Source organism: Pseudomonas sp. P9_2, assembly GCF_034008255.1.
Taxonomy (GTDB): Bacteria; Pseudomonadota; Gammaproteobacteria; order Pseudomonadales; family Pseudomonadaceae; genus Aquipseudomonas; species Aquipseudomonas synxantha_A.
On the sequence record NZ_CP125376.1, the window covers coordinates 5,234,604 to 5,292,274 of the forward strand.

The window sequence follows — 57,671 nt, forward strand, 5'->3', positions numbered from 1 at the left end:
GCCATAACGTGATTGCACGCAAGGACGACACGCAATACAGCCTGCAGGAACTCGAAAGCCTGAAAACCACCTTCACACAACGCCAGCAGGACATGCTCGCCGCGTCCCGAGCACTGGATATGGAACTCCCTACTCGCGAAAAAATGGCCATGGCCGTGCTGGTAGAACGATATGGCGATCTGGGCGATCTGTTCAGACAAAAGCTGATAAAGACCACCAACACGCCGCGCACAGGGCAGAACAAGGCTCATACATGGCTCTATGGCCGTCACTCGATGCTGGACATCGCAATGATGGATCTGAGATTGCCCTACCTGTTTGAATCGGCGGACAAACGTGTACCGATAAAAGACCTGAACGCCCGCTACCGGTTTGATGTGAGCGGCAACTTCGAAAAGCGCTTTGAGGAAACGATCAAGCAGAAAAAAGTCGCCCTTGGCACGACCGTCAAACACCTGATCGCTCAATTGCCCCTGGAAGACCGCAAGAACTTCGAGTACGGCAAAATTACGTATTATCGAAACTCCTCCACTGAGTTGGGCTTCTGGAGCAAGTCCAACCCCGTCTATGAAAAAAACCTGCTGGTAAAAATTGAACGTAACGGCCAAACCACTGGCTACTGTATTGACCTTACCCAAGGCGCAATCGTGCCCGTTGAAAGGTGGGCGGTTAAAGAGCGCGAGTCCAGGGATGCTGGAAATGTGGAGCTCAAGACCAACGTGTTCGTACCCACGAGCGTCAGTGCCAGCCACGCAAGCGAACGCACGACTGGCGCAGCTATGGATAGTTTTGCCACCACGCGCACTCAACACATCGCCGATGCCTTCGTCGAGCATTTCAATCTCGACGACCCGGACATAGAGAAATACGCCAGAGGCCAAACAACCCAGGACCTGGCCAATGAGAAAGCCAATCAGGTGAACGATTTCTTCATGAATTTGATTCCTTTCCGCTCGGCAATTGAAAACTTTAAAAAAGGCAACACTCTTGAGGGCGGGTTTGACTTGGCCCTGGATGTATTCGGCTTTCTGACAGCCGGCGCGGCTACCATCGGCAAACTGACCAACGTTGCTGCAAGCGCCGCATCCCTTGTGACCAAAGTCGCACGGACCGGCAAAGTCATCGGCATGGTCACATTGAGCAACTTCAACCCTTTGGACGGGTTGGCTGACCTGGCCGTTGGCGGTACAAACCTGATCAGCAAAGGGCTGAACAGGACCACGGCGTGGCTTGCCAACATACGTGCCACGGATAAAAGCCATGATTGGTTGAAAACTATCAGCCAGGAACATGGCAGCGCTTTGCTGGGTTCGGTCAAAGCCAGCGGGCGCACCCTTGAAAGTGTGGCGGTATACAAAAACAATCAGTGGCATCACTACGACCCCATCACCCGCCAACCCTACGGCGCACCGATCAAGGACTTCACCCCTAAGCTGCTGGCAACCCAGGGTGAGATCAAAGGCACCTTCGACGAGTGGATCACGAGCTGGTTCAACCCGACAAAACCCATACCGGAAGCCTTCAACGATGCCGTTGCCGACGCCAGGTCAACCGCCGCAGGTGGGGCTGCGTTCCATCAGGGGTACAGTACGGTCGACCCGACCAGCCTTGCTGGTTATTCCCCGGATCTGGGGGTCACACAATTGAAAAAACTGGCCACGGATTCCACGGCTTCACCCAGCGTACTGGGCAGCTTGTCCAGGCGCATTGACGAACTGGAGGCACTGCCAGGCAGAGTCAAAGCACTCTACGAAACGCTCATTCCGCCCAGGAATTTATCGCCCGGCAACCTCCCAACCGCCCAACAAATGCAGTTTGAAGAGGCGCTTGCCAGGGGCAACCCTGCGGGGATCGAGGGTTTCTCACCGACGATGAAAAAGCATCAATTGCGCGAGTTGATATTGACCCCTGGGCTAACCCCTGCAGAAGTCGGGGCGCTGTTCAAGCACCTGCAAAATCAGACGATTGAGACTAGCCTTGCGTTCAGCAAAAAATTCAGTGACGACATGACCGCTGCCGGCGCAACAGTCGTCTCCATGCCGCAAGGCTATTACCTGAGTCAGGTCAACCTGCCATCCGATGGCGATTGTGCCGCGCTGTCCAATGCCATGGCATTGGCTATTCTCGATGACAAGCAAGACACGCTGATCAAAAACTTCTTCATCAGTATGGCGCACCCCAAGCACCCCAACACGGAAGCATTCCGCAACAGCCTGGAGAGGTATCAAAACACGCTCAGAGACGACTTTCATTCCGGGCAACTGACCCACAACGCCACGCACGAGATGATCATCGCGGACTTGGCAAAGGCCACCACGTCCAAAGCCTTGCTCATCAGCAATCCAAAGCACGGCGTCACGGCCGGAGTGAAAGTCGTGGATGGCCAAAAAACCTGGTTCTTTTACGATCCCAACCTCGGGCTCGCCAAATTCCCCAATGAGGCGTCTATGCGCAGCGGCATGGAACGCGCGCTCAATAGTGGGCAGACCAGCCACTTGTTCCAGCCGCTCAGAAGGGCTGATGGTTACACCGTGTCCGACTTCAACGAGTTGTACCTGATGAGCAAGACGGGTAGCCCTCTAAGTGTCAGCGGCCTGTATAGAGCGGAGATAAAGCTGGAACAGGACGCTGCCAATGGCGTTTAAAGCTTGGGCGTGACCTTCAAATGCCGCGCGTACCAAGGCCGCCGCGGTACGCGTTTGAACAAGCCCTTGAGCAGGTCCTCATCGGCGCCGAAGGTAATACGCAGGGCCAGTTTCATGATTTCCGGGTCCATTTCCATCGAGCGACCCTGCTGCAAGCCCGGCGTGGTGCTGCAACCGTGGGTGTCCGGGCCCAGCCAGGGGTCGCCCACTTCAACCCAACGGCCCGGCGCAAACCAGGCCACACCGTTGACTTCAAGGCGACGCACTTCGCCCGGGTTGAAACGCTCGTGGGCGCGGAACCAGTCTTCGATACGGTCATCAATCCAGCCGTGGAAGTGCCAGAACACCGGATTGACGTGGGATGAAAACGGATCGCCAAGGAAGTCATTCTCCGGCGCATACCAGCGTGCCGAGAAGTCTGCTGGGTCACGGGCGAACGGCACCGGTGCGCCGTTGGACGGGTCACGGGGCACCGAGGCCCAGCGCATGTGCAGCCAGTCGTGCAGGCCCAGTTCCATCTCCGAGCCCAACTGGCCCAGGGTCATCCTGGCCAGGTAGCGCGGGTCGCGGTATTGGGATTCCCAGACCTGGAAGTTGCTGTGGTAGGTCTCGGCCGCCTTGATATCGCTGACCCACTGGGTGTAGTCGGCGTCGTCCGGCGCCGACCAACAGGGCGGCAGCGCGAAGCCGTCGTGGTTGTCGAAGTAGCGCACAAAGCCCAGGCGATCACGCTCCAGCGCCGGTTGCGGCGCGGGGAATTGCGGCCACGACGGCAGGTCTTGCATGGAGCGCGCAGTACCGAGCATATGCCGGTGCATGAAGAAGAAGTCGATGCCCGAGCCATTGCGATCCTTGCGTTTGCCGCGGGCATCGCGCTCCTGACCACGGGGCCCCGGTTGCCAGCCGATGCCACGCAGGGCCTCGCGTTTTTCTTCGGAGAGCTTGTGCCACTGGTCACGCGTGGCGTGCCACAGTTGGTGAAACAGGCGGTGTTCGGGAGAAATCAGCCAGGCCAGCAAGGTGGGATTCAGACCGATGCGTTGCCGTGCCTCGGGGAACAGCTGTTTGTGCGCAATGAAACGGTTGTCGCGCTCGGTCAACGCCAGGGGCCGCTCGAGGTCGAGGATTTGCCCGCTGAGCGTGGCGCTGCCGGCATTGCCGAAGTCGGCCCAGACTTCATCCAGGGTCATCTTGAACTCATAGGCCGGCACACCGCCGACTGAGTCGCGGTCGATCAACCGCCAATAGAGCACGGCGCCCTCGCCCGTCAGCAGGTCGCCCAAGACTCGATAGCGTGGCTCGCCGTCGGCGCGCAGGTTCTCGGCGGTATCCAGGTAACCCCGCAGCCCACGGCCACGAGGGGCGATGTCGAGCAGCAGCTCCAGGCCGTGCAACGGCAAACCCGCAAGGCCGGCATCGCGCCCTGCCAGGCGCAGGCTCCAGACGCCGCGCAGGGTGTTCGCCAGGTGCTGGCCCTGGGTGTCGGCCAGGTCCACCGTGGCTTCGCCGGGGGTGATGGGGAATTCTTCTTCCCGCGTCAGCTCGCGATGGGCATAAAAGGCCGCCGGCACGGCCGCGCCGGTCAGCGCCAGGCCTGCGATGAACCCACGTCGAGAGATTGTCATTGGCTACCTTAGGAAACGGCTTGATCAGAGCTAGAACGTTTGCAGCCCGCTGAAATTTACCGTCGCGCCAGCGCTGCCTAAATTTCCCCCGCCAGTGCTCGTTCTTCCCTGATAGCAAAGGCCGCAACTGACTGAGATGGCAATGACAAAATCACGTTCGAAAAAGGCGTTGTATATCGGCCTGCCGTTGGCCCTGGCTATCGGCGCCGGGGCCGGCTTTCTGGTCTGGGACCAATGGTTCAAGGGCAACGCCGGCTACCCGCTGGAGGTGATAAAGCAGGCCAATGAAATGCAGGATCGCCTGTTGTCGTTCGACAGCCACATCACCCTGCCCCTGGATTTCGGCACGGCGGGCAATGAAGCCGACAAGGATGGCAGCGGCCAGTTCGACCTGGCCAAGGCGGCGCGGGGCCGATTGTCGGGTGCCGCACTGACGATCTTCGGCTGGCCGGAGATCTGGAACGGCGACAACGCCCCGCACAAGCCCACCGACGGTTTTGTCGAAGAGGCCCGCCACGAGCAGGAGGTGCGCTACAAGATCATCTCCGGCATGGTGCGCGACTTTCCCAACCAGGTGGGCATCGCCTACACCCCGGACGATATGCGGCGCCTGCACGGCGAAGGCAAGTTCGCGATCTTTATCAGTATGCTCAACGCCTACCCGCTGGGCAACGACCTCAACCAGCTGGACCTGTGGGCCGCACGCGGCATGCGCATGTTCGGGTTCAGCTACATCGGCAATAACGCCTGGTCCGACTCGTCGCGCCCACTACCGTTTTTCAATGACTCCCCCGACGCCCTTGAAGGCCTGTCGCCGATCGGCCAGCAGGCGGTGCATCGCCTGAATGACCTGGGCGTGATCATCGATGTATCGCAAATGTCGACCAAGGCCCTGGAACAAGTCGCGCAGTTGAGCCGCACGCCGATGGTGGCATCCCACTCGGCGCCTCGGGCGTCGGTGGATATCCCGCGCAACCTCAGCGACAAAGAACTGCAACTGATCAAGAACAGCGGCGGCGTGGTGCAGGTGGTGGGCTTCCCCGCGTACCTGCGCCCCTTGAGCCAGCCGACCCAGGACAAGCTCAACACCCTGCGCGCACGCTTCGACCTGCCACCACTGCCCAACCTGGCCATGGCCTTGATGCCCGGCGATGCAATCATTGCCGCCTGGCCCGAGCAACGCTTCGGCGAGTATGCCAGCGCGCTGTACGCCATCCTTGAAGAAGAACCCAAGGCCACCCTCAAGGACCTGGGAGACGCCATCGACTACACCGTGCGCAAGATCGGCATCGATCACGTCGGCATCGCCTCGGACTTCAACGACGGCGGCGGTTTGCAGGGCTGGGAGAACGTTGGCGAAGTACGCAACGTCACCGCCGAATTGATCCAGCGCGGCTACTCCGAAGCCGATATTGCCAAACTGTGGGGCGGCAACTTCCTGCGGGTGTGGGACCAGGTACAAAAAGCCGCCAAACCATTGGCCAATCGCTAACCAGCACGAAGTAAGTCCATGACCGACCGCCGTACATTTCTCAAGCAAGCCGGCGTCTTTGCCGCGAGCCTGCCACTGGGCGCCGCACTGCTGCCCGAGGCACTGGCAGCCTCTACAAACGACCCATGGACGGGACTCAAACAGCTGTTCAACCAGGACCCGGACTACCTGCACTTTTCCAACTTCCTGGTGGCCTCGCACCCCAAGCCGGTGCGCGAAGCCATTGAACGCTACCGCCAGCAGATCGATCGCAACCCCGGGCTGGCCATGGACTGGGACCTGCAGGAGACCTGGAAGCGCGAAGGCCAGGTACGCGAGTGGGCCGCCCGCTATTTGAAAGCCAAACCCGCGCAGATCGCCCTCACCGGTAGCACGTCCGAAGGGCTGGCGATGATTTATGGCGGGATCAAGGTGCGCGCCGACCAGGAAATCCTCACCACCGTGCACGAGCACTATGCCACCGAGTTCAGCCTGGATTTCAGAGTGCGCAAAGAGCAGACCCAGGTTCGTAAAATACGCCTGTTCGAAAATGCCAATCGGGTATCGGCCGATGAAGTGCTGAGCAATATCCAGCGCAATATCCGCCCCAACACTCGCGTATTGGGCATGACGTGGGTGCAGTCGGGCAGCGGCGTGAAATTGCCCATCGGCGAGATCGGCAAGCTGGTGGACGAACACAACCGCAACCGCGACGAGCCGGACCGCATTCTCTATGTGGTCGACGGCGTGCACGGCTTCGGCGTCGAGAACCTCGACTTCCCGGACATGCACTGCGACTTCTTTATATCAGGCACCCACAAGTGGATGTTCGGCCCGCGCGGCACCGGCCTGGTGTGCGCCCGCGAGACCGAAAACAAATACGTCACACCGATGATACCGACCTTCTCGGAAGACAAGGACTTCGCCACGACCATGACACCCGGCGGCTACCACGCCTTCGAACATCGCTGGGCCGCCGACGAAGCCTTCAAGTTGCACCTGCAGTTGGGCAAGGCGCCGGTACAGGCACGCATCCATGCGCTCAATACCGAACTGAAAGACCAGTTGCTGGCTCACTCGCAGATCGAACTGGTCACACCACGCAGCCCCGAGCTGTCGGCGGGCTTCACCTTCTTTCGGGTCAAGGGCCAGGACAGCGATGCAGTTGCGGCCCACCTGATGAAAAACCGCGTGGTGGTGGACGCGGTAGACCGTGACGTCGGCCCGGTCATTCGTACCTCGCCCGGCCTGCTCAACAACTCAGCCGAGATCCAGCGCTTCATGACCTTGCTGAGCCAGCGGTTATGACCTTTTTCCCTTTGAACGAGATGCCCACATGACTCCATCCCGACTCAAACCCCTGACCGCCCTGGCACTCACCGCCCTGTGTGGGGCCCTGCTGCCCAACCTTGCCCAGGCTGCCGCCCCGCAGCCGGGCAAGGTCTTCAAGGACTGCAAGGACTGCCCCGAGATGGTGGTGCTACCCGCCGGCACCTTCACCATGGGCACCCCGGACGATGAAGTGGGGCGCGAGCCCGATGAAGGCCCGATGCATGAAGTGACCTTCGCCAAGCCGTTCGCCATGAGCCGTTTCCACATCACCGCCGGCGAATGGGACAGTTACGTGCGCCAGACCGGCGTGAAGATCGCCAACGGCGACGACCGCCCCGGCCGCGAATGTATCGCCAGCAAGCCACGCTACCCCCAGGGCCCACGCCAGCCGGCAGTGTGCATGGACATGGACGACATCAAGCAATACGTGAGTTGGTTGTCGAAGAAGACCGGGCACACGTACCACATGGTCAGCGAAGCCCAGCGTGAATACGCCGCGCGCGCCGGTACCACCGGACCGTTCCCCTTCCCGTTCGACGAGGGCAAGGGCTACAGCATCGCCAAGCACGCCAACACCTACGGCCCGGCGGACGGCTATAGCTATTCGTCGCCGGTCGGCAGCTACCCGCCGAATGCGTTCGGGATGTATGACATGCACGGCAATGTGTATGAGCGGGTAGCCGATTGCGAGCACCCGAACTACATCGGCGCACCGACTGATGGCAGTGCGTGGGTAGAGCCGAACTGTGAGGCTTACCAGATTCGCGGCAATGACTGGGGTGAGGCGCCGGTGTTTTCGCGTTCGGGCAATCGCAACAACATCTATCCGCAGACACGCGGCGACTGGATTGGCTTTCGGGTAGTGCGCGAGCTCTAAATTGTGGGAGGGGGCTTGCTCCCGATAGCGGTGTGTCAGTCACCCATGCATTGACTGACATGCCCTCATCGGGAGCGAGCCCCCTCCCACATTTAGATCCCATGCATCAGCAAGATTGTGCTCAGCCTTGCTTGGCCAACAGCTCCAAGCCTTCGTGCAGCGCCGGGAACAGGCTGTTATTGAAGTTGTTCCAGCGCAGTTCGAGGATGGTGTCCTCGGGCGAAATCTCTGTCTTGAGCACGTCGTGGAACACTTCACCGGAGTCGATACCGTTATCCACGTAATGGAACGATGCCCCGGTCAGGTACAGCGGCTCGCACGGCTGCGTCTGCCTGGTCGCCCAATCTACAACCGCTTGCCCACGCGCGCCGTACAGCGCATTCCAGGTGGCGTAGGCCCCACGGCGCTCGTAAGGCGATTCGATGCGGGTGATGCCCGGATGAATGTTCATGATGCGCCGCGCAAACGGCGCGCCCGGACGCACCAGTTCATCGAGGATCACCAGCAAACCGTCAAGCACCACGATGTCGGCCTTCAACTCCACCAGGGTGTCATGCAGGCGCCGCTCGAAATCCTGCTTGCCGGCGATATGTTCGGCGCTGCCCCGTGGCAGCCGGCGATAGGTGGATGGCACGCTCAGCAGCAGGTCATTGACCAACTTGCCCTGCACGCGCAAATCCGCCGGGTACAACCACTGGCGGCCCGGCTTGTAGGCGAAGCCATAGTCCGCGACCAACTGCTGGTCGCGCGGGTTTTGCTCATCGTCGTCATACACCACGCCCACCAGGTTGTAGACCTCGCCCAGCGGCGTGTCGTTGAGCGAGCCCACCAGAAACTCCAGCACCGACTTCATGTAGCGCTCGTGGTCCTTATAGGCCACCGGCTGCCCGGCCTTGTCGGCAGCGGCATTTCTCAGGGACCAGACATACACCAGGTTCTTTTTCGTCATTTGTTTCGCTCTCGCTGAAAGGGCCACGCACAGCGTCGATACGCGTGCGCCTACACAACAAGAACGAACCAGGCCCCAGGCAATTTATCGCTCACTGCCACCGCCTGGCGCACCGAGCTAAATAGTCACGCCGATGCTTCGTTTGTCATGGGTAAGGGTCTGTGTGCCCAGCCCCCTCTTTTTCATTTCCCGGGAAGTATTTATGACCGACCCCAAGCGCGGCGCCTTCAAAGGTTTGCTCGCATTGCTCCGGCCCTTTCGCACCATTGTGACGGTCTCCGTCGCCCTCGGTATGGTCGGCGGCCTGGCCATCACCCTGCTGCTGGCAACCATCAACAATGCTCTGCATTCCGAGGGTGGCATGACACAGGGTGTGGTCCTGACCTTTGCCGCCTTGTGCGTGGTGGCGCTTATCAGTTCGATCATTTCCGACATCGGCACCAACTATGTCGGGCAACGGATCATTGCCGCCCTGCGCAAGGATCTGGGTGAAAAGGTGCTGTCAGCTCCGATCGGACAGATCGAGCAGTATCGCTCCCACCGCCTGATCCCGGTGCTGACCCACGACGTGGACACCATCAGCGATTTTTCCTTTGCCTTCACACCCCTGGCCATCGCCGCCACCGTTACCCTGGGTTGCCTCGGTTACCTGGCTTACCTGTCGGTGCCGATGTTTCTGATGATGGTGGTCGCGATCATTGTCGGTAGCGCCGTGCAGTTCATTGCCGGCGGCAAAGGCATCCAGGGCTTCGACCTGGCCCGCAGCCACGAGGATGAATTGCAGCGCTATTACAATGCGATTGCCTCCGGCGCGAAGGAATTGCGCATGCACCGCCCGCGGCGGTTTCGCATGAACACCCATCGCATCCAGGAAACCGCTGACTGCATCAGCGACATCCAGGTGCGCTCGGTCAATATTTATATTCTGGCCAAGACCTTCGGCTCGATGCTGTTCTTCGTGGTCATCGGCCTGGCTTTGGCGATGCAGGCGTACAACCCCAACCCTGACCCTACGGTGATTACTGGCTTCGTGCTGGTGCTGTTGTACATGAAGGGGCCGCTGGAGCACCTGCTGGGTTACTTGCCGGTCGTGGGCAAGGCCAAGATTGCCTTTGGGCGCATCAGCGAACTGTCGGAGCGTTTTTCTTCGCCCGAGCCCCACTTGTTGATGGACGACAGTGAAGCGCCAAAGCCGCTGGTCAACAGCCTTGAACTGCGTGGCGTCAGCTACAGCCCACCAGCGGTAGAAGGCAGCCAGCCGTTCCATCTGGGGCCGATCAACCTCAGCATCAAGCAAGGCGATATCGTATTTATCGTCGGCGAAAACGGTAGCGGCAAGACCACCTTGATCAAGCTGCTGCTGGGCCTGTATCCCCCTCAGGCTGGCGAGATTGTGCTCAACGGCACAGCGGTGACCGACCCTGAACGCGACGATTATCGGCAGTTGTTCACTACGGTGTTTTCTGACTACTACCTGTTCGACGATTTGGTACAAGGCAGCGCCGCCCAGTCCCTGGACAGCGCGACCAAATACCTGGAACGCCTGGAAATCGCGCACAAGGTCAGCGTCAAGGATGGCGTGTTCAGCACCACCGACCTGTCCACCGGCCAGCGCAAACGCCTGGCCCTGGTCAATGCCTGGCTGGAGGAGCGCCCGGTACTGGTGTTCGACGAATGGGCTGCCGACCAGGACCCGGCCTTTCGCCGCATCTTCTACACCGAGCTACTGCCGGACCTCAAACGCCTGGGCAAGACCATCATCGTGATCAGCCATGACGACCGTTACTTCGACATTGCCGACCAATTGGTGCGCCTGCGCGCCGGCCAGGTGGTGCATGAAATGGAGCCTGCATGATGCGTCGGAATATTTTTTCCGGTTTTGCGAAGTAGGAACGTCTCACTAGTGGTAATGAGAACTAACCTCAATAAACACTTATAATTGCCCACTTAAAACACAGAAGAGAAAGCATCCATGCCAGCACGACTCGGTCTCAGCCCCCTGAGCAAAGCGCTATCCATGCGCCGGGCCCTGAACATCAACCTCTTGCCGAGTGCCCTGGCGCTGGCTGTGTCGATGCCAATTGCAGGTTATGTGCAAGCCCAGGAGATCGAGCTGAATATTCCTGCACAGTCGCTGGGGAGCGCACTGCAGGAATTTGGCCGCCAGACCAATGTGCAAGTGCTGTACAGCCCGGGCGATGTACAGGGCAAGAACAGCCGCGCCGTCAAGGGCAAGATGCAGCCGCAGCAGGCCATTGACGCGTTGCTGGCTGGCAGCCAGACCACCTATAGCCTCAATGGCAATACCTTGACCGTTGCCGCCGCCAGCAGCGGTGGCGGGCTGGAGCTGAGCCCGACTGAGGTGACCGCCAACTACTTGGGCAACATCACCGAAGGTTCCGGTTCCTACACGCCGGGCACCATTGCCACGGCTACGCGCCTGACCCTGACGCCGCGGCAAACGCCGCAGTCGATCACCGTGGTCACCCGCCAGCACATCGAGGACTTCGGCCTCAACAACATGGATGACGTGATGCGCCACACCCCGGGCATCACCGTGTCAGCCTATGACTCCGACCGCACCAACTACTACTCTCGTGGTTTTTCGGTCAACAGTTTCCAGTACGACGGTATCCCGTCCACCGTGCGCAACGTTGGTTATTCGGCGGGCAACACCCTCAGCGACATGGCGATCTATGATCGTGTCGAAATCCTCAAGGGGGCCACCGGCCTGCTCAATGGCGCGGGCTCATTGGGCGCTACCATCAACCTGATCCGCAAGAAACCTACCTCGGATTTCAAGGGCCACGTCCAACTGGGCGCGGGTTCCTGGGACAACTACCGCAGCGAAGTGGATGTCAGCGGCCCGTTGACCGACAGCGGCAATGTCCGTGGGCGTGCAGTGGCGGCGTACCAGGACAAAAAGTCCTTCATGGACCACTACTCACGCAAGACCGAAACCTATTACGGCATCACCGAATTCGACCTCTCCCCGGACACCATGCTGACGGTGGGCTTCGATTACCAGGACAACATTCCGCAGGGGTCGAGCTGGTCCGGGTCCTTCCCGCTGGTCAACTCCAACGGCAGCATCAACAAGATGCCCCGCTCGTATAACAACGGCACCACCTGGAGTTCCTGGGAGCAGAACACCCGTACCGCCTTCGCCATGCTCGAACATGACATGGGTGACGGCTGGGTCACCAAATTCCAGCTAGACCACAAGATCAACAGCTACCATGCCGACCTGGGTTCGATTCAATTCGTCCAGCCAGCAGCCGACGGCACCGCCGAGATTAATGGCCAGAAATACACCGGCGAGACCAAGAGCACCTCGGCGGACCTCTACGCCACCGGGCCGTTCAGCCTGTTTGGTCGCGAACATGAACTGGTGGTGGGTGGCTCCATCGGCACCTCGCGCTGGCAAGGCAAGGGCTACTGGTCGCCGGAATGGCCAGGCGGTAACAAGGTCGACTTCTATAACTGGAACGGCCATATCGCCAAGCCGATCTACGGCCCGGCCCAACAGCACATCGATGACACCATCCGCCAGACCGGCTACTACCTGACCGCACGCTTTAACGTGATAGACGACCTGAACGTGATCCTGGGTGGGCGCGTGGCCAACTATCACGTCACCGGCAACAATCCTTCCTACAAGGAAACGGGTCGCTTTATTCCCTACGCCGGCGTGATCTACGACCTCAACGACAACTTCTCGGTATACGCCAGCTACACCGATATTTTCCAACCCCAGGAAAGCACCTATAAGGACCGCAACGAAAAACTGCTGGAACCGGACGAAGGACAGAACTACGAGTTGGGCCTGAAAGGTGAGTTTTTCGACGGCCGTCTCAACACCAGCATCGCTTACTTCGAAGTGCATGAGACCAACCGCCCGATCTCGGACGATGCCTATAACAACCAAGTACCAGCCCCGCAAAACTGGGCGTTCAAGGGCTCCAAAGCCGTCACCAAGGGATATGAAGCAGAGATCTCCGGTGAGTTGAGCCCAGGCTGGCAACTGCAGGGTGGCTACACCCACAAGATCGTACGAGACGAAGACGACAAGAAGCTCTCTACCTTCGAGCCCGAGCATCAGGTCAACCTGAATACCACCTACAAGCTCAAGGGCGACCTGGACAAGTTCACCATCGGTGGTGGGGTGCGCTGGCAGACCAAGGGCTGGAACTCAATCTGGAACGAGCCGCTCAAGCAAGATCAGGACATCACCCAGGAATCCTACTGGTTGGTGGACTTGATGACTCGCTACCAGGTCACCAAGAACCTTTCGGCCACCGTCAACTTCAACAATATCTTCGACAAGTCCTACTACAGCAACGTGGGCTTCTATAATTCGGCCGCCTACGGCGAACCACGTAACGTGATGGTCAGCACCCGCTGGGACTTCTGATCGCACCCCTTGATCGACCGCACGCCCGGTGAGAGTTGAACGCTCACCGGGCGTTTTTTTTTCGTACGAAAATAGTCTGTGGCTGCTTCATTGATCGGCATCAGCCAAAAAGACTATGCCGCTCACCCACAAAAAACCCGGATACAGGATCCGGGCTTCTCGTAAAGCGGCGGTTTACCTCATCGCATCCACCAAACTGCTGATGAACACCGCGCTGTCGATAATGCCGTCATGATCAGTCTCAATCATCACCGAACGCTCGATACGCCCCTGGCTGATCACCGTCGCCATCTGCTGCTCAATCACTTCCTTGAATCGCCCTGCCCGGCTCTTGGCTGCCCACCAGCAACTGATGGGAGCCTTGATCGGCTTGAAGTCCGCCTGCAGCAAGCGCTCACTCAGTGCCCGGTCAACGTCCCAGGATATCTGCGCCTCATTGCCACGCAGCAGTTCCTCTTTGACGGCAATAAATGCTTCGCCCAAGGTCTGTTCAGCCCAGCTCACGAATCCCAGCCATTGCTGCGCTTCATCCTCGGTATCCTGCCGGCATTGCTGCCAGGCACCCTGGATGGACTCGGCAAATTCGGGGAACATCACCCCCAACAAGGCGGCACGGCGCTCATTGGCTGAGACTTCGAGGTCGTCCTCGACCTCCACAGCATCCCAGTAGGGTTTGACCCACTGCGGCGGCGCAGCGTCGATCCAGCCTACAAACTCAACCTCGCGGCCGGCTTGCTCCAGGCCGTAGGCCACTTCCATGGCCAGGTTACCGCCCAACGACCAGCCGGCCAGGCGGAACGCGCCATGGGGTTGGGCCGCCAACAATTGCGCGGTGTAATCCTCGACCATCACCTGCCAATGCGGCACCGCAGCGCCCTCTTCAGCCAATGCGCGACACATCACCCCGTACACCGGGCGCTGCTCACGCAGGGCCAGAGCAATCGCGGTGTAGCAATGCACCGAGCCGAAGCTTGGGTGGAACATGAACAACGGCGTGCCTTGCGTCTGCTGGTTAAGCTTGACGATCAACGACGCTCGGCTATCGCCCTGCACGCACTTGACCTGCCCCGCCACGGTGGGGTTAAGCATCAATTGGCTGACGGACAGGTTCACGCCGCTGACCTTGCGAATCCGCTCCTTGAGCATCAGCACCCGCAACGAATGGCCGCCGAGTTCGAAGAAATTGTCGCGAAGCCCCACACGCTCCACCTTCAGTACCTCGCACCAGATCGCCGCGATCTGCTGCTCGATCTCGGTGACAGGCGCCTGGTGTTGCCCAGCGCTCTGAGCCTCAGGCTTGGGCAGTGCCTTACGGTCCAACTTGCCGTTCGGGCTCAGCGGCATCTGCGTCAGCACCACCCACTGCGCTGGGACCATGTAGTCCGGCAACTGCGCGGCCAGGTACGTAACCACCGCCGCTTTCCAATCCTCAAGCGGCTGTTGCAGCACCAGGTAACCCACCAGGTGCGTGCCGTCCACCGCCAGCACTGCGGCTTCGCGGACACTGTCGAGCTCCAGCAGGCGCGCTTCGATTTCTCCCAACTCGATACGCAGGCCACGCAGCTTGACCTGATGGTCCATGCGCCCGGCATATTCGATCACGCCATCGTCGCGATAACGCGCCAGGTCGCCGGTGCGATACAGACGTGTGCCGCTACCGAACGGGTCAGTCACAAAACGCTCAGCGGTGAGTGCCGCGCGGCGATGGTAACCCCGCGCCAAGCCAATACCGCCCAAGTACAATTCACCCAACACGCCCACCGGTGCAGGCTCCAGGTTGTCATCCAACACGTAGCAACCCAGGTTGGCAATCGGTCGGCCAATCGGCACGGCATCGCGGCCTTCCTCGACACAAGTCCAGTGGGTCACATCGATAGCCGCTTCGGTGGGACCGTACAGGTTGTACAACCCGGCGAGGGGTAACTTGGCGAACACCTGTTGCTGGGCGTCCGCGGGCAATGCCTCACCGCTGCAGACGATGCGTTGCAGGCTCTGGCACGAAGCAACTGCCGCGTCTTGCAAAAACGCTTGCAGCATGGACGGCACGAAATGCAGGGTGGTGATCTGCTGCGAGTTGATCAGGCTCACCAGCCTGGCAGGGTCACGATGATCCCCCGGCGCCGCCACCACCAGGCGGGCGCCGGTCATCAACGGCCAGAAGAATTCCCACACCGACACGTCAAAGCTGAACGGGGTTTTCTGCAATACGCTGTCGCGAGCGTCCAGACCATAGGCCTGCTGCATCCAGCACAGGCGGTTGGTCAGTGCGTTATGGCGGTTGCCGGCGCCCTTGGGTTGGCCGGTGGATCCGGAGGTGTAGATCACGTAGGCGAGGTTTTCGCCATGCACGGTAATATCCGGGTTGTGGCTGCCGAACGCCTCCAACCAGGCATCGCCCTGCTCCAGCACCATAGTGTTCACACCCGCTGGAACCGGCAACTGCGCCAGCAGGTGGGCCTGGGTCAACAGCAGTTGCACGCCACTGTCTTGCAGCATGTAGGCCAGGCGGTCACCGGGGTATTCCGGGTCCAGCGGCACATAGGCGCCACCGGCCTTGAGCACCGCCAACAGGCCGACCACCATTTCCAGCGAGCGCTCCAGCGCCAGGCCAACCAGCACATCCGGGCCGACCCCGGCCGCCATCAAGCGATGCGCCAGCTTGTTGGCCCGGGCGTTCAACGCGCTGTAACTCAGAGTTTGCCCGTCAAACACCAACGCTTGCGCATCCGGCGTGCGCAATACCTGAGCCTCGATCAAGCGGTGTACTGCTTGATCGAGCGGGTAGTCCACCGCCGTGGCATTCCAATCCTGCACCACCAACTGACGCTCGGCCTGCGCCAGTGACGGCAACGCGCCAAGACGTTGACTGCCATCGGTGGCCAGGGCCAGCAGCAACTGCTGGAAGTGCTCGGCCAAGCGCTGGATATGCGTTGTGCTGAAGGCCTGGCGGGCGTAATTGAATTCCAGGCCCAGTGTCTCGCCGAGGGCCAACAACACGGTCAATGGATAGTGGGTCTGCTCCAGGCTGTGCACTGCACCAAACCGCAACCCCGACGGTGCACCCTGCTCCAGCGCCTCGGACACCGGATAATTTTCAAACACCAGGATACTGTCGAACAGGGCTTCACCGCCCAGCCCGGCCCAACGCTGGATCTCGAACAGCGGCGTGTGCTCTTGCTCTCGCAAGCCAACGTTCTGTTGCTGGAGCTGCTGCAACCAGTGGCTGACCGACATCTGGGCATCCGGCGTCGCGACTACGGGCAGCGTGTTGATGAACAATCCGACCTGCTGTTCAATCCCGCGAAGTTGCGCCGGACGCCCTGCCACCGTGGCGCCGAAGGCTACGGTGGCTTGCCCGGTGTGGTGATGCAACAGCAGCAACCAGGCGCCTTGCACCAGGGTATTGAGGGTCACCTTGTGGCGTTGGGCAAAGGTTCTAAGCTGTTCGGTTTGCGCGGCATCCAGGCTCAAGCGATGCTCGCCATTGACCGCCAGGGCCGCATCCGCCTCAGTCTGTGCGGAACGGGACAGACGCGTAGGCTCTTGCAGGTTGACCAGTTGGTCTTTCCAGAACGCTTGACTGGCAGCTTTATCCTGCGCCTGCAGCCAGGCGATATAGTCACGATAACGCCCGGTCGGCGCGGGCAGCGCCTCACCCGCATACTGTTGCAGCACCTCGCCGAACAGCTGCGAACCACTCCAGCCATCCATCAGGATATGGTGATTGGTGTAGATCAGGTGGTAGCTCGATACCCCCGTGCGCACCACCGTCAAGCTCAACAACGGCGCCTGCTCCAGCACAAAGCCCTGGGCCCGTGCCGACTCGGCCAAGTCATCAAGGGCCTGGTTGCAGTCTGCACGCGTTTGCCAATCCAATTGCACAAACGGCAGGTGCACCTGCTTGTAGACCACCTGCAAAGGCTGCTCAAGCTCCGCCTGCCAGACAACAGCGCTGCGCAGGATCTCATGACGCTCCACCGCCACCTGCCATGCCTGGTGGAAGCGCGTTACGTCCAGGCCCTGCACATCAATGCGCATCTGGTTGATGTAGTCACCCGAGCCTTCGCCGTACAGCGATTGGAACAACATGCCTTGCTGCATCGGTGACAACGGGTACAGGTCTTCGACCTCGGCCACGTTCAGCGCCAGGCCATCCAACTGTGCCTGGGACAAACGCGCCAGGGGGAAGTCCGACGGCGTCACGCCCTGGTGCGTCGACTCACAGCAGTGGTCGATCAGCGCCTTGAGTTCAGTTGCATATTCATCAGCCAGGCATTGCACCGTCGCCTCATCGAACATCGCCTGGCTGAAGCTCCAGTTCAATTTCAGCTCGCCGCCAAAGACTTGGCCATTGATCTCCAGCCAGTTGCCCAAAGGCGCCTGCTGGCTTTGCTCGGCACCGCTGGCATCACCGGTCGGTGTGAACAGCCCTGGCTGTTCGCCATTGTCAAAACTGGCGTCAAACTGCCCCAGGTAGTTGAAGGTAATACGTGGGCGTGGCAAGGCCGCCAGCGCCAGTTGCGCCTCGGTATCGCCCAGGTATCGCAATGCGCCAAACCCCAGGCCCTTGTCGGGCACAGCGCGCAATTGCTCCTTGATGTGTTTCAGGGAAGTACCCAGGGAGTCAGCCGGAACCAGTTGCAATGGGTAAAGGCTGGTAAACCAACCGACCGTGCGGGTCAGGTCGATCTCATCGAACAGGTCTTCACGACCGTGGCCTTCCAGCCGTATCAACATCGAGGCCTCGCCGCTCCAGCGTGTGATCACCCGCGCCAGGGCGGTGAGCAGCAGGTCGTTGATCTGGGTGCGGTAGGCACTCGGCGCGTCTTGCAGCAAACGTCGCGTATACGTGGCGTCCAACTGCGTGCTCACGCTCAGCGCCAGCTGATTGCTCAAGCTTGCCTGTGGATCAGCGCCGGGCAAGCCGACCGGGCTGCCTTGCAATTGCGTCTGCCACCAGGCCAGTTCGTGTTGCAGCGCAGCGCTACGGGCATAGGTCTGCAAGCGTGCGGCCCAGGCGCGGGTGGCGCTGGTCTTGGCCGGCAGCGCCACAGGAGTGCCCTGCGCCAGTTGCTGGTAAGCGCTCTGCAGGTCTTCAAGCAGGATGCGCCACGACACACCGTCCACCACCAAGTGATGGATCACCAGCAACAAACGCTGGGAGCCATCGGCCAACTGCGCCAACACAGCACGCACTAACGGCCCCACAGCCAGGTCGAGGCTGCGTTGGGCTTCTTCACCCAGGGCGTCCAGCTCCTCGACGCTGTTCAAGGTGGTTTGCCACAACACCTGTTCAGCCTGGTGCTGATCGGGACCGCGGTAAGCTGCGCTCCAGCCTTGCGGCCCCTCGACGAAAGTGCTGCGCAAGGCATCGTGATGCACGATCAACGCCTGCAGTGCCGCCACCAGCAACGGCGCCTGCAACGGCTGGTGCGGTTGCAGCACCACGGACTGGTTCCAGTGGTGACGCTGGGGAATGTCATCGGCAAAGAAGCCTTGTTGCACTGGCAGCAGCAGCAACTCGCCGGTCAGCGCCGACTGGTCCAGTTGCACCGTGCCCTCGCCTTCCCGGGCGACGGTCGCCAGGCTTTGCACGGTCTGATGCTGGAACAGATCCTTGGGCGTGAAGCGCACCCCGGCCTGGCGAGCCCGACTGACCACCTGGATCGAAATGATCGAGTCGCCACCCAGTTCGAAGAAGTTGTCATGCAAGCCGACTTGCGGCAGGCGCAGCACGTCGGCCCAGATGGTGGCGATCTTGTGCTCCAACTCGCTCTGAGGTGCCACATACACCTGCTGCATCTGGCTCACATCCGGCAGCGGCAAGCCCTTGCGATCGAGCTTGCCGTTAGGGGTCAGCGGCATACGTTCGAGGAACATCAAGTGCGTCGGCACCATGTAGTCCGGCAAGCGCGATTTCAACGCGCGACGTAAGGTTTCGCGGCCGTTTGATTGAGCGACTGCGTCGTCCAGAAGTGTTGAGTCCAGCGGCACGACATAGGCCACCAGCTGCTTGCCGGTCGGGCCCTCCTGAGCCACCACCACGGTTTCACCGACGCTGGCCTGCTCGCGCAAACGCGCTTCGATTTCACCCAGTTCGATACGGAAACCGCGGATCTTCACCTGATGGTCGACACGCCCCAGGTAGTCCACCACCCCATCCGGACGCCCACGGGTCAGGTCGCCGCTGCGATACACACGGCTGCCCGGTTTGCCGAACGGGTCCGGCACGAAACGCTCAGCAGTCAGTGCCGGGCGCTCCAGGTAACCCCGGGCCACGCCCTCGCCGCCCAGGTACAACTCGCCTGCCACGCCGATGGGTTGCAGATTGAGTTGCGAATCCAGCACGTAACCGCTGCGGTTGCCGAGCAAGGTGCCGATGGGCGCGTAGACTGCACCGCATGGGTCACCCTTGCGCGCTTTCCACAGCAACGGCGTAACCACGGTTTCGGTCGGGCCGTAGCCGTTGAACAGGTACTTGGGTTTCAGTGCACGCCATGCCAGGTCATAGCTGGCTTGAGCGACGGCATCACCGCCGAAGCAATACACCCGCACCGCCGGTGGGTTGCCGTCGCGCTCGGCATGTTCGGCCAACTGTTGCAGGTACACCGGCGGGAATACCGCCATGGTCACGTTATGACGGTGCATCTGCTCATAGGTGTATTCGGGCAACCACAGGCTGTCATCACGGATCAACACGCTGGCGCCGTTGATCAACGGGTGCATCCAGCCTTCGTGGGAGCCGTCGAAGGCGAACGACATAAAGTGCAGTTCGCAATCGGCCGGCGAGGTTTCATAACGCTCACCGGTAGCGATAATGTGCGCCACCAACGGCCCGTGAGACACCGCCACGCCCTTGGGCAGGCCGGTGGAACCGGAGGTGTAGATCACGTAGGCGAGGTTGTCGCCGTCCAGCGCCACATTCGGTGCTGTTTCGCTATAACCTGACCAGGCGTGTACCTGATCCACCGCCAAGGCTTCCATGCCCTCCGGGATCGGCAACCGCTGCTGCACTGCCGAATGGGTCAGCAGCAATTTCGAGCGGCTGTCCTGCATCATGTACAGCAAGCGATCACGCGGGTACTCGATATCCAGCGGCACATACACGCCACCGGCTTTCATCACGGCCAGGAACGCCACCATGATCTCGGCACTGCGCGGCATGGCAATCGCCACGCGCACTTCCGGGCCGACGCCACGGGCAATCAGGGCATGAGCCAGACGGTTGGCCTGGCGATCCAGTTCGCCGTAGCTCAGGGTCTGCGCATCGAACTTAACCGCCACTGCATCCGGGTTTTCCCGGGCGCGATCGGCAAACAATTCGTGCACCCAGCGCTCGGCCGAGAAGCCGGAATCCGTGCGGTTCCAGAGTTGCAGGATCTGTTGTTGTTCGGCCGCGTCCAGCAAGCTCAACTGACTGAGCTGCTGCCGTGGGTTGGCAACCATCCCCTGCAGCAGGTTCTGCCAGTGGCGCGCCATGCGTTGCACAGTGCCGGCTTCGAACAGGTCCTGAGCATAACCCAGGGTGGCCCATATGCCTTCGGTGGACTCCTGGATATCCAGGTCCAGGTCGAAATGAGCGGTCTTGCTTTCCCACTCCAGCCCTTGCACCTGCAACGCTGGCAATTGGCGCTGAACCTGGACCTGGCCGACATCGGTCTGGTGGTTGAACATGACCTGAAACAACGGGTTGTGACTCAGGCTGCGCTCAGGTTGCAGGGCTTCCACCAGCTGTTCGAACGGCAAGTCCTGGTGGGCCTGGGCCTCGACCGCGCGTTGCCGAACGTGCTGCAACAACTGCTCGACGCTCATCTGCCCATGCACATCCGCCTTGAGCACCTGAGTGTTGACGAAAAAGCCGATCAGCCGCTCGGTCTCGCTGCGATTGCGGTTGGCAATCGGCACACCGACGCGTATTTCTTCCTGGCCGCTGTAGCGGTGCAACAAGGTCTGGAACGATGCCAGCAGCAACATGAACAGGGTCACGCCCTGCTCTTGCGCCAACACCTTGAGACCCTGGGTGAGTTCGGGCGCCAGCTCGAAGGCCAGGCGCGCGCCACGGTGGCTCTGCACCGCCGGGCGCTGGTGGTCGAACGGCAACTCCAGCACGTTCTGCTCACCGCCCAACAGCTCACGCCAGTAGGCCAGTTGACGTTGCTTCTCGCCGGCGTCCATCCAGTTACGCTGCCATACGGCATAATCGGCGTACTGGATCGGCAACACCGGTAGCGGTACATCCTGGCCTTGGCTGTAACCGGCATACAACTGCACCAACTCCTCGACCACCAACTGCATTGACCAACCATCGGAGACGATATGATGCTGCACCAGCACCAACACATGCTCGTCTGCGGCCAGGCGCAGCAACGTCACGCGTAGCAACGGGCCTTGCTGCAGGTCGAACGGTTGGGCAATCAACGCTTCTACCCGGGCCTGAAGCTGGGCCTCATCGACATCAGCCTGGGTGATCGGCAAGGTCACCTGCGGTTCAATCACTTGCACCGCGCCGTCGTGATCCTGGCGGATATGGGTGCGCAAGCTTTCATGGCGCGCCAGCAAGCTATCGAAACTGTGCTGAAGCGCGCCTGGATCCAACTGCCCTTTCAAGCGTAATGCACTGGGGATGTGATACGCCGCACTCTGGGGCTCCAGTTGCCACAGAAACCATTGGCGCTCCTGGGCATAAGACAGCGGCAAGGGCTGCTCGCGGCCCGCCGGCAGCAGAGGTGGCGCCGTCGGCATCGGGCTGTCCTGGGCCTGCAAGGCGGTGACAAATGCCTCCAGGCGTGGGTGTTCGAACACGGCCTTGAGCGGCACTTCCAGGCTCAGGGTCTGGCGAATCCGTGATACCACCTGCATCGCCAACAGCGAATGCCCGCCCAGTTCGAAAAAGTGCTGGTTCAGGCCCACGTGCTCGGCGCCGAGGATATCCGCCCAGATCGCTGCCACCTGTTGCTGCAACGGCGTGACCGGCGCCAGCCAGTCCTGTTGCAAGGCGGCGGCTTCGGGTTTGGGCAGCGCCTGGCGGTCCAGCTTGCCGTTGGGGTTCAAAGGCATGTGGTCGAGGAAGATCAGGTGCGCTGGCACCATGTAGTCCGGCAGGTGTTCGCGCAAGGTCAGCATCAGTTGTTCGCCAGCCTCCGCGCGCTCGGTTTCAGACAGCGTCTGTGCCGGCACCAGGTAGGCCACCAGTTGGTTGTCAGCGGCCAGCAACAAGGCTTCACGCACACTGTCCTGAGCCAGCAGTACGCTTTCGATCTCACCCAGTTCAATGCGGAAACCACGGATCTTGACCTGGTGGTCGACCCGCCCGACATACTCCACCACGCCGTCGGCGCGATAACGCGCCAGGTCGCCCGTGCGGTACAGGCGCTCGCCTGCGGCGCCGAACGGGTCCGCGACGAAACGTTCGGCAGTCAGGCCCGGCCGTTGTAAATAAGCGCGGGCCAAGCCACTGGCGCTGGCGATATAGAGTTCACCGACTGCGCCCAGCGCCAGCAAGTTCAGGTCGCGGTCCAGCACATACAGGCCACGCCCTGGCAGCGCCCGGCCAATCGGGCTGGCACCGGCGGCGCTGACGGCGCTCGCGTCAGTGCAGTCCAGCACACTGGAGACCACAGTGGCCTCGGTAGGCCCGTAGGTGTTGAGCAAGCGCACATGGCTAAGCCCTGCGCGCTGCCACAGGAGTGGGCCATCCAACGGCATGGCTTCGCCGCCGATATGGATCTGGCGCAAGGCACCATAAGACCTCGGGCCCGCTGCCAGGCAGTCTTGCAGGAACAGCTTCCAGTAGGCCGTGGGCAAGTCGGCCAAGGTGATGCCCTGGGCGATGATCTGCCGATACAGCTCGGCACCGTCCCACAGTTGCGGGCCGCGCAATACTACGGTGGCACCGAGGGTCAGGGCCGGGTACAACTGCTCGACAAAACCGTCGAAGTTCAGGGTGGCAAACTGCAACACCCGGTCTTGGGCAACCAGTTGCGAGTAATCCGCCGCGATGCCAACGAACTCACTCAGGGCAGCATGGCTGATGGCAACCCCCTTGGGCTTGCCGGTGGAGCCGGAGGTGTAGATCACGTACGCCAGGCTCTGGGGCTCGACATCAGTCGGTAGATTGTCCTCGGAGCACTGCGCCAATGGGGCCAGATCAATATCCACGGACGACACATGAGCCGGCAACGGCAGGCGCCCGCGCAGGTGAGATTGAGTCAACACCAGGCCGACGCCGCTGTCCTCAAGCATATGCACCAGGCGTTCGCGCGGGTACTCAGGGTCCAACGGCACATAGGCTGCGCCCGTCTTGAGCACCGCCAGCAAGCTGACCACCATGGCAAAGGAGCGCTCGATGCAGATCCCCACCGGCCCATGCGGGCCGATGCCCTGGGCCAGCAGGTAATGCGCCAGGCGGTTGGCCTGGCGATTCAGTTCGCCATAGCTGAGGGCCTGGTCATCCAGGGCCAGGGCCTGGCGGCCCGGCTGCCGGTCGGCCTGGGCTTCAAACAGCCGGTGCACCGCGTGCAGGGTGGTGGCACACGCCGGAGCGTTCCAATCCTGGAGCATCACCTGTTGCTCCACGGCACTCAGCATCGGCAGCTCGCAGAGACGGCTGCGCGGTGCGTTCACCACTGCCTGCAACACGTGCTGCCAGTGCTGCGCCAAGCGCTCGACGGTAGCGGTGTCGAACAAGTCAGTGGCATAGGTCAGCGCAGCCCAGAGGCCCTCGGCGGATTCATGGGTATCCAGGCTCAGATCGAAATGGGTGGTCGGGCTGTCCCAATCCAGTTCCACCACACGCAGGCCCGGTAACTGCTGGCCTTCGCGGCCGCCCTGGGCATCGGTCTGGTGGTTGAACATCACCTGGAACAATGGGTTGTGGCTCAAGCTGCGTTCGGGCTGCAACGCCACCACCAGTTGTTCGAACGGCAGATCCTGATGGGCCTGGGCCTCCAGGGCGCGACGCTTGGTTTGTTGCAGCAGTTCGGCAAAGCTCATCTGCCCGTCGAGGTCAGCCTTGAGCACCTGTGTATTGACGAAGAAGCCGATCAGCCGCTCGGTTTCGACGCGGTTTCGGTTGGCATTCGGCACGCCAATACGAATGTCCGACTGCCCGCTGTAGCGATACAACAGGGCTTGGAACGACGCCAGCAACAGCATGAACGCCGTCACACCCTCCTGCTGCGCCAGGCGCTTGAGACCGGCCACCAGAGCCGGTGGCAGATGCACCTGCACGCTTGCACCGCGATGGCTTTGCTGCGCCGGACGCGGGCGGTCCAGCGGTAGCTCAAGCACCGGCTGCTCGCCGCCCAGCAGGGCCTGCCAATAGGCCAGCTGGCGCGCCTGCTCTCCGGCCTCCATCCAGCCTCGTTGCCACAGGGCGTAGTCGGCGTACTGGATCGGCAGCTCAGGCAGTTGCAAATCATGGCCCTGACTGTGAGCGGCGTAGAACTGCACCAGCTCCTCGACCATCACTTGCATCGACCAACCATCGGACACGATGTGGTGCTGCACCATCACCAGCACATGTTCATCTTCGGCCAGTTGCAACAGCGTCACGCGCAACAACGGCGCCTGGTGCAAATCGAACGGCCGTGCGACTTCGGCTTCCACCCGCGCCATCAACTGCGCCTCGTCGATACGCGCCTGGTGGATCTGCACCCGCGCCTGGGGCATCACCGCTTGCCAGAGGCGTTCGCCGTCCTCGACCAGTTGTGTGCGCAAGCTCTCATGCCGGGCCAGCAGGCTGTCGAAACTGCGCTGCAATGCCGCCAGGTCCAAGTGCCCGTGCAAACGCAGGGCCCCGGGGATGTGATAGGCGGTGCTGTCCGGATCCAGTTGCCAAAGGAACCACTGGCGCTCTTGAGCGTAGGACAGCGGCAGATGTTGGCCGTCCTCGCGGATCGAGGCAATCGGCAGTTGAGCGAAACTCATGCCCCGGCTTTGCAGGCGCTGGTAAAACTGCTGGCGCTGCTCCAGAGGCAAGCGAAGAAAGCGCGACACCAAGTCGATATTAGGGTTGGAAAGCATGGTTCAAATCGCCTCTAGTTCGCTCAAAAAGTCACGCAGGTCATCAAAATCTTCCACGCTGCCGGCGCGGAAAGTGGCTGCCGCCTGCACGTAGGCACGCAGCGAATCGGTCTGGAACAGTTCCATCAGCGGCACGTCAAGGCCCAATTCGGCTTGCACCCGGGAGGTGATCTGGATCGCCAGCAAGGAATGGCCGCCGACTTCAAAGAAGTTGTCGTTCAGCCCCACTTGCGGCAGGTGCAGGATGTCGGCCCAGATCGCCGCGATCTGTTGTTCAAGCTCGGTTTGGGGGGCCACGTACTGTTGCTGCATCTGGCTCGCATCCGGCAATGGCAAGCCCTTGCGGTCGAGCTTGCCGTTGGGGGTCAGCGGCATTTGCGCCAGGAATACGAAGTGGCTGGGCACCATGTAGTCCGGCAAGTCGGCTTTCAAGGCTCGACGCAGGGCATCGCGGAACTCGGCGGGGTCCGCCAGGCTGGCATCTGCCGGCACCACATAGGCCACCAACTGCTTGCCGGTCGGGCCCTCCTGAGCCACCACCACGGTTTCACCGACGCTGACCTGCTCGCGCAAGCGCGCTTCGATTTCACCCAGTTCGATACGGAAACCGCGGATCTTCACCTGATGGTCGACACGCCCCAGGTAGTCCACCACCCCATCCGGACGCCCACGGGTCAGGTCGCCGCTGCGATACACACGGCTGCCCGGTTTGCCGAACGGGTCCGGCACGAAACGCTCGGCAGTCAGTGCCGGGCGCTCCAGGTAACCCCGGGCCACGCCCTCGCCGCCCAGGTACAACTCGCCTGCCACGCCGATGGGTTGCAGATTGAGTTGCGAATCCAGGACGTAACCGCTGCGGTTGCCGAGCAAGGTGCCGATGGGCGCATAGACTGCACCGCATGGGTCGCCCTTGCGCGCTTTCCACAGCAACGGCGTAACCACGGTTTCGGTCGGGCCATAGCCGTTGAACAAATACGTTGGCTTGAGTGCACGCCATGCCAGGTCATAGCTGGCTTGAGCAACGGCATCACCGCCGAAGCAATACACCCGCACCGCCGGTGGGTTGCCGTCGCGCTCGGCATGTTCGGCCAACTGTTGCAGGTACACCGGCGGGAAGACCGCCATGGTCACGTTATGACGGTGCATCTGCTCATAGGTGTATTCGGGCAACCACAGGCTGTCATCACGGATCAACACGCTGGCGCCGTTGATCAACGGGTGCATCCAGCCTTCGTGGGAGCCGTCGAAGGCGAACGACATAAAGTGCAGTTCGCAATCGGCCGGCGAGGTTTCATAGCGCTCGCCGGTAGCGATAATGTGCGCCACCAACGGCCCGTGAGACACCGCCACGCCCTTGGGCAGGCCGGTGGAACCGGAGGTGTAGATCACGTAGGCGAGGTTGTCGCCATCCAGCGCCACGTCTGGTGCCGTATCACTGTAACCGGTCCATTCTTCGCTACGATCGATCGCCAGGGTGGTGAGCCCCTCGGGGATCGGCAGTTGTTGCAACGCACGGCTATGGGTCAGCAGCAGTTGCGCACGGCTGTCCTGCATCATGTACAGCAAGCGATCACGGGGGTACTCGATATCCAGCGGCACATACACGCCACCGGCTTTCATCACCGCCAGGAACGCCACCATGATTTCGGCACTGCGCGGCATGGCAATCGCCACGCGCACTTCCGGGCCGACGCCACGGGCAATCAGGGCATGAGCCAGACGGTTGGCCTGGCGATCCAGTTCGCCGTAGCTCAGGGTTTGCGCATCAAACTTAACCGCCACCGCATCCGGGGTTTCCCGGGCACGGTCGGCTACCAACTCGTGAACAAGACGCTCGGCGCAGAAACCGGCGTCGGTCTGGTTCCACAGTTCAAGGATGTGCTCTTGCTCATCCTGGCCCAGCAGCTTCAATTGGCCGATAGCCTGTTGTTGATCGGCAACCATTGCCCGCAACAGGTTCTGCCAATGCCCGGCCATCCGCTCGATGGTCGCCACAGCGAACAGGTCAGTGGCGTAACTCAGGGAGGCGCGCAGCACGGTCGGGCTTTCTTCCACATCCAGCGCCAGGTCGAACTGGGCCACGCCCTCATCCAGATCCAGGACCTCCACGTGCAGGTCGGTCAGGCGACTCAGGTGGCTGTCGGCACCGCTCACACGGTGGTTGAACACTACTTGGAACAACGGGCTCAGGCTCAGGCTGCGCTCCGGTTGCAAAGCCTGCACCAACTGCTCGAAGGGCAGGTCCTGGTGCGCCTGAGCCTCCAAAGAGCGCTGGCGTACCTGGCGCAACAATTGCTCCACGCTCATCTGGCCATGGATATCGGCCTTGAGCACTTGGGTGTTGACGAAGAAGCCAATCAAACCCTCGGTTTCGAGACGGTTGCGGTTGGCAATCGGCACGCCGACGCGCACGTCCTCCTGGCCGCTGTAGCGATGCAACAAGGCCTGGTAAGACGCCAGCAGCACCATCGGCAGCGTGACGCCGGCAGTGTGTGCCAGTGCGCGCAAACCCTTCAGGAGCTCGGGGGCCAACTCGATGCCCAAGCGGGCGCCGCGATGGCTTGGCTGGGCCGGGCGCGGGTGATCGAACGGCAATTCCAGCACCGGTTGCTCGCCGCCCAAATGCTCGCGCCAGTAGGCCAATTGACGTGCCTGCTCGCCCGCGGCCATCCAGTCGCGTTGCCATACGGCATAGTCGGCGTACTGGATCGGCAGCATCGGCAGGCTTGGGGTTTGACCCTGGCTGAAGGCGGCATACAACTGCACCAACTCCTCAACCATCAGTTGCATCGACCAACCATCGGAGACGATGTGGTGCTGCACCAGCACCAGCACATGATCATCGTCGGCCAGACGCAGCAACTTGACCCGCAGCAATGGCCCGCGCAGCAGGTCGAACGGGTGGGCGACCACTTCGGCGACCCGCGCCTTGAGGCCAGCGTAATCGCTATCGACCCGGTCGATATCGACGCAGCCAACGGCCTCAATGACCTGCAACGCACCGGTGGCCTGTTGCTGAAAATGCGTGCGCAAGCTTTCATGGCGTGCCAGCAGGCTGTCGAAGCTGCGTTGCAGTGCACTCAGGTCCAGCGGCCCTTGCAAACGCAAGGCGCTGGGGATGTGGTACGCGGCGCTGGTGGGGTCCAGTTGCCAGAGGAACCATTGGCGCTCCTGAGCGTAGGACAGCGGCAAAGGCTGCGTGCGATCGGCCTTGAGCAACGCTGGCGCAGGAGCGCCCTCCTCGCCCAAGGCCCGAACGAAATCACTCAGCAGCGGGTGTTCGAACAAGGTCTTGAGCGCAACTTCCAGTGTCAGGGCCTGGCGAACCCGCGACACCACACGCGTAGCCAGCAATGAATGGCCACCCAGCTCGAAGAAGTGGTCGTCGAGGCCGACCTGCGGCACCTCCAGCACTTCGGCCCAGATGGCGGCTACCTGCTGCTCGCGCAGGGTTACCGGTGCTATATGGCCTTTGAGTGAATCGCCAACCTCCGGCTTGGGCAGCGCCTTGCGGTCGAGCTTGCCGTTGGGGGTCAAGGGCAGGCTATCGAGAAACATCCAGTGCGCAGGCACCATGTAATCCGGCAGGCGCTCGCGCAGCGCGGCTTTGTACACCTGCGGTGGCTGCGGTGCAGTGCTGACCAGATAGGCGATCAGGCGGTCGTTATCGGCCAGCACCACCGCTTCGCGTACACCGTCGTGCTCACGCAGACAGGCTTCGATTTCACCCAGCTCGATCCGGAAACCACGGACCTTGACCTGATGGTCGACGCGCCCGATGTACTCCACCACGCCGTCGGCCCGGTAGCGTGCCAGGTCACCGGTGCGGTACAGGCGTTCGCCCGGCGCCCCAAACGGGTTGGGCACGAAGCGTTCGGCAGTGAGGGCCGGCTGCCTGTGGTAACCGCGCGCCAGGCCGACACCGCCGATCAGCAGCTCGCCAGACGCACCTTGCGGGCATGGCGTGAGGCCTGGATTGAGGATAAACAACCCGGTATTGGCAATGGGCCGTCCAACGAAAGGCTGCGCTTGGTGCAATCGATGAGCCGCCGACCAGATGGTGGTTTCCGTCGGGCCATAGAGGTTCCATACGGGACCTTGCAGCTCGAGCAGGCGCTGGGCCAAATCGGCTGGCAGCGCTTCACCACCGCACAGGCAGGTTATGCCACGCAGTAAATGGGCGCGCGGGCTATCGAGCAACATGCGCCAGCTCGATGGCGTGGCCTGCAGCACACTCGCGGCCTGACGCTGGGCCAGTTCGAGGATCGCCTCAGGGTCCAGGGCCATATCCTGGGCGCTCAGTAGCACTGTGCCGCCCATGCTCAGCGGCACGTACAGCTCCAGGGCGAAGATATCGAACGAGAAGGTCGTCAGCGACAACAGCCGCGTCTGCCGGCCTATATCCAGGGTGCCGGCCATACCGCTGGTAAAGCTGCACAGCGCCTGGTGGCCTACCATCACCCCTTTGGGCTTGCCGGTGGAGCCGGAGGTGTAGATGACGTAGGCCAGATTTTGCGGTGTAACGGCAACCTGCGGGTTATATGCCTGCGTGCCGACATCCTCGACCATCAGCACCTGCACGCCTTGCGACTGCACCAGGCGCCCTTGCAGGTGCGCCTGGGTCAGCAGCACACGGGCGCGGCTGTCTTCGAGCATGAACGCCAGGCGCTCTGCCGGGAATTGCGGGTCGAGCGGGACATAGGCGCCACCGGCCTTGAGAGTCGCGAGCAAGCCGACCACCATGTCCAGGGAGCGCTCCACGTGCACTGCCACCAGCACGTCCGGGCCGACACCCATGGCGATCAAACGATGGGCCAGGCGATTGGCGCGGCGGTTGAGTTCACCGTAGCTCAGGCGCTCCTCGTCGAAGTGCAGCGCGATGGCGTCAGGTTGCGCCACGGCCTGGGCCTCAAACAGCTGGTGTACGCAGTGTTCGTGTGGGTATGGGGTGTCGCTGCGGTTCCAGTCGTGCACCATTTGTTGCCATTGCGACGTGCTCAGCATCGCCAGTTCGTCCAGGGGCTGGGAGGCATCGTGCACGACCGCGCGCAGCAGGTTCTGCCAATGCTCGGCCAGACGCTCCACGGTTGCAGCGTCAAACAAGTCGGTGGCGTAAGTCAGGGACGCCCAGAGGCCGTCGGCCGATTCCTCGGTTTCCAGGTTCAAGTCGAACTGCGTGCTGTGACCCGCCCAGTCCATTGGCTGCAACACCAGGCCAGGCAGTTGCACTGCCCCCGAACGCAGGCTGCTTTGATGATTGAACATCACCTGGAATAGCGGGTTATGGCTCAGGCTACGCTCCGGCTGCAACACCTGCACAAGTTGCTCGAACGGCAGGTCCTGATGGGCCTGGGCTTCCAAAGCGCGCCGTTTGACTTGGCCCAGCAACTGCTCGAAAGGCATCTGCCCGTGCAACTGCGCCTGCAGCACTTGGGTATTGACGAAGAAGCCCATCAGCCGCTCGGTTTCGAGACGATTACGGTTGGCGATCGGCACGCCGACGCGAACCTGCGACTGGCCGCTGTAGCGGTGCAGCAAGGCCTGGAACGAGGCCAGCAGGAGCATGAACAAGGTCACGTCCTGGCGTTCGGCCAAGGCTTTGAGCTCAGCCAGCATCACGCGGTCAAGGTGGATCTGCCGGCGCGCGCCGCGATAGCTCTGCACCGCTGGGCGCGGATGGTCCAGCGGCAAGTCCAGCAGCGGATGGTCGTTACCCAGACGGGCGCACCAGTAATCGAGCTGGCGTTGTTGCTCCCCTGCCGCCATCCAATCCCGCTGCCAACGGGCATAGTCGGCGTATTGGATCGGCAAGGCCGGCAAGTCCGCGTCACCTTGGTACAGCGCTACCAACTCGTCGATCATGACCTGCATCGACCAGCCATCAGAGATGATGTGGTGCTGGGTAATGACCAGCACGTGGTGTTCAGGCGCGACGACCAGCAACTTGACGCGCATCAATGGGCCGTCAAGCAGGTCGAAGGGGCGCTGGATTTCTTCGCTGACGGCGTGCTCGATGGCATCGGCGTCAATCGCTTGCTGCTCAATCGGCACGGTCAGACTGGGGTGGACGACTTGCAAGGTGTGCTCGCCCGCCTCCACAAATGTAGTGCGCAGCGGCTCATGACGCTGCACCAGGGCCTGGACGGCGCGTGCAAGTGCCGCACTGTCGAGTTGACCGCGCACGTGCAATGCAGTCGGTACATGGTAAGCCGCGCTGGCCGGGTCCAATTGCCACAGGAACCATTGACGCTCCTGAGCAAAGGACAACGCCAGCGGCTGCTCACGTCCAAGCGCTTGGATCGATGGCGCAGTATCGGCGGTCAAGTCTGCGCAAGCCGCCGCGAAGGCTGCCAGCGTCGGCTGTTCGAACAGGGCCCGCAACGGCACGTCCAGCTTGAGGTCGTGACGCATCCGTGAGATCACTTGAGTCGCCAGCAACGAGTGACCGCCGCGTTCGAAGAAGTGGTCGTCCAGGCCAACCCGCTCTACGTGCAGCACCGCTTGCCAGATCGCTGCCAACTGCACCTGCAAAGGGCTCTGAGGTGCCACGTACACGGCGCACGCCTGGCTCAGATCCGGTGCCGGCAGCGCCCGGCGGTCGAGCTTGCCATTGTTGTTGAGCGGCAAGGCATCGAGTACCACCCAATGTCCCGGCACCATGTAATCCGGTAACGCCTGACGCAAGCGAGTGGCCAGTGCCTGCGTTTCCAACGGCTGATCGTCGGCGGGTACCACATACGCCACCAACTGCATGCCGATTGCGCTCGGCTGGGCAATCACCGCCGCTTCACGCACGTCGGGCAAGGCTTGCAGGCTGGCTTCGATCTCGCCCATTTCGATACGAAGGCCGCGAATCTTCACCTGATGGTCGATACGCCCCACGTATTCCAGCGCCCCCGCCGCGTTGTACCGGGCCAGGTCGCCACTGCGATAAAGCCGCGCACCGGGCGTGGCGGAAAATGGGTCCGGCAAGAAGCGCTCGGCGGTGAGCGCCGGGCGATCGAAGTAGCACTGGGCCAAGCCCGCCTCGGCGCCGATGCATAACTCGCCCACACCGTCGGTGCTCAGCAGTTCGAAACCGCTGTCGAGCACATACAGCGCACGCCCCGCAATCGCCTGCCCAATCGGCACGCCGTACGCGTCGTTGGCATCGGTCAACTGGCAGTCATGCACGCTGGACACCACCGTGGCTTCGGTCGGCCCGTAGGTATTGACCAGGCGCACATCGCCAAGCCCTGCGGCATACCAGGCACGTACACCCTCCACCGCCATGGCTTCACCGCCCACATGCACCTGGCGCAGCTTGCCCAGGGAGCGGCAGTGCACTGCACATTCCTGCGCCAACAGGTACCAGTAGGCCGCCGGCAAGTCGGCCAGGGTTACGCCTTGCTCGACGATCTCCCGCGCCAGTTGCCCGGCGTCCCACAGCTCATCACCGCGCATGATCAACGCTGCGCCCACACACAAGGGCGGGAAGCACTGCTCGACAAAACCGTCGAAACTGAAGGTCGCAAACTGCAAGACGCGATCCTCGGCACTCAAGCGGCTGTACAGCGTGGCACTGTCGCAGAATTGACGGAGGGCGGCATGATCGATGGCCACACCTTTGGGCTGACCGGTGGAGCCCGAGGTGTAGATCACATATGCCAGATCACCAGCGGCGGCAGGGTTGGGCACGTTGGTCGCCGGGTAGCCGGCCAGCTCGTCACCGCAGGCGGTGAAATCCACACGTGCCAGTCCTTGGGGCAATGGCAGATCCACGAGCAAACCCACTTCGCTGAGCAGCAGGTTGAGTCGGCTGTCGGCGAGCATGTAGGCCAGGCGTTCGACGGGGTATTTCGGGTCCAGCGGTACGTAGGCCGCGCCACTTTTGAGTACCGCCAACAGGCTGACAATCAACTGCGGGCCACGACGCGAAGCCAGGCCCACCCTTTGTCCGGGACCGACACCAAGCTCCAATAGGCGATGGGCCAGACGATTGGCCCGCTGGTTTAGCTCCGCGTACGTCAAGCCTTCGCCACCGGCCAGCACAGCCATGGCGTCTGGGGTGGCCTGGGCTTGGGCAGCGATGCGTTGATGCACGCGCTCGTCACCTTGGGCAGCCGCGGCCGACCGGCTGAGAGCGAGCATATTCTGCTGTGCGGTGGCGTCGAGAAGGCGCAGGTTACCAAGGGGCACATGGGCATCGGCGAGCAATTGCGCCAGCAGGTGTTGCAGGTTGGCGCTCAGGTGCGCGACTTGCGGCTCGCTGAACAGCGAACGGTCGTAGCTGAACTCCAGGCGCAGGTTGGCCCCCAGCTCAATGCCCAGGGTCAATGGGTAGTGCGTTTGTTCATGGTTGTGCAGGCGGCCGAAGGTCAGGCCAGCCGGCGCGCCTTGCTTGAGCGCCTCGGCAACCGGGAAGTTTTCGAACACCAGCAAGGTATCGAACAGCGCGCCGTGATGGCCGGCCCAAGCCTGGATATCGTAGAGCGGTACATGCTCATGGTCGCGCAGGCTGAGGTTGAGCGCTTGCAACTCGCCGAGCCAGCTTGCGACTGACTGGGCTGGCGAGGCTGCACTGATGATCGGCAAGGTATTGATGAACAGGCCCAGTTGCTGCTCGATCCCTGGCAATGGCGCGGAACGCCCGGCCACGGTGGCGCCGAAGGCCACGCAATCCTGGCCTGTGTAGCGCTGCAACAGCAGGCCCCAGGCGCCTTGCAGCACAGTATTGAGGGTCACTTTGTGCTGGCGCGCAAACTCGCCGAGACGTCGGGTAACGTCGCTGTCCAGCGCCACGTGATGGTCCGCCATGCCGATCCCGTCCACCGGCTTGCGCAGTGCCTGGGCCAGCAAGGTCGGCGCCGGCAATGCTGCCAGTGCGGCTTTCCAGAACGCTTCGCCAGCGCCTTGCTGTTGCAACCAGCCCAGGTAATCGCGCCACTGCCCCAGTGGTGCGGGCACAGCCTGGCCTGCGTAGTGAGCAATGACTTCGCCAAGCAACTGCGCGTTGCTCCAGCCATCCATGAGAATGTGGTGGCTGGTAAAAATCAGGTGCCAGGCCGCGCCCGCACCGCGCACCAGGGTCAGGCGAAACAGCGGCGCGGCATCCAGTGCGAAACCGCGCTCACGTTCAGCCTGGGCCAGGGCGTCGAAGTCGGCATACGGGTCTTCAATCACTTGCAGTTGCAGGTCGACCTGGTGCTGGATCAACTGGTGAGCACTGTCCATGCCCAGCCAGTGGAAGCTGCTGCGCAGGGTGTCATGGCGATCCAGCGCGGCCTGCCAGGCACGCCCGAAGGCCAACAGGTCGAGCCCTTCGATGTCGAGGCGCAACTGGTTGATATAAGACTGGGCCTCGGGCGCAAGCAACGTGTGGAACAACATGCCCTGCTGCATCGGCGACAGCGGGTAAAGATCGGCAATGGCCGACCCCGCCACGGGCAATGCATCCAGTTGCTGCTGAGTAAGACGTGCCAACGGAAAATCCGACGGGGTCACCTGCCCTGCCGGAGCAGCACAGCAATGTTCGATCAACGCCTTGAGTTCAGCGGTGTATTCATCCGCCAGACGCTGGACGCTCGACACGTCAAACATCTCACGACTGAAGCCCCATTGCAGCGCCAACTCACCGCCATACACCTGCCCTTCCACTGTCAACCAGTTGGCCAGCGGTGCCTCGGGATCCTGGGCTTGGCCGCTGCCTTCACTGGCCGGTACGAAGAGTGCCGACTCATTGAACTGACGGTCGAACTGGCCCAGGTAGTTGAACGTAATGCGTGGCGCGGCGAGGTTCGCCAGGCTTTCGCGGGCTTGCGGCGACCCCAGGTAACGCAGCAGACCGTAACCCAGGCCCTTGTCGGGCACGGCGCGCAGTTGCTCCTTGACCGATTTGATCGCATCGGACAACTCGCCTTCGGCGTGCAGACGCACCGGGAACAGGCTGGTGAACCAGCCGACGGTGCGGCTCAGGTCGATGTCGTCGAACAGGTCTTCGCGGCCATGGCCTTCGAGCTGGATCAGCGCAGCGGGTTGTTCGCTCCAGCGGCTGATCACCCGCGCCAGGGCGGTCAGCAGCAGGTCGTTGACCTGGGTGCGATAGGCCGCCGGTGCGTCTTGCAGCAACCGGCGGGTTTGCTCGGCGTCGAGGCGGGTTTCCAGTCTGGTGCCCAGGCGGTTTTGCAGGCCGCCCTCGGGGTGGTCGCAAGGTAGATCGGTGTCGACCGATTGCGCCTGCCAGTACGGCAGTTGCTCGTCGAGGGTTTGCGCGTGGTCGTGAAGTTGCTGCGCCCAATGCTGGTACGCGCTGGTTTTCGCCGGCAGCGACTGTTCGCGGTAAGCCTGTTGCAGGTCTTCGAGCAGGATGCGCCAGGACACACCATCGACGACCAGGTGGTGGATCACCAGCAGCAAGCGTTGGCTGCCATCGGCCATGCTCACCAATGCAGCGCGTATCAGCGGGCCTTGTTCGAGGTCGAGGCTGCGCTGGGCTTCGTCACACAGCGCTGCCAACTCGGCGTCGATGTTGGCGTGGCACTGCCACAGCAGCGGCTCGGCGAGGGGTGCCGTATGGCTCTGATGCCAGCCATCCGCCTGCTGCACAAAACGCAGGCGCAAGACGTCGTGATGCTGGATCAACTGGTTCAAGGCCGCTTCCAGCCGCGCGGGCTGCAACGCCTCTCGCGGGGTCAGCAGCAACGACTGGTTCCAGTGATGACGTGCCGGGATCGCCTGGGTGAAAAAGTGCTGTTGCACTGGGGTCAGAATCACCTCGCCACTGACCGGGCCCTGGTCGATCAGGCTGACCTGGTCGAAGCTGGCCACCCGCGAAAGGCTGCGGATGCTTTGGTACTGGAACAGGTCCCGGGGGCTGAGTCGGATACCGGCCCGGCGGGCGCGGCTGACCACCTGGATAGAAATGATCGAGTCGCCACCCAGCTCGAAGAAGTTATCGTCCTGGCCGACCTGTTCAACGCCGAGCACATCGCTCCAGATCGCCGCCAGGGCTGTTTGCAGGTCGCCTTGCGGGGCGATAAACGCCTGTTGCAGCGCTGCATCCGGCACTGGCAATGCCTTGCGGTCAAGCTTGCCGTTGGCGGTCACCGGCAGCTTGGCCAGGGTGACGAAGTGGGTCGGCACCATGTATTCCGGCAGGCTGCCGAGCAGCCAGGCCTTGAGGTCGGTCGGCTCCTCGCCTTCACACACCAGGTACGCGACCAATTGTTTGCCACCATGCACCAACACCACCGCTTCGCGAACTTGCAGGTGCTGCATCAGGCGGGTTTCGATTTCGCCCAGTTCGATACGCAAGCCGCGCAACTTGACCTGGTGATCGAGGCGGCCGAGGTATTCGATCACACCCTCGGCGCGCTGGCGCACACGGTCACCGGTACGATACAGCCGCTCACCCGTCACGAACGGGCTTGGCACAAAACGTTCGGCGGTCAACGCCGGGCGCCGATGATAACTGCGCGCCAGGCCAGTACCGCCCAGGTACAGCTCGCCAGCTACACCGTCAGGCACCAGGTTGAGTTGGGCGTCGAGCACATAGGTGGCGAGGTTGGCGATCGGGCGGCCGATGGGCACGCTGTCGGCGCCTTCGTCGATGCAGGTCCAGTGGGTGACGTCAATGGCCGCTTCGGTCGGGCCATAGAGGTTGTACAGCGCCGCACCCGGCAACTTGGCGAACACCTGCAGTTGCGCATCCAGGGACAAGGCTTCGCCACTGCACACGATGCGCGTGAGGCTCGCACACGTTTGAACGCCCGGCTCATGGATAAACACCTGCAGCATCGACGGCACGAAGTGCAACGTGGTGATGGCGTGCCGGCCGATGGTTTCGATCAGGCGCGCCGGTTCACGGTGCTCCCCAGGCGCCGCGACCACCAGGCGCGCACCGGTCATCAGCGGCCAGAAGAACTCCCACACCGACACGTCGAAGCTGAACGGGGTTTTCTGCAACACTGCATCACTGGCATCCAGACCATAGGCCTGCTGCATCCAACTCAAACGGTTGACCAACGCACGGTGGCTGTTGCCAGCGCCCTTGGGCTTGCCGGTGGAGCCGGAGGTGTAGATCACATAGGCGAGGTTGAGGGCATGGACCGCCACGGCGGGCGTTTCGCGGCTGTAGCCGTCGAGCCACAGCGTGGGCTGATCCAGAGCGATCACCTGAATTCCAGCAGCCGGCAGCGCGGCCAGCAGGCTTTGCTGGCTGAGCAGCAACCGAATGCCGCTGTCTTCGATCATGTAGGCCAGGCGTTCCTGGGGATACTCGGGGTCGAGAGGTACGTAGGCGCCACCGGCCTTGAGAATCGCCAGCAGGCCGATGACCATTTCGACGGAACGCTCGACACAGATTCCCACCAGCACGTCGGGGCCTACGCCCTGCTCGCACAAGGCGTGGGCCAGCTGGTTGGCCCGGCTGTCGAGCTGGGCGTAGGTCAAGGTGGTTGTACCGAATACCAGTGCCGGTGCATCCGGGGTGCGCTGAACCTGGTCTTCGATCAGGTGATGAATTGCGCGTTCGGTTGGGTATGACTCGGCAGTCTGGTTCCAGGTGTGAACCAGCCGGTGCTGTTCTTGGGCATCAAGCATCGACAATTCGCCGATACGCTGTTCGCCATCCACCACCATCGCCTGCAACAGGCTGATCCAGTGTTGGGCCATGCGGTCGATGGTCGGCGCGTCAAACAGGTCATTGGCGTAGGTCAGCGCGGCGTGCAGGGTGCCGGATTTTTCATAAGTGTCCAGGGTCAGGTCGAACTGCGTGGTGCGGCCTTGCCATTCCACCAGGGCCAGCTCCAGGCCGGACGCGGTACTGACCGAAGCGATGTCGGCGACGACCGGCTGGTGGTTGTACATCACCTGGAACAGCGGCGTGTGACTCAGGTTGCGCTCGATTTTCAGCGCTTCTACCAGGCGCTCGAAGGGCAATTCCTGATGGGCCTGGGCACCCAGGGCGTGTTCCTTGATGCCTTGCAACAGCTCGGTGACGCGGGTTTGCCCGCTCAGTTCGGTGCGCAACACCTGAGTGTTGACGAAGAAACCGATCAGCCCTTCGACTTCAGTGCGGTTGCGATTGGCAATCGGCACGCCGACACGGATATCACCCTGGCCCGTATAGCGATGCAGCAGCACATTGAACGCGCCCAGCAGCAGCATGAACAAAGTGACGTTGTGTTTTTGCGCGCAACTGCGCAGTTGCGCCGCCAATGCCGGATCAATCGCGAAGTTATGCCGCGTGCCTTGATGGCTGGGCATCGCCGGGCGTGGGTGGTCGGTGGGCAGTTCCAGTACCGGATGCTCGTCGCCCAGGCGCGCCTGCCAGTATTCCAACTGGCGCGCCTGCTCCCCCGCTTCCAGCCAGCGCCGTTGCCACAGGGCATAGTCGCTGTACTGGATCGGCAGCGCCGGCAATTGCGGTTCTTGGTTGCGCTCATGGGCGTCATAGCAACGAATGAACTCGTCGATCAGCACGTTCATCGACCAACCATCAGAGACGATGTGATGCAGGGTCAGCAGCAGCACGTGCTCTTGATCGGCGAGTTTGAGCAGTTGCACGCGCAGCAGCGGGCCGTGCTCCAGGTCGAACGGCAACAGGGACTGGCGGGTAGCGGCGTCGCTGACGGCCTGCTCGCGCTCGGCGGCTGGCAAGACGCTGACGTCCAACTGCTCGACATTCACCGCCGGTTCTACCGCCACCTGCGTCAAGCGCTCGTCGGCCTGACGCTGGAACACGGTGCGCAGGGTTTCGTGGCGCGCCACCAGGCTGGCGAACGCCTGCTCCATCGCAGGCAGGCTCAGCGCGCCGGTCAAGCGCACCGCGCCAGGCAAATTGTAGGCGCCACTGGCCGGGTCCAATTGCCAGAGAAACCACATGCGCTGCTGCGCGTAGGAAAGCGCCTGGCGATCCTCAACCTCCACCCCTGCCGGTATCGGAAACCTGGAAAAATCCACGCCCTCTTTCTGCAGGGCTTGCAGGAACAGTTGGCGTTTTTCCAGGGGTAGCCCGATAAACCGGCGAGCAAGTTTCAAGGAGTCTTCAGCATTCATTTCTTCGAATCCGGGGCAATAGGCGGGAAGCACAAAGGCACGTCGTCCCTATAAAACGAACCGGGAAGGGAAAAATTAGCGGGGGGATAGGCGGCCGTTATCCGCGGGGAATGCGGGCTGGCGGGAAACGTCCTACGAAAAAAAAGCGTGCGCGGCCGATATTTTCAGCGATGCGTAAGATTCAGGCTTGCCGAGGCCAAGTTATCCAGCCGTTTAAGTGAGGAAAATCCGCACAATGAATCGCCAACTGCAACACAAAGGCTATAGAGGCTCGGTTGAACACAGCGCAGCCGTAAATGATTTTCTTGACCGGGAGTGCTCCGTAGCCCCTTCATCCTAAACGCCGGTAACCCAATGCAGCCGAGCACAACACCACCGCCCCCGCCGCCAGCGCCACCCAGAATCCACTGGTCGCGCCGAAATGATCGATCATCCAACCAGAACTGGCGGCGCCGATAGCAACGCCGATGCTCAACCCGGTGATCAGCCAGGTCATGCCTTCGGTGAGGCGGCTGGGCGCAACGATCTGCTCGACCATGGCCATCGACACGATCAAGGTAGGCGCAAAGAACAGGCCGGAGATAAATATGGCGACGGCCAGGGCGGGGATGTTGCTCACCAACAACAAGGGCAAGGTAGTCAACGCCGTGGCCACGCCGCAGAACAGGAACTGACACGGCAACGGCGCCTTGAGCTTGAGGGTCCCGAAGGCCAATCCAGCCAGGCACGAACCGATGGCGTACACCGACAGCACAATACTCGCCGCCGCCGGCTGGCCCTGATGCTGGGCGAACGCCACACTGACCACGTCCACCACGCCAACGATCACGCCCATGGCCAGCAGCAAGGTCATCAGGATCAAAACCGCAGGGGAAGCGATCAGCCAGCGGCCATGCGCGCCGTGGTGCTCGTGTATGGGTGGCTCGGTTTGCCGCTGCAATACAAAGGTGGTGACGCCCACCGCCAGCAACAACGCCGCCACCAATGGGCCGGCTTCAGGGAACAGCACCACGCTCAGGCCCACAGAAATGGGTGGGCCGATAATAAAGCACACCTCATCCAGCACCGACTCCAGAGCAAACGCGGTTTGCAGCCTGGGCTGGCCGCGGTACAACTCGGTCCAGCGCGCCCGCACCATGGCGGACATATTGGGCATGCAGCCGGCCAGCGCAGCAAACAGGAACAGCGTCCAGCTTGGTGCCTGCAAACGCGTACACAGCAACAACATCAATAGCGCCCCGCCGCCGATCAGTGCAGCTATCGGCAGGACCTTGCCCTGGCCGTAGCGGTCCACGCAACGCGACACTTGCGGCGCACAAAACGCCGTGGCCAGGGCAAACACCGCCGCCACCGACCCCGCCAGCCCATAACCGCCATGGACTTGGGCGAGCATAGTGATCAGGCCGATACCGGTCATCGAGATTGGCATACGCGCCAACATGCCTGCGAGCACAAAGGCTCGGGCGCCTGGGACCTGGAATAATTCGGCGTAAGGGTTTGCCATCCTGCGTAACCTCTTGCTCAAGCCGCGGCCTTGCTATCTGAAGCGATCCGGGCAGAATACATACGGTGCGTATGTGAGGGATCATGCTTCGCATACGCACCGTATGTCAATCACCAACCGATGAGACTTCCATGAGCCGAGCCCGTGCCGAAATGATCGAAGAGACTCGCGCCCGCCTGATCGCAAGTGCGCGCCGGGCATTCGCCACCCAAGGCTATGCCCATACCTCGATGGATGACTTTACCGCTCAAGCCGGGCTGACGCGCGGTGCGTTGTACCATCACTTTGGTGACAAAAAAGGCTTGCTGGCAGCCGTAGTCGCCCAGCTCGACAGCGAGATGGACGAGCGCTTGCAACGCATCAGCGCGCAGGCCACAGAGGTGTGGAGCGGGTTTTGCGAACGCTGCCGAGCTTATCTGCGCATGGCCCAGGATCCGGAAATCCAGCGCATTGTGTTGCAGGATGCGCCAGCGGTGCTGGGGGATACCGGCTCACAACATCACTGTGTTGAGTCGTTGCGCCAACTCCTGGAAGCCCTGATGCAAGCCGGATGGGTCGCGCCGGCACCCAGCCAGGCACTGGCGCAGTTGATCAACGGCAGCCTGGTCAACACGGCGTTGTGGATCGCCCGGGATGCACACCCGGGCGCGCGGCTGGAGGAAGGCTTGCAAGGCCTGGAGGTGTTATTGCGCGGGCTTAGCCTCAAACCAACCGCTTGATCTGCTTATGCCGCCATACCAGCCGGTAATACGCGGTCTGCAATACCAGCATTGCCAGGTAGGTCACCGGGAACGCCATCCACACCCCCTCCAACCCGAAGTGTGCGTTGAACAGATAAGCCATCGGCAGCTCCACGCAGAGCACGCAGAAAATCGAGATCGCCACCGGCATCAGCACCACGCCGCTGGCGCGCATGATGCCGCCGATCACCGCCTGGAAGCCGAACACCAGGATGCTCCAGAGCATGATGTGCAGCAGGTGTTCGGCTCTGATCCGGGCGCTGTCGTCAGTGATGAACAGCCCCAGCAACCAGTGCGACAACCCATAACCGAGCACAATCAGGCCACCGGTCAGGCACAGGTTGATCACCAACCCCGTGCGCAGGATCGGCCCGATGCGCTCCAGACGCCCGGCGCCGATCGCCTGGGCACCGAGGATCGAGGCGGTGATGGCAATCGACAGCGCCGGGAACTGCACGTAGTTGACGATCTGCGTCACTGCGCCATAAGCCGCCGTGGCCTGGGAGCCGTGGCTATTGACCAGGGCCAGGATGACCAATTCCGACAACGACAACACCACCATCTGCAAGCCTGTCGGCAGGCCGATGCGCAGCACTTTACCGAGGATGACGCGGTCCAGGCGTAAAGCCGCGAGCAGCTCGCGATCCGGTGCCATCACATGGTTTTTATGCCGCAGGCGCAGGACCAGAAACAGCATGGCCAACGCATTACCCACCAAACCTGCGTACACCGCACTCTGGATGCCCAGGGGCGGCAGGCCGATCCAGCCGCGAATCAGCGCTGGCGTCAGCAGCAAGCCCACCAGGGTCGAAACCATTAACGCCAGCAACGGCGAAATCGTATCGCTCACCCCACGCAGCAATTGGGTATAGAGGATGAACACCAGTAACAGCGGCATGATCAACATCATCATCTGGGCATAGCCCACCGCATCGTCGAGCACATCCAGCGGCGTGCCCAATGCCTGCAGCGCCGGCCGTGCAAACAGGCTGCCGAGCACCGCAGCAATCAGGCCCACCAGTGCGCCCAAGGCCAGAGTGGCGCCAGTAATCGCCTTGACCATGCCCGTCTCCCGGGCACCCCACGCCTGGCCGATCAACACCGAGGCGCCCGCCCCCAGGCCGATCACCAGGGCGATGAAGAAAAACACGATGGGGAACATCCCCGACACCGCCGCCAAAGCCTGGGTGCCGAGCATTTGCCCGACATAGATACCGTTGAGGGTGCCGGAAAAGCTTTGCAGAAAATTGGACAGCACCATCGGTGCCAGAAAGATCAGATAGATCTGCCACAGCGGGCGTTGCAAAGGGGTCAGCATGAAAAATGGGACCTCGAATAACGAAAGCGTCGCAGGGTTATACCGTAAGTGGATCCAATGCTAATGCGCTTTAGCAAAGATCACTCATCCACCAAACGTCTGCGACGGCCTGCGCAACGTAGGGTCGAACGGGTTGATGCGTGGCCCGATTGCTGCAGCTTCGCGCTTGAGCAATTCCACCACCATCGGCAATCGGCTTGGCCCCAGGCGGTCACTGATGGTCGCCACACTCAACGCTGCGACCGCATGCCCCTCGCGGTTGAGGATCGGCACTGCCAACCCCGCCATACCTTCCAGCACCCCGGTGTTGCGTGCCGCGTAGCCCAAATTGCGAACGTTCTCAACTTCGGAGCGCAGCAGCACTTCGTCATACAAATGAAAATCCTTGAGCCGTGGCAGGTTGTAGCGGATGACCGTCTCGCGCTCTTCCTGCGGCAGAAAGGCCAGAATTGCCAGGCTGCCCTGCCCTACCCCCAGGGCTACGCGCCCGCCGATATCACCGGTGAAGGTACGAATCGGGTACGGGCCTTCGCTGCGGTCCAGGCAAATGGCGTCGAAGCCGCTGCGAGCCAGCAGGAACAGCGAATCTCCCAACGATGCACTCAGGCGCAACAGGCTTGGGCGCACCAGATCGCGCAGGTTGCCAGTCTTGCCGGCATTGGCGGCCAACGCAAAGAACTCCAGGCTCAGGCGATAGCGTTTACTGCGCGCATCCTGCTCGACCATGCCTTCATCCATCAGGCTGCGTAGCAAGCGGTGAGTGGTGGGCTGGGAGAGGCCAACGCGTTGGGCGAGCTGGGTGACACGTTCGCCTCCCTCGGGCACTTCACCCAGAGCACGTAGTAAGGCAAACACGCGGGATACGCCACCAGCACCGACTTCCTTGCCGTTGCTATTCCGCTGAATGGAATCCATATCACTCGATATCAACATAAATTCTGCTCAGTGAATAAATCTTAAAATAGTAGTCCGCTGAATGAAATTCCATCTTCCGCCCATCCTAGTCTTCGCTCTAATCTGCGTCCACAGGGGCGAAACGAACAACAACTGGCAGCCGACTCAAGATCGAGCGTCAACGCACCGGCAACACTCTTTTCGCATCTGCCCAAAACAAAAAAACGCGCTTCGGCGCGGCGGAATAAAAGGTGGATCGCAGACATGGCATTTCTCCAACTCAACGCCTTGAGTAAACGCTACGGCGCCGTTGATGCAGTAGTTGCCACCGACCTCGCGGTGGAAAAAGGCGAATTCGTTTCCCTGCTTGGTCCTTCGGGCTGCGGCAAGACCACCACCCTGCAAATGATCGCCGGCTTTGTCGAGGTGAGCAGCGGCCAGATCCTGCTCGATGGTCGCGACATCACCCGTGCCAAGCCTGCCAGTCGTGGCCTGGGCGTGGTGTTCCAAAGTTATGCGCTGTTTCCCCATATGAGCGTGCGCGACAACGTCGCCTTCGGCTTGAAGATGCGCAAGGTACCGGCCACCGAGATCGCAAGCCTCGTCAAGACCGTACTCGAACTGGTGCGTCTGGCCCCCCATGCCGAACGCTACCCTCGGGAACTCTCCGGCGGCCAACGCCAACGCGTCGCGCTGGCCCGTGCATTGGTGATCGAGCCACCGGTTCTGCTGTTGGATGAACCGTTGTCCAACCTTGACGCCAACCTGCGTGAAGAGATGCAGTTCGAGATCCGCCGCATTCAATGTGCGGTGGGCATCACCACCTTAATGGTCACCCACGACCAGGCCGAAGCGCTCTCCATCAGCGATCGCGTGGTCGTGATGCAGGCCGGGCGCGTGACCCAGATCGACGCGCCATACAAACTCTATGAACACCCGCGCACGCGCTTCATCTCTGACTTTGTCGGCAAGGCCAACCTGCTGGCCGGCGACTACGACGCGCTCGGTGTCCCCCAAGTGCGTCACCAGGGCGGCGCTGGCCAACTGACCCTGAGCCTGCGTCCGGAAAAGATCCAATTGGTACAAGCAGGTTCAGGCCGCGTGCAAGGCCAGGTGCTCGACCGCTACTTTTTCGGCAGCCAATGGTTGTATCGCATCCATACCCCCCTTGGCGAAATTACCGTGGTGCGCGGCAACGATGGCAGCGCACCGCTTTGCAACGGCGCGGCAGTGGGCCTGCAATGGCAAGCGGATTTGCTACGGGTACTGGCGGCCGATGAGGTGCACCCATGAATCGCGGCTACCTGCTCTCGTTGCCGGCATTGGTGCTGTTTGGCGGGTTACTGATCCTGCCATTGGCCTTGACGCTGGTACTGTCCTTCAACGTGTTCGATTACCAGGTGGGTGTAAAGGCCGATCAGTGGACCCTGGCCCACTACCTGGCATTGTTGAGCGATGCCTATTTCTACGAGATCTTCTGGCGCACCTTCTGGATCAGTGCGCTGGTAACGTTGCTGTGCGTGGTGATCGGGGTACCGGAGGCGTACATCCTCAGCCGCATGGGTACGCCGTGGCGGTCGGTCTTCCTGATCCTGATCCTCACACCGCTTCTGATTTCCGTGGTGGTACGCGCGTTTGGCTGGAGCTTGCTGCTCGGCGCCGATGGCCTGGTCAACCAGGTGATCCAGGCCGTCGGCGGGCGCCCGGTGAAGCTGCTGTATACGCCGTTCGCCGTGATCATCGCGCTCGTGCACGTGATGCTGCCGTTCATGATCATCCCGGTATGGACCTCCCTGCAAAAGCTCGACCCCTCGGCGGAACAAGCAGCGCTGTCTCTGGGCGCAAGCCAGGCCACGGTGATGCGCAAGATCGTGTTGCCGCAAGTGATGCCCGGCGTGCTGTCCGGCACCTTGATCGTGTTCGGCCTGGCCGCCAGTTCGTTCGCAATCCCAGGGTTGCTGGGCGGGCGGCGTCTGAAAATGGTCGCCACTGTGGTGTATGACCAATACCTCTCGGAACTCAACTGGCCCATGGGCGCGACCATTGCGGTGGTGCTGCTGTTGGTCAATCTACTGATCATGCTGAGCTGGAACCGCATGGTCGAAGGCCGCTATAAAAAGTCCCTGGGGGTTTAAGCGCATGTCCAGAAACGGTCCTTTGGCCCTCGGTTTCCATGGTTTGGTGGTGCTGTTCATGATGGCGCCGCTGGTGGTGGTGTGCCTGGTGGCGTTCACCCCGGAAAACACCTTGAGCCTGCCCACATCGGGCTTTTCCCTGCGCTGGTTTCGCGCCGTATTCGAGCGCGCCGACTTCATCCAGGCCTTCTATAACAGCCTGATCCTGGCGTTTACCGCCGCGTCCCTGGCGACCTTGATCGCGGTACCGGCGGCCTTGGCGATCAGTCGCTATACGTTCCCCGGGCGCAACTTTTTCAGTGCACTGTTTCTGTCGCCAATCATCATCCCGCACCTGGTGCTGGGCGTGGCGATGCTGCGCCTGTTTGCGTTGATGGGCGTTAATGGCAGCTTTACCTGGCTGATGCTGGCACACGTGGTGATCATCACTCCCTATGTACTGCGCCTGGTGCTGGCGGCAGCGATCGGGATTGATCGCAGTGCCGAGCAGGCCGCCGAATCCCTCGGAGCCGGGCGCTTTACGTTGTTCCGGCAAATCACCTTGCCGATGATTTTGCCTGGGGTGGCCGGTGGTTGGTTGCTGGCGTTCATCAACAGTTTCGATGAGGTGACCCTGTCGATCTTCGTCAGTTCACCGGCCACACAAACCCTGCCGGTGCGCATGTACGTGTATGCCACTGAGTCCATCGATCCAATGATGGCGGCGGTATCGGCGCTGGTGATCGCACTCACCGCAGCGACCATGATTCTGCTCGATCGGGTCTACGGCCTGGACCGTGTACTGGTGGGGAAACACTGATGGCGCTGTTCAAGCGGCTGACCGAAACCCAGCGCCCAGCCCTGGCGTTCACCCTTGATGGGCAACCGGCCACCGGGCTGCTGGGCGATACCTTGCTGACTGCCATGCTGACCTGCGCCGACCATCTGCGCGGCAGCGATTTCAGCGCCGAACGCCGCGCCGGTTTTTGCCTGATGGGCGCGTGCCAGGATTGTTGGGTGCGGCTTGCCGATGGGCGACGCGTACGGGCCTGCTCGACGTTGCTCGAAGAAGGTCACGCGATCAGCCGCGATCCAGGACGGCAGCCATGAAGCCCGTGGCAATTGTAGGCGCAGGCCCAGCAGGCATCGCTGCCGCACGTACGCTGCTCGATCACGGCATAAAACCCTGCTTGATCGATGAGAACCTGCGCGGCGGCGGGCAGATATATCGGCGCCAACCGGCAAACTTCCAGCGCTCGGCCAAACAACTCTACGGCTTTGAAGCGAGCAAGGCGCAGACCGTGCATCGCATCATGGACGAGCTTGCGCCGTTGATCGACTACCGGCCGCAAACCCTGGTATGGAACGCCGAGGACAACCGTCTCGACCTGCTCACCAGCGGTCGCATCGACAGCGTTGAGTATTCGCGCATGATTGTCGCCACCGGCGCCACCGACCGTATCCTGCCGGTGCCGGGCTGGACCTTGCCGGGCGTCTACAGCCTGGGCGCGGCGCAAATCGCCTTGAAGTACCAGGGCTGCGCAATTGGCGAACGCGTAGTGTTTTGTGGTTCCGGGCCACTGCTCTATCTCGTCGCTTATCAATATGCCCAGGCGGGCGCCAAGGTGTTGGCCGTGCTCGACAGTGCGCCGTTCAGTGCCCAATGTCGCGCATTACCGGCGTTGCTCAGGCAACCGGCGACCCTGGCAAAGGGTTTGTATTACCGTGCTTGGCTGGCGGCCCATGGGATTGCCGTGCATCAGGGCGCAACGCTGTCGCAGATCGATGGAGAGCAACGGGTCCACGGCATTCGCTGGGGCGAACAGACACTGGAATGCGATGCGGTGGCCTTCGCGCATGCCCTGCGCAGCGAAACGCAGCTAGCGGATTTACTCGGCTGTGACTTTGCCTGGAATAATCTCAACCGCGCCTGGTTGCCGCAGCGGGACTGCGCTGGGCGCAGCAGCGTCGAGGCGGTGTATCTGGCTGGCGATGGCGCAGGGATCATGGGCGCGGATGCGGCGCAGATGGCTGGCGAATGTGCGGCGTTGGCGCTGCTGGAGGATGCCGGCATTTCGGTCGATCAGCACCGCCAGGATACGCTGCAAAAGCAGTTGGCGAGGATCCAGGGCTTTCGTCAGGGCCTGGAAACCGCGTTCCCTTTCCCCGAACAATGGGCTGTGCAAGCCCCCGACGAACTGATTCTGTGCCGCTGCGAAGAGGTCAGCGTCGGTGAAGTGCGGGCAGTAGTGGATGAGGGTCACTGGGAAATAAATCGGGTCAAAGCCCATTGCCGCATTGGCATGGGCCGCTGTCAGGGACGGATGTGCGGGTTGGCGACGGCGGAAATTGTCGCCCAGCGCAGCGGGCGTGGCATCGAACAAGTCGGACGCCTGCGGGGCCAAGCGCCGATCAAGCCGCTGCCGTTTGGCGTGGAGGGGCAACCATGATCGACGTCATCGTCCTGGGCGGCGGGATTGTCGGCGCTTCGGCAGCTTTGACACTCGCGCGAAAAGGCCAGCGGGTGGCGCTGGTGGAACGGGATTTTTGTGGCTCGCACTCCAGCGGCGTCAATTATGGCGGCGTGCGCCGCCAGGGCCGGCCCTTGCATCAGTTACCGTTGTCCCAGCGCGCCCATCAACTGTGGGCCGACTTGCCAGGCTTGATTGGCATTAGTGGCGAGTACGTGCGCTGCGGGCATTTGAAGCTGGCGCGCAGCCCGGCAGATTTTGCTGCGCTGCATGCGTATGCCGAAAAAACCCGTGGCTTCGACCTGGGCTTGCAGCTGTTGGATCGCACTGAGTTGCGCGGGCGTTTCCCCTGGGTGGGCGACGTGGCAGTGGGTGCCTCCTTGTGCCCGGAAGACGGACATGCCAACCCGCGACTAGTGGCCCCGGCCTTCGCCCGTGCCGCCCTACGCCACGGCGCCGAGGTGTACGAGCAAGCCGAAGTGATCCGCATCGAGCACAACAGCCAACAGTTCCAGGTGCACTGTGCCAATGGCTTGCATCTGCAAGCCCCCTGGCTGCTCAACTGCGCCGGTGCCTGGGCCGGCAGTGTCGCTGCACAGTTTGACGAGCCAGTACCGATTACCTCGGCGCACCCGGCGATGCTGGTCACCGAACCACTGCCGGTGGTGATGACTGTCAGTACGGGTGTCGAGGGCGGAGGGGTCTATGCGCGGCAAGTCGCCAGGGGCAACTGCATCCTCGGCGGCGGTCGCGGCTTTGCCCTCGGCCCACAGCAAGCCAGGCCAGGTCAGGCCGCGCTGCTGGAAATTCTGCGCAATGCCAGCGAACTCTATCCATTTCTCAAGGGTGCCCAGGCGATACGGACCTGGAGCGGCACCGAAGGTTACTTGCCCGATCACGAACCGGTGATCGGCCCCAGCAGCACCCAACCTGGCCTGCTCCACGGTTTCGGCTTCGCCGGGGCCGGGTTCCAGCTCGGCCCCGCAGTCGGCGAAGCCCTGGCAGAGATTGTCTGCGCAGGGGCCAGCCGCCAGCCCATCGAAGCGTTTTCCATCCGTCGTTTCCAAGCCTGAGAGGAAAAACATCCATGTACTCACGCATCGCTTTATCCTGCTTGTCCCTCGCCTTGCTCACCGGCACCGCCCATGCCGCCCCCACGCTGTACCTGGGCATGAACGGCGGTACCATGGAACGGGTGTACGCCGACAAGGTGCTGCCCGCCTTCGAGAAAGCCAACAACGTCAAGGTGGTGATCGTACCCGGCACCTCCTCGGACATCCTTGCCAAGGTCCAGGCCAACAAGGCCAACCCGCAGATGCACGTCATGTTCCTCGACGACGGCATCATGTACCGCGCGATCTCCATGGGTCTGTGCGACAAGCTCACGCCAAGCCCGACCCTGGAGCAGATCCCGGCCAAGGCCAGAATCAAGGACGAAGCCGTGGCCGTAACACTGGGCGTCACCGGCCTGGGTTACAACGCCAAGATGTTCAAGGACAAGGGCTGGTCCGCGCCCACCTCGTGGATGGACCTGGCCGACCCGCGTTTCAAGGACAAAGTGGTGTTCCAGTCCCTGGCCTCCTCCACCTTTGGCCTGCACGGTTTCCTGATGTTCAACCGCATCCAGGGTGGCGATGAAACCAATGTAGAACCGGGCTTCAAAGCCTGGCCTACCAGCGTCGGCCCCAACGTACTGGAATACATCGCCAGCTCCGCGAAAATCTCCGAGATGGTGCAAACCGACGAAGCCGCACTCTTCCCCCTGACGCCGACCCAGGTCGCCACGCAGAAGCTGTTGGGCATACCCATGGAATATGCGCAGCCCAAGGAAGGCGCGGTGGTTCTCAACGTGGCCGAGTGCGTGATCGCCCGCAATGACCAGCCGGAACTGGCGCAGAAACTCGCGGCGTTCTTGCTGACCGCTGAGGCCCAGGCGCCGGCGCTGGAGGACGGCGACCAGATTCCGTCGAACCCGACGACGCCCACCACCGAAAAGACCCGGGCACGGGTGGAAGCCATGCAGGGTTACTTGCAGACGGCGATTTCAATTGATTGGGACCAGGTTAACCAGGCGAGGCCGGAATGGAATGCGCGGTGGAGTCGCTCGATTGAGCGTTGAGGCTTGAGCGCTGCGCAATCGCAGCCAGCTCATCACGGGTGCTACTGATGACAGCACCCGCCTTGAGCAACTCATTGACCGCCTGTACACCCCCCTCCTCGCTGATGCTGCGGCACGCCGGCAGGTGCAAGACCACTTGCAATCCGGCCTTGAGCAACTGCAACGCAGTGGTCTTGACGCAGTAGTCCAAAGCCAGGCCGCCGACGATCACACGCACCACCCCTCGGGCCTTGAGGTACTCGATGACGCCGGTGGACAGTTTGTCGTGCAGGTCGTGGTAGCAGGCGCCATAAGGGTGCAGGTCGGGTTCGACGCCCTTCCAGATGAAGTAGTCATAGTCATAAGGCGCTGGCAGTTCGTCGAGCAACGTGAAGCCTTCGGTACCCGGCACGCAGTGGCTGACCCAGGTGACATCGGCGTGGGCAAGGCCAGTGGGCTGCAACATCTGGCTGTGCTGCGCGACCACCCAAGGGGCGTGCGGGGTGTGGGCGTCCTTGCTGCCGATGCGATGACCGGCGAGGCTGGCCATGTAGTTGAGTTCGGCGCCAATGCGGTCGCCTCCGACCACCGGCAATTCGTTGGGGCACAAAGGCGTGAAGCTTTTCTGCGCGTCGACGTCGAATGAGGCGATGGCGGTTTTCGCAAGGGTCATGGTGATTCTCCGGTGGCAGGCCCCAGGTGACGGAGTGTCAGTCACTTTATAGATGGCTGGCAACACCGCCATGGGTACAAGTCGAATCGTCGCACCGACCCTCCCATGTTTTTAACGGTGCGAGGCTTCAGTTCATCCAGTTGCCGCCATCCACGTTGTAGGTCTGGGCCACCACATAATCGGCTTCCTTCGACGCCAGGAAGATCGCCATTCCGGTCAGATCTTGCGCCGTGCCCATGCGCCCGAACGGTACCTCATCCCCTACCCGCTTTTTCTTCTCGCCAGGTGCCAGCCCCTCATGCCTGGCAAACAGCGCATCAACGGCGTCCCAGTGCTCGCCGTCCACTACGCCCGGGGCGATGGCATTGACGTTGATGCCCTGCTTGATCAGGTTCAACCCCGCCGATTGCGTCAGGCTGATCACCGCCGCCTTGGTCGCACAATAGACGGCTACCAACGGCTCACCCCGCCGTCCGGCCTGGCTGGCCATGTTGATGATCTTGCCGCCATGGCCCTGGCTGATCATCTGCCGCGCCGCGGCTTGTAGCGTGAACAGGGTGCCGGCGACGTTGATCGAGAACAGCCGCTCAAAGCTGTCGCGGGTAATGTCGACAATAGGTGCCAGGTCGAACAGCGCAGCATTGTTGATCAGGATATCCAGCTTGCCGGCATGGGCCACGACCGCGGCGATGGCGGCGTCGATGCAAGCTTGATCGGTGACGTCCATCGCCACGGCATAAGCCTGGGGGCCCAATTCGGCAGCGGTGGCCTGGGCGCGTTGCAGATTGATGTCGGCAATGGCAACGGTAGCGCCTTCAGCAATATAGGCCTGGGCAAACGCTCGGCCGATACCCCGCGCCGATCCGGTGATCAACGCGCTTTTACCTTCGAGTCGTTTCATCGCGGTGTCCTGTAAAAATGAGTTCGGGTCGCCGGCACATTGCACCTGTTGTTTTTGTGGGCGTGCCTCGATTACAGCAGCTCGGCCTGGCCCTTACAAACGACTGGCGACTGTGCGGCTGATACTTTTTTGACCTCAAGCCCAGGATCAAAAAAGTACCAGTGCAACGCAAAATCGGGGTAGCACACTGATTGCCGGTGCGCGTATTTTGAGTCCATTGCACAACCACAAGAGGCAGCACCATGCCCATCAGCTGCACCAGCCTGTTCGAGCACCGCCCTGCGGAGCTTGAAGTGATCCTGCCCGAACCGGAGCATGGTTTTCGCTGGTTCGAACATGACTATCCCTATGAACTGGCGCGCTGGAACCATCATCCCGAGTTCGAGATTCACCTGATCCGCCAGGGCAGCGGCAAGCTGGTGGCGGGCGACTATATTGGTGCGTTTGGCGCCGGTCATGTCGCGTTGATCGGCCCTGACCTGCCCCACGACTGGATCGGCGACCTGGCGCCGGGCGAATACCTGAGCGGCCGAGACGTGGTGCTGCAGTTCGACGGCGCCGCCCTCCTCGCCCTGCGCACCACCCTGCCTGAGCTCGGCGATCTACAACCGTTGTTTGAACGGGCGCGATGCGGCCTTGAATTCTGCGGCGAAGCAGCAACGAGTGCGGCACGGCTGATGGAGGCCATCGGCAGCGCCCACGGCCTGCAACGCCTGACCCTGTTCCTGCAGCTGCTCGACACCCTGAAGAACGCCTCGCCCACACAGGCCAAGACCCTGGCCAGCCCGTACTACGCACCCACCCTGGATGCACGCAGCGCCGATCGCATCAACAAAGCCTTCGATTACCTGATGCGCGAACTGACCGGCGACGTGCGCCTATCGGACATTGCGCGGCAATTGGAGATGAGCGAGCCGGGCTTCTCGCGTTTTTTCAAGCGCAACACCGGCCACGGTTTTATCGACCTGATGCGCAAGTTCCGCGTGCAACGTGCCTGCCGGTTGTTGTTGCAAAGCCAGATGTCGGTGGCGGATATCTGCTTTGAAGTGGGCTACGCCAACCTGTCCAATTTCAACCGCCATTTTCGCATCGAAATGCATCAGACGCCGAGCGAATACCGGCGGCAGACTGCATTGCATTTATTCAACTCCATCGCCAATCAACCACCACGCGCCAAGCTCACCTATTGACCCAGTGCCTGTTGCGCCAGGCAAGCCACCCGCAACTCAGCCTCGGCGCGCTCGCGCTCCTGATCTTCCAGAAACCAGGCGGCGGACAGCCCAGCGTGAGCCACCACCCATTGCAGCAGACGCGTGCGCGACAGCCCCGCCGCCTGCGTAATCACCTCGACCTGGCGGCTGAAACGCTGCGGGTCGCTAGCAGTAGGCAAATCCGGATTGCAGATCAGGTTGACGTAATCGTAGCCGCGCTCACCCACCACCCGTTTTGGATCAATCGCCAGCCAGCCCCGAGGGCCGAAGTCGAGAATATTGTTGTGATGGATATCTCCGTGCAGCACCACCCTATCCTGTTGCGCCGCCAACAAGGTACGGGCCATCGCCGCGCAATCGCGTAGCACGCCACCTTCACGCTCGGCGGCGTTCCACAAGGCATTGAACCATTCATCCAGCCCAAGCAAACCCTCGGGCGGCGATGCGCGGGGCGCATGCAGTCGGGCCACGGTAGCGCAGGCGATCTGGCTGGCTTCGTCGTCCTGGCCATTGAGGGCCATGCGCATCAAGGAACCTGGCCCAGTGGCGCGCTCCATCAATACTGCGGTGTGGTCATGGGCAAACACCTGCGCCGCGCCGTCGCCTGCCCACCAACTCAACAAACGACCGCCAAGCTTTTCTTCCGAGGTATGGGCAATTTTCAACATCGCCGCCATGCCTTGCCAGCGCACCGGCAAAAGGTGACTGCCAGGCGTAACGATAGGCTCGCCATCGGCACTCAAGCTCCAGGCGCGCAGATAGTGATCGAACATATGGGTGCTCCAGTGGGTGGGCACAGGATGACATGTAACCCGCTGGTTTTCTGACCAAAGCGTCGGCTAATTCGCATTTTTTCCAAACAGTTCAAGCCATTGGCACAAGTTGGTACAGCCTGTGCAAACGTTTGCGGAACGAACTTGGCAGCCAAGTTCAGCCCTACCCGACGAATCGGGTTAAACCGCGTACGAATAAGGACTTTCAATGCATCCCACCTCTAAGCCTCGTGCTTGCCTTGGTGTTTCCCTGCTACTGGCCGCCGTTACGGGAGTACTCAGTGGCCCCATTTTGGCGCAGCAAAAGCCCGTCGATGATTCAGCCCAGGGCGAAACCCTTAGCCCTGAGGCCAGCCCACCGGCGAAAAAAGGCGTTTACCTGTCGGAGTGGTTCAACCAGGACCTGACGCTGATCGGCAGCAAAGACATCAGCTTCGGCCCCAAGCCCCAGGATGACGTCTACCTGGAGTACGAGTACTTCGGGCGCAAGGGGCCCTTTGAGCTGTATGGCTATATCGACGTGCCGAAGATCCTCACCATCGGTAACAGTAATGACAAAGGTGTATGGGACCATGGCTCGCCGGTATTCATGGAGCATGAACCGCGGATCTCCATCGACTACCTCGCAGGGCGCAGCCTGGCGATCGGCCCGTTCAAGGAGTGGTATGTGGCCTTTGACTGGATCTACGATCACGGCAGCCATAAGGAAAACCGCGCCAATACCCTGTACAGCGGCCTGGGCACCGATATCGACACCCACTCGCGGGTCAACCTGTCGGCCAACTTTTATGGCCGCTACCAGTGGGAAAACTACGGCGCCAGCAATGAATATTCCTGGGATGGCTACCGCGCGCAGATGAAGTACATCGTGCCCATCGGCAAGTTCGACAACGGTGCTTCGCTGACCTATATCGGCTTTACCAACTACGACTTCGGCTCGGACCTGCACAAGGACAACCCGGCGCGCACCGCCAATTCCCTGGTGGCTACCAACGTGTTGCTGTACGCGTTCACCCACCTGCGCTTTACCCTGGTGGGTCGCTACTTTCACAACGGTGGCAACTGGGAAGACGGCAGCGAGTTGAATTTCGGCGAAGGCAACTTCCGCGCCCGCTCTGATGGCTGGGGTTACTACGCCGGCGTGGGTTACCAATTCTGATCAAGGAGCTGTACATGAACGCACTGACTCGTATCTCGCTGGCCGTCGGCCTCGCCCTGCTGCCCCACGTAGTGCTGGCGGATAACCCCGCACCGATCAAGCCCAAGGTGATGTTGATCACCATGTTCGCCCCCGAGGCGCAAACCTGGATCGACCGCCTGGAACTCAAGCAGGAAGTACGCGTGCCAGGGCTGTCTGCCGAGTACCCGGTGATTCGCTGCAACACCCAGGACGTATGCCTGCTGGTAACCGGCATGGGCCAGACCAACGCCGCTGCGTCGACCCTGGCCCTGGCCTTGTCGCCCAAATTCGACCTGCGCCAGAGCTATTTCCTGATCGCCGGTATCGCCGGTATCAGCCCCAAGCACGGCACCATCGGCACCGCCGCCTGGGCCCATTACCTGGTGGAGTTTGGCACCCAGTGGGAGCTTGATTCCCGGGATGCGCCCAAGGATTGGCCGACCGGTTATATCGGCATCAACACCAAGGGGCCCAACGAAAAGCCACCGCTGGACTACAAAACCGAAGTATTCGAGCTCAACCCCAAACTGCAAGCCAAGGCGTTTGCCTTGTCGCACAAGGTGGAGCTGACCGAAAGCAAAGAATCCGCCGCCTGGCGCAAGCACTATCCCGAAGCCCCGGCCAACCAGCCGCCGCAAGTCACGCGCTGCGACACGCTGGCGGGCAACACCTGGTTTTCCGGCACCCGCCTGAGCGAACGCGCCGAAGTCTGGACCAAGTTGCTCACCGACAATAAAGGCGAATACTGCACCACCCAGCAGGAGGACAACTCCACTTATGAAGCCCTGCTACGCGCCAGCCGTGAGGGCCTGGTGGATATCCAGCGCCTGGCCGTGGTGCGCGCAGGCTCCGATTTTGACCGGCCTTATCCGGGTTACAGCGAGGTCGACAACTTGCTCAAGTATGCGGACCAGGGCGGCTTTGTACCGGCACTGGAAAACCTGTACCGCACGGGCAATCCGCTGGTACAGGCGATTGTGAATCAGTGGTCGGCGTGGGAAAAAGGCGTACCCGAGGTCGAGTAAAGATCTGAAGTGGGAGGGGCTTACCCCCTCCCACATTTGCGACGATGTCACGGCAGCAGGATGAATTTGTCCGGGCTGCCGCTGTTCACTTGCTCATAACACTCAACTCCATCAGCCAACGCCACTTCGCGCAGGCCGGTGGGCAACGGCAACAACCCCTCATCAAAGAACCGCCCGAACGCCCCTAACATCACCGCACATTGCTCACAGCTATAGAGCAACGAATTGACGCCTACCACCGTCCCCCCCTTGCGATACAGCGCCAGAGCCGGCAGTTGCACGTGGCCGTCAACCGGTGCGGCAATGATTGCGATACGGCCGAAAGGCGCCAACCCCGCCACTGCAGCGGGCAGCCAGAAACCGCTGGTATCGAAGATCACCTCGGCGCCGCCCTTGAACACGGCGTGCACTTGTACGCCCAGTTCCTGCGGTTGGCCCAGGGCAATCGCCTCCACGCCTTGCGCCTGTAAGACATCCACCTGATCAGGGCGACGCACCGCTGCCAGCACCTGCGCACCACGAAGCTTCGCCAGTGCCAACGCCGCGCTGCCAACGGCACCATTGGCGCCGATCACCAGCAACCGCGTGCCCTTGCCCACACCACTGCGTTCCAGCGCATCCCAGGCCGTGGTATACGGCACGCCAAGGCCCGCGGCCTGGGTGAAGCTCAAGTGACCGGGCTTGGGCGCCACGCCTGTGGCCAATACCCGAAGGTATTGGGCATGGGAGCCGTCAGCAAAAAAGCCCAGGTCGCGACCGGTGCCCCAGACTTCCTGACCGAGCAAGGCTGGCGGACCTTCGACCACCACCCCGGCAAAATCGCGCCCGGGAATGCGCGGCAGCGTGGTGTAGGGAAACCGGCCGAGTACGTTTTTCACATCGCTGGGGTTCAGACCGGCGGCTTTGACCTGGACCAGCACTTCATCGGCAGACGGTACGGGCGTGGCAACATCGACCAGGCGCAGGTCGGCGAGGTCGCCACTGGCGCTAAATCGTAGTGCTTTCATCAAAGGCATCCGTCGAAGAAGAAAAGGATCAGGACAACCAACCGCTGACCAACTGCCGCCCCATGGGCCACAACTGTTCGCCGAGCAGCATGCCCATCAGCCCCACCAGAGCAATGGCCGGCGGTGCGGGCGAACGGAAGCCCAGCGCGCCGTAGATCACGCCGACAAACAGGCCGATGGCCAAGGAAATCAGATAGTTCATGGTGACTACGCCCGGTTGATTGATGGGCTCAGCTTAAGGTGCGACTGGCTTCGGCATCGGCCAAGTGCTTCAGGATTTCGGCCAACCCGTGTACTGCGAAGGCGATACACCCAATTCACGGCGGAACATGTCGCTGAAACTGCTGGGCGAATACCCCAGGGCACGAGCAATGCCGCTCACCGACCG

The 57,671-nt window shown here is 61.7% G+C and carries 30 protein-coding genes (2 of these 30 cut by a window edge); 17 read left to right on the forward strand and 13 right to left on the reverse strand.

Going from position 1 to position 57,671, the window contains the following annotated elements; translation table 11 throughout:
* Nucleotides 1-2,645 carry the 3' portion of a hypothetical protein gene (locus QMK52_RS23185; protein ID WP_320403484.1) on the forward strand. The gene continues 1,132 nt to the left of window position 1, outside the view, so the window shows 2,645 of its 3,777 coding nt (coding positions 1,133-3,777); the start codon falls outside the window, past its left edge; its stop codon occupies nt 2,643-2,645.
* Here the strand turns inward: QMK52_RS23185 and QMK52_RS23190 are convergent.
* On the reverse strand, nt 2,642-4,270 hold the full coding sequence (locus tag QMK52_RS23190; RefSeq protein ID WP_005787647.1) for a hypothetical protein: 1,629 nt from the start codon (nt 4,268-4,270) through the stop codon (nt 2,642-2,644). The two genes, QMK52_RS23185 and QMK52_RS23190, sit on opposite strands and share 4 nt — an antisense overlap.
* Nucleotides 4,271-4,412: 142 nt before the next feature.
* Between QMK52_RS23190 and pvdM the strand changes: the two genes are divergently transcribed.
* Genes pvdM through QMK52_RS23205 form a run of 3 tightly spaced genes read left to right on the forward strand, consistent with a single transcriptional unit; the run spans nt 4,413 to nt 7,950 of the window.
* Complete coding sequence (gene pvdM, locus QMK52_RS23195) at nt 4,413-5,762, forward strand: pyoverdine-tailoring dipeptidase-like protein PvdM (RefSeq protein ID WP_005787645.1); 1,350 nt, start codon at nt 4,413-4,415, stop codon at nt 5,760-5,762.
* Nucleotides 5,763-5,780: 18 nt separating this feature from the next.
* Nucleotides 5,781-7,049 carry an aminotransferase class V-fold PLP-dependent enzyme gene (locus tag QMK52_RS23200; RefSeq protein WP_320403485.1) on the forward strand — a complete coding sequence of 423 codons (1,269 nt, stop codon included), beginning with the start codon at nt 5,781-5,783 and terminating at the stop codon, nt 7,047-7,049.
* Nucleotides 7,050-7,077: 28 nt separating this feature from the next.
* Nucleotides 7,078-7,950, forward strand: a complete 873-nt coding sequence (locus tag QMK52_RS23205) for a formylglycine-generating enzyme family protein (protein ID WP_005787642.1) — start codon at nt 7,078-7,080, stop codon at nt 7,948-7,950.
* A 121-nt stretch (nt 7,951-8,071) separates the two neighbouring features.
* Here the strand turns inward: QMK52_RS23205 and QMK52_RS23210 are convergent, their stop codons facing one another.
* Nucleotides 8,072-8,899 (reverse strand): formyltransferase family protein, encoded by an 828-nt coding sequence (locus QMK52_RS23210; protein ID WP_005787640.1) that lies wholly within the window; start codon nt 8,897-8,899, stop codon nt 8,072-8,074.
* Between the two features lie 202 nt (nt 8,900-9,101).
* On the opposite strand from QMK52_RS23210, the gene QMK52_RS23215 reads away from it, so the two are divergent.
* Both QMK52_RS23215 and QMK52_RS23220 read left to right on the forward strand, forming a co-directional pair.
* Nucleotides 9,102-10,754 (forward strand): cyclic peptide export ABC transporter, encoded by a 1,653-nt coding sequence (locus tag QMK52_RS23215; protein WP_320403486.1) that lies wholly within the window; start codon nt 9,102-9,104, stop codon nt 10,752-10,754.
* A gap of 117 nt (nt 10,755-10,871) precedes the next feature.
* A complete protein-coding gene (locus QMK52_RS23220; protein ID WP_005787637.1) occupies nt 10,872-13,313 on the forward strand; it encodes a TonB-dependent siderophore receptor in 2,442 nt (813 codons plus the stop codon).
* 174 nt (nt 13,314-13,487) lie between these two features.
* On the opposite strand, the gene QMK52_RS23225 is transcribed toward QMK52_RS23220, so the two are convergent.
* The 3 genes from QMK52_RS23225 to QMK52_RS23235 all read right to left on the reverse strand — a co-directional run bounded on the left by QMK52_RS23225 (nt 13,488) and on the right by QMK52_RS23235 (nt 40,878).
* A complete protein-coding gene (locus QMK52_RS23225; RefSeq protein ID WP_320403487.1) occupies nt 13,488-25,337 on the reverse strand; it encodes a non-ribosomal peptide synthetase in 11,850 nt (3,949 codons plus the stop codon).
* 3 nt (nt 25,338-25,340) lie between these two features.
* Nucleotides 25,341-39,374 carry a non-ribosomal peptide synthase/polyketide synthase gene (locus tag QMK52_RS23230; RefSeq protein WP_320403488.1) on the reverse strand — a complete coding sequence of 4,678 codons (14,034 nt, stop codon included), beginning with the start codon at nt 39,372-39,374 and terminating at the stop codon, nt 25,341-25,343.
* Between the two features lie 331 nt (nt 39,375-39,705).
* The gene (locus tag QMK52_RS23235; protein WP_320403489.1) at nt 39,706-40,878 is read right to left on the reverse strand and encodes an MFS transporter; all 1,173 of its coding nucleotides are present in this window, start codon (nt 40,876-40,878) and stop codon (nt 39,706-39,708) included.
* 131 nt (nt 40,879-41,009) lie between these two features.
* Between QMK52_RS23235 and QMK52_RS23240 the strand changes: the two genes are divergently transcribed.
* Nucleotides 41,010-41,597, forward strand: coding sequence for a TetR/AcrR family transcriptional regulator (locus tag QMK52_RS23240; RefSeq protein ID WP_005787628.1), 588 nt, complete (start codon nt 41,010-41,012; stop codon nt 41,595-41,597).
* Here the strand turns inward: QMK52_RS23240 and QMK52_RS23245 are convergent.
* Both QMK52_RS23245 and QMK52_RS23250 read right to left on the reverse strand, forming a co-directional pair.
* Nucleotides 41,581-42,936, reverse strand: coding sequence for an MATE family efflux transporter (locus QMK52_RS23245; RefSeq protein ID WP_005787627.1), 1,356 nt, complete (start codon nt 42,934-42,936; stop codon nt 41,581-41,583). The two genes, QMK52_RS23240 and QMK52_RS23245, sit on opposite strands and share 17 nt — an antisense overlap.
* A gap of 84 nt (nt 42,937-43,020) precedes the next feature.
* The gene (locus QMK52_RS23250; protein ID WP_005787625.1) at nt 43,021-43,851 is read right to left on the reverse strand and encodes an IclR family transcriptional regulator; all 831 of its coding nucleotides are present in this window, start codon (nt 43,849-43,851) and stop codon (nt 43,021-43,023) included.
* 243 nt (nt 43,852-44,094) lie between these two features.
* Between QMK52_RS23250 and QMK52_RS23255 the strand changes: the two genes are divergently transcribed.
* From QMK52_RS23255 to QMK52_RS23285, 7 genes are read left to right on the forward strand one after another with little or no spacing between them, the layout of a single operon-like run.
* Complete coding sequence (locus tag QMK52_RS23255; RefSeq protein ID WP_005787624.1) at nt 44,095-45,123, forward strand: ABC transporter ATP-binding protein; 1,029 nt, start codon at nt 44,095-44,097, stop codon at nt 45,121-45,123.
* Entirely contained in the window at nt 45,120-45,965 is an 846-nt protein-coding gene (locus QMK52_RS23260) for an ABC transporter permease (protein ID WP_194440528.1), read from the forward strand. The genes QMK52_RS23255 and QMK52_RS23260 overlap by 4 nt, the downstream gene beginning before the upstream one ends.
* Before the next feature lie 4 nt (nt 45,966-45,969).
* A complete protein-coding gene (locus QMK52_RS23265; RefSeq protein ID WP_005787620.1) occupies nt 45,970-46,764 on the forward strand; it encodes an ABC transporter permease in 795 nt (264 codons plus the stop codon).
* On the forward strand, nt 46,764-47,054 hold the full coding sequence (locus tag QMK52_RS23270; RefSeq protein WP_005787618.1) for a (2Fe-2S)-binding protein: 291 nt from the start codon (nt 46,764-46,766) through the stop codon (nt 47,052-47,054). Before QMK52_RS23265 ends, QMK52_RS23270 begins: the two co-directional genes overlap by 1 nt.
* Nucleotides 47,051-48,394, forward strand: a complete 1,344-nt coding sequence (locus tag QMK52_RS23275; protein ID WP_320403490.1) for an FAD/NAD(P)-binding oxidoreductase — start codon at nt 47,051-47,053, stop codon at nt 48,392-48,394. Before QMK52_RS23270 ends, QMK52_RS23275 begins: the two co-directional genes overlap by 4 nt.
* Nucleotides 48,391-49,488 carry an NAD(P)/FAD-dependent oxidoreductase gene (locus QMK52_RS23280; RefSeq protein WP_194440527.1) on the forward strand — a complete coding sequence of 366 codons (1,098 nt, stop codon included), beginning with the start codon at nt 48,391-48,393 and terminating at the stop codon, nt 49,486-49,488. Before QMK52_RS23275 ends, QMK52_RS23280 begins: the two co-directional genes overlap by 4 nt.
* Nucleotides 49,489-49,502: 14 nt before the next feature.
* Nucleotides 49,503-50,534 (forward strand): ABC transporter substrate-binding protein, encoded by a 1,032-nt coding sequence (locus QMK52_RS23285; protein ID WP_194440526.1) that lies wholly within the window; start codon nt 49,503-49,505, stop codon nt 50,532-50,534.
* On the opposite strand, the gene QMK52_RS23290 is transcribed toward QMK52_RS23285, so the two are convergent.
* Nucleotides 50,479-51,186, reverse strand: a complete 708-nt coding sequence (locus QMK52_RS23290) for a nicotinamidase (protein WP_228309748.1) — start codon at nt 51,184-51,186, stop codon at nt 50,479-50,481. The two genes, QMK52_RS23285 and QMK52_RS23290, sit on opposite strands and share 56 nt — an antisense overlap.
* A gap of 127 nt (nt 51,187-51,313) precedes the next feature.
* Nucleotides 51,314-52,087 carry an L-iditol 2-dehydrogenase gene (locus tag QMK52_RS23295; RefSeq protein ID WP_005787609.1) on the reverse strand — a complete coding sequence of 258 codons (774 nt, stop codon included), beginning with the start codon at nt 52,085-52,087 and terminating at the stop codon, nt 51,314-51,316.
* Nucleotides 52,088-52,329: 242 nt separating this feature from the next.
* Here QMK52_RS23295 and QMK52_RS23300 point away from each other — a divergent pair, with 242 nt between their 5' ends.
* A complete protein-coding gene (locus QMK52_RS23300; protein WP_194440524.1) occupies nt 52,330-53,277 on the forward strand; it encodes a helix-turn-helix domain-containing protein in 948 nt (315 codons plus the stop codon).
* On the opposite strand, the gene QMK52_RS23305 is transcribed toward QMK52_RS23300, so the two are convergent.
* Nucleotides 53,271-54,071, reverse strand: a complete 801-nt coding sequence (locus QMK52_RS23305) for an aminoglycoside phosphotransferase family protein (protein WP_005787606.1) — start codon at nt 54,069-54,071, stop codon at nt 53,271-53,273. The two genes, QMK52_RS23300 and QMK52_RS23305, sit on opposite strands and share 7 nt — an antisense overlap.
* A 208-nt stretch (nt 54,072-54,279) precedes the next feature.
* Between QMK52_RS23305 and QMK52_RS23310 the strand changes: the two genes are divergently transcribed.
* Together QMK52_RS23310 and QMK52_RS23315 are read left to right on the forward strand one after the other, a co-directional pair.
* Nucleotides 54,280-55,230: a nucleoside-specific channel-forming protein Tsx gene (locus QMK52_RS23310; RefSeq protein WP_005787604.1), complete on the forward strand. Its 951-nt coding sequence runs from the start codon at nt 54,280-54,282 to the stop codon at nt 55,228-55,230.
* Between the two features lie 14 nt (nt 55,231-55,244).
* A complete protein-coding gene (locus tag QMK52_RS23315) occupies nt 55,245-56,276 on the forward strand; it encodes a purine nucleoside permease (protein WP_320403491.1) in 1,032 nt (343 codons plus the stop codon).
* Nucleotides 56,277-56,323: 47 nt separating this feature from the next.
* On the opposite strand, the gene QMK52_RS23320 is transcribed toward QMK52_RS23315, so the two are convergent.
* From QMK52_RS23320 to QMK52_RS23330, 3 genes are all read right to left on the reverse strand, one after another.
* On the reverse strand, nt 56,324-57,283 hold the full coding sequence (locus QMK52_RS23320; protein ID WP_320403492.1) for a zinc-binding alcohol dehydrogenase family protein: 960 nt from the start codon (nt 57,281-57,283) through the stop codon (nt 56,324-56,326).
* 28 nt (nt 57,284-57,311) lie between these two features.
* Nucleotides 57,312-57,485, reverse strand: coding sequence for a DUF1427 family protein (locus tag QMK52_RS23325; protein ID WP_005787598.1), 174 nt, complete (start codon nt 57,483-57,485; stop codon nt 57,312-57,314).
* 69 nt (nt 57,486-57,554) lie between these two features.
* Nucleotides 57,555-57,671, reverse strand: partial view of a helix-turn-helix transcriptional regulator gene (locus QMK52_RS23330; protein WP_320403493.1) — the final stretch only. Its footprint extends 660 nt past the window's final position; only the last 117 of its 777 coding nucleotides appear in the window; its start codon lies off the right edge, out of view — the gene reads right to left on this strand; its stop codon occupies nt 57,555-57,557.

Excerpts from the sequence above, each read along its gene's own strand:
- QMK52_RS23190 (WP_005787647.1), bottom strand. The coding sequence starts at position 4,270 with ATGACAATCTCTCGACGTGGGTTCATCGCAGGCCTGGCGCTGACCGGC.
- pvdM (WP_005787645.1), top strand. The coding sequence starts at position 4,413 with ATGACAAAATCACGTTCGAAAAAGGCGTTGTATATCGGCCTGCCGTTG.
- QMK52_RS23200 (WP_320403485.1), top strand. The coding sequence starts at position 5,781 with ATGACCGACCGCCGTACATTTCTCAAGCAAGCCGGCGTCTTTGCCGCG.
- QMK52_RS23205 (WP_005787642.1), top strand. The coding sequence starts at position 7,078 with ATGACTCCATCCCGACTCAAACCCCTGACCGCCCTGGCACTCACCGCC.
- QMK52_RS23210 (WP_005787640.1), bottom strand. The coding sequence starts at position 8,899 with ATGACGAAAAAGAACCTGGTGTATGTCTGGTCCCTGAGAAATGCCGCT.
- QMK52_RS23215 (WP_320403486.1), top strand. The coding sequence starts at position 9,102 with ATGACCGACCCCAAGCGCGGCGCCTTCAAAGGTTTGCTCGCATTGCTC.
- QMK52_RS23220 (WP_005787637.1), top strand. The coding sequence starts at position 10,872 with ATGCCAGCACGACTCGGTCTCAGCCCCCTGAGCAAAGCGCTATCCATG.
- QMK52_RS23225 (WP_320403487.1), bottom strand. The coding sequence starts at position 25,337 with ATGCTTTCCAACCCTAATATCGACTTGGTGTCGCGCTTTCTTCGCTTG.
- QMK52_RS23230 (WP_320403488.1), bottom strand. The coding sequence starts at position 39,374 with ATGAATGCTGAAGACTCCTTGAAACTTGCTCGCCGGTTTATCGGGCTA.
- QMK52_RS23235 (WP_320403489.1), bottom strand. The coding sequence starts at position 40,878 with ATGGCAAACCCTTACGCCGAATTATTCCAGGTCCCAGGCGCCCGAGCC.
- QMK52_RS23240 (WP_005787628.1), top strand. The coding sequence starts at position 41,010 with ATGAGCCGAGCCCGTGCCGAAATGATCGAAGAGACTCGCGCCCGCCTG.
- QMK52_RS23245 (WP_005787627.1), bottom strand. The coding sequence starts at position 42,936 with ATGCTGACCCCTTTGCAACGCCCGCTGTGGCAGATCTATCTGATCTTT.
- QMK52_RS23250 (WP_005787625.1), bottom strand. The coding sequence starts at position 43,851 with ATGGATTCCATTCAGCGGAATAGCAACGGCAAGGAAGTCGGTGCTGGT.
- QMK52_RS23255 (WP_005787624.1), top strand. The coding sequence starts at position 44,095 with ATGGCATTTCTCCAACTCAACGCCTTGAGTAAACGCTACGGCGCCGTT.
- QMK52_RS23260 (WP_194440528.1), top strand. The coding sequence starts at position 45,120 with ATGAATCGCGGCTACCTGCTCTCGTTGCCGGCATTGGTGCTGTTTGGC.
- QMK52_RS23265 (WP_005787620.1), top strand. The coding sequence starts at position 45,970 with ATGTCCAGAAACGGTCCTTTGGCCCTCGGTTTCCATGGTTTGGTGGTG.
- QMK52_RS23270 (WP_005787618.1), top strand. The coding sequence starts at position 46,764 with ATGGCGCTGTTCAAGCGGCTGACCGAAACCCAGCGCCCAGCCCTGGCG.
- QMK52_RS23275 (WP_320403490.1), top strand. The coding sequence starts at position 47,051 with ATGAAGCCCGTGGCAATTGTAGGCGCAGGCCCAGCAGGCATCGCTGCC.
- QMK52_RS23280 (WP_194440527.1), top strand. The coding sequence starts at position 48,391 with ATGATCGACGTCATCGTCCTGGGCGGCGGGATTGTCGGCGCTTCGGCA.
- QMK52_RS23285 (WP_194440526.1), top strand. The coding sequence starts at position 49,503 with ATGTACTCACGCATCGCTTTATCCTGCTTGTCCCTCGCCTTGCTCACC.
- QMK52_RS23290 (WP_228309748.1), bottom strand. The coding sequence starts at position 51,186 with ATGACCCTTGCGAAAACCGCCATCGCCTCATTCGACGTCGACGCGCAG.
- QMK52_RS23295 (WP_005787609.1), bottom strand. The coding sequence starts at position 52,087 with ATGAAACGACTCGAAGGTAAAAGCGCGTTGATCACCGGATCGGCGCGG.
- QMK52_RS23300 (WP_194440524.1), top strand. The coding sequence starts at position 52,330 with ATGCCCATCAGCTGCACCAGCCTGTTCGAGCACCGCCCTGCGGAGCTT.
- QMK52_RS23305 (WP_005787606.1), bottom strand. The coding sequence starts at position 54,071 with ATGTTCGATCACTATCTGCGCGCCTGGAGCTTGAGTGCCGATGGCGAG.
- QMK52_RS23310 (WP_005787604.1), top strand. The coding sequence starts at position 54,280 with ATGCATCCCACCTCTAAGCCTCGTGCTTGCCTTGGTGTTTCCCTGCTA.
- QMK52_RS23315 (WP_320403491.1), top strand. The coding sequence starts at position 55,245 with ATGAACGCACTGACTCGTATCTCGCTGGCCGTCGGCCTCGCCCTGCTG.
- QMK52_RS23320 (WP_320403492.1), bottom strand. The coding sequence starts at position 57,283 with ATGAAAGCACTACGATTTAGCGCCAGTGGCGACCTCGCCGACCTGCGC.
- QMK52_RS23325 (WP_005787598.1), bottom strand. The coding sequence starts at position 57,485 with ATGAACTATCTGATTTCCTTGGCCATCGGCCTGTTTGTCGGCGTGATC.